The sequence below is a fragment of the Tropicibacter sp. S64 genome (genome assembly GCF_049803835.1).
Taxonomy (GTDB): Bacteria; Pseudomonadota; Alphaproteobacteria; order Rhodobacterales; family Rhodobacteraceae; genus Pacificoceanicola.
In genome coordinates this window covers 112,776-163,583 of the sequence record NZ_JBNAGK010000007.1, presented here as the reverse complement: position 1 = coordinate 163,583, position 50,808 = coordinate 112,776, and the positions used below count along the sequence as shown (strand labels likewise).

Annotated in this window: 36 protein-coding genes and 1 tRNA gene (1 of these 37 cut by a window edge); 26 read left to right on the top strand and 11 right to left on the bottom strand. The window is 65.9% G+C overall.

The features are described 5' to 3' along the window. Positions 1 to 147: 147 nt before the first annotated feature. The 4 genes from ACP159_RS13025 to ACP159_RS13010 all read left to right on the top strand — a co-directional run bounded on the left by ACP159_RS13025 (position 148) and on the right by ACP159_RS13010 (position 3,902). On the top strand, positions 148 to 1,212 hold the full coding sequence (locus ACP159_RS13025; protein ID WP_425100158.1) for a Gfo/Idh/MocA family protein: 1,065 nt from the start codon (positions 148 to 150) through the stop codon (positions 1,210 to 1,212). Position 1,213: 1 nt separating this feature from the next. Then, a complete protein-coding gene (locus ACP159_RS13020) occupies positions 1,214 to 2,104 on the top strand; it encodes an NAD(P)-dependent oxidoreductase (RefSeq protein WP_425100157.1) in 891 nt (296 codons plus the stop codon). Further along, positions 2,101 to 2,823, top strand: coding sequence for an SDR family oxidoreductase (locus ACP159_RS13015; RefSeq protein WP_425100156.1), 723 nt, complete (start codon positions 2,101 to 2,103; stop codon positions 2,821 to 2,823). The genes ACP159_RS13020 and ACP159_RS13015 overlap by 4 nt, the downstream gene beginning before the upstream one ends. 167 nt (positions 2,824 to 2,990) lie before the next feature. Then, positions 2,991 to 3,902, top strand: a complete 912-nt coding sequence (locus tag ACP159_RS13010; protein WP_425100155.1) for a DMT family transporter — start codon at positions 2,991 to 2,993, stop codon at positions 3,900 to 3,902. A gap of 56 nt (positions 3,903 to 3,958) precedes the next feature. On the opposite strand, the gene ACP159_RS13005 is transcribed toward ACP159_RS13010, so the two are convergent. Next, complete coding sequence (locus tag ACP159_RS13005; protein ID WP_425100154.1) at positions 3,959 to 4,693, bottom strand: SDR family oxidoreductase; 735 nt, start codon at positions 4,691 to 4,693, stop codon at positions 3,959 to 3,961. A 98-nt stretch (positions 4,694 to 4,791) separates the two neighbouring features. After that, entirely contained in the window at positions 4,792 to 6,573 is a 1,782-nt protein-coding gene (locus ACP159_RS13000; RefSeq protein WP_425100153.1) for an IlvD/Edd family dehydratase, read from the bottom strand. Between the two features lie 153 nt (positions 6,574 to 6,726). Here ACP159_RS13000 and ACP159_RS12995 point away from each other — a divergent pair, with 153 nt between their 5' ends. Together ACP159_RS12995 and ACP159_RS12990 are read left to right on the top strand one after the other, a co-directional pair. Continuing rightward, a complete protein-coding gene (locus tag ACP159_RS12995; protein WP_425100152.1) occupies positions 6,727 to 7,218 on the top strand; it encodes a hypothetical protein in 492 nt (163 codons plus the stop codon). Position 7,219: 1 nt separating this feature from the next. Next, entirely contained in the window at positions 7,220 to 7,918 is a 699-nt protein-coding gene (locus tag ACP159_RS12990; RefSeq protein ID WP_425100151.1) for an RraA family protein, read from the top strand. 159 nt (positions 7,919 to 8,077) lie between these two features. Here ACP159_RS12990 and ACP159_RS12985 read toward each other — a convergent pair whose 3' ends face one another. Beyond that, complete coding sequence (locus ACP159_RS12985; RefSeq protein ID WP_425100150.1) at positions 8,078 to 8,974, bottom strand: phytanoyl-CoA dioxygenase family protein; 897 nt, start codon at positions 8,972 to 8,974, stop codon at positions 8,078 to 8,080. Between the two features lie 104 nt (positions 8,975 to 9,078). Between ACP159_RS12985 and ACP159_RS12980 the strand changes: the two genes are divergently transcribed. Continuing rightward, on the top strand, positions 9,079 to 10,080 hold the full coding sequence (locus ACP159_RS12980) for a LacI family DNA-binding transcriptional regulator (protein WP_425100149.1): 1,002 nt from the start codon (positions 9,079 to 9,081) through the stop codon (positions 10,078 to 10,080). A gap of 19 nt (positions 10,081 to 10,099) precedes the next feature. Here ACP159_RS12980 and ACP159_RS12975 read toward each other — a convergent pair whose 3' ends face one another. The 3 genes from ACP159_RS12975 to ACP159_RS12965 are packed head-to-tail and all read right to left on the bottom strand — an operon-like array spanning position 10,100 to position 13,042. After that, positions 10,100 to 11,032: an NAD(P)-dependent oxidoreductase gene (locus ACP159_RS12975; protein WP_425100148.1), complete on the bottom strand. Its 933-nt coding sequence runs from the start codon at positions 11,030 to 11,032 to the stop codon at positions 10,100 to 10,102. A gap of 19 nt (positions 11,033 to 11,051) precedes the next feature. Then, entirely contained in the window at positions 11,052 to 12,446 is a 1,395-nt protein-coding gene (locus tag ACP159_RS12970; RefSeq protein ID WP_425100147.1) for an FAD-binding oxidoreductase, read from the bottom strand. Next, a complete protein-coding gene (locus tag ACP159_RS12965; RefSeq protein ID WP_425100146.1) occupies positions 12,443 to 13,042 on the bottom strand; it encodes a LysE family translocator in 600 nt (199 codons plus the stop codon). Before ACP159_RS12965 ends, ACP159_RS12970 begins: the two co-directional genes overlap by 4 nt. Positions 13,043 to 13,262: 220 nt before the next feature. Here ACP159_RS12965 and ACP159_RS12960 point away from each other — a divergent pair, with 220 nt between their 5' ends. The 5 genes from ACP159_RS12960 (at position 13,263) to ACP159_RS12940 (ending at position 18,551) form a co-directional block, all read left to right on the top strand. Next, positions 13,263 to 14,024: an SDR family oxidoreductase gene (locus ACP159_RS12960; RefSeq protein WP_425100145.1), complete on the top strand. Its 762-nt coding sequence runs from the start codon at positions 13,263 to 13,265 to the stop codon at positions 14,022 to 14,024. 9 nt (positions 14,025 to 14,033) lie between these two features. Beyond that, the gene (locus tag ACP159_RS12955; RefSeq protein WP_425100144.1) at positions 14,034 to 15,185 is read left to right on the top strand and encodes a fumarylacetoacetate hydrolase family protein; all 1,152 of its coding nucleotides are present in this window, start codon (positions 14,034 to 14,036) and stop codon (positions 15,183 to 15,185) included. Continuing rightward, positions 15,182 to 16,099 carry a sugar kinase gene (locus ACP159_RS12950; RefSeq protein ID WP_425100143.1) on the top strand — a complete coding sequence of 306 codons (918 nt, stop codon included), beginning with the start codon at positions 15,182 to 15,184 and terminating at the stop codon, positions 16,097 to 16,099. Before ACP159_RS12955 ends, ACP159_RS12950 begins: the two co-directional genes overlap by 4 nt. After that, positions 16,096 to 17,061 (top strand): D-erythronate dehydrogenase, encoded by a 966-nt coding sequence (denD, locus tag ACP159_RS12945; RefSeq protein WP_425100142.1) that lies wholly within the window; start codon positions 16,096 to 16,098, stop codon positions 17,059 to 17,061. The genes ACP159_RS12950 and denD overlap by 4 nt, the downstream gene beginning before the upstream one ends. Before the next feature lie 221 nt (positions 17,062 to 17,282). Beyond that, positions 17,283 to 18,551: a sensor domain-containing phosphodiesterase gene (locus tag ACP159_RS12940; RefSeq protein WP_425100141.1), complete on the top strand. Its 1,269-nt coding sequence runs from the start codon at positions 17,283 to 17,285 to the stop codon at positions 18,549 to 18,551. 12 nt (positions 18,552 to 18,563) lie between these two features. Here the strand turns inward: ACP159_RS12940 and ACP159_RS12935 are convergent, their stop codons facing one another. Continuing rightward, positions 18,564 to 19,148 carry an HNH endonuclease gene (locus ACP159_RS12935; RefSeq protein ID WP_425100140.1) on the bottom strand — a complete coding sequence of 195 codons (585 nt, stop codon included), beginning with the start codon at positions 19,146 to 19,148 and terminating at the stop codon, positions 18,564 to 18,566. Positions 19,149 to 19,653: 505 nt separating this feature from the next. Between ACP159_RS12935 and ACP159_RS12930 the strand changes: the two genes are divergently transcribed. The 4 genes from ACP159_RS12930 (at position 19,654) to ACP159_RS12915 (ending at position 27,023) form a co-directional block, all read left to right on the top strand. Beyond that, complete coding sequence (locus ACP159_RS12930) at positions 19,654 to 23,601, top strand: autotransporter domain-containing protein (protein WP_425100139.1); 3,948 nt, start codon at positions 19,654 to 19,656, stop codon at positions 23,599 to 23,601. 263 nt (positions 23,602 to 23,864) lie between these two features. Continuing rightward, complete coding sequence (locus ACP159_RS12925; RefSeq protein ID WP_425100138.1) at positions 23,865 to 24,416, top strand: hypothetical protein; 552 nt, start codon at positions 23,865 to 23,867, stop codon at positions 24,414 to 24,416. A 213-nt stretch (positions 24,417 to 24,629) separates the two neighbouring features. Beyond that, the gene (locus ACP159_RS12920; protein WP_425100137.1) at positions 24,630 to 25,721 is read left to right on the top strand and encodes a carboxynorspermidine decarboxylase; all 1,092 of its coding nucleotides are present in this window, start codon (positions 24,630 to 24,632) and stop codon (positions 25,719 to 25,721) included. A 54-nt stretch (positions 25,722 to 25,775) separates the two neighbouring features. Further along, entirely contained in the window at positions 25,776 to 27,023 is a 1,248-nt protein-coding gene (locus ACP159_RS12915) for a saccharopine dehydrogenase family protein (protein WP_425100136.1), read from the top strand. A gap of 480 nt (positions 27,024 to 27,503) precedes the next feature. On the opposite strand, the gene ACP159_RS12910 is transcribed toward ACP159_RS12915, so the two are convergent. The 3 genes from ACP159_RS12910 to ACP159_RS12900 form a co-directional block, all read right to left on the bottom strand. Beyond that, positions 27,504 to 37,451 carry a hypothetical protein gene (locus ACP159_RS12910; RefSeq protein ID WP_425100135.1) on the bottom strand — a complete coding sequence of 3,316 codons (9,948 nt, stop codon included), beginning with the start codon at positions 37,449 to 37,451 and terminating at the stop codon, positions 27,504 to 27,506. A 48-nt stretch (positions 37,452 to 37,499) separates the two neighbouring features. Then, the gene (locus ACP159_RS12905) at positions 37,500 to 38,327 is read right to left on the bottom strand and encodes a hypothetical protein (protein WP_425100134.1); all 828 of its coding nucleotides are present in this window, start codon (positions 38,325 to 38,327) and stop codon (positions 37,500 to 37,502) included. Positions 38,328 to 38,401: 74 nt separating this feature from the next. Then, on the bottom strand, positions 38,402 to 39,079 hold the full coding sequence (locus tag ACP159_RS12900) for a hypothetical protein (RefSeq protein ID WP_425100133.1): 678 nt from the start codon (positions 39,077 to 39,079) through the stop codon (positions 38,402 to 38,404). A gap of 617 nt (positions 39,080 to 39,696) precedes the next feature. On the opposite strand from ACP159_RS12900, the gene ACP159_RS12895 reads away from it, so the two are divergent. Next, the gene (locus ACP159_RS12895) at positions 39,697 to 42,039 is read left to right on the top strand and encodes a DEAD/DEAH box helicase (RefSeq protein WP_425100132.1); all 2,343 of its coding nucleotides are present in this window, start codon (positions 39,697 to 39,699) and stop codon (positions 42,037 to 42,039) included. Positions 42,040 to 42,112: 73 nt separating this feature from the next. Then, positions 42,113 to 42,188: transfer RNA gene (locus ACP159_RS12890), tRNA-Thr, on the top strand. Positions 42,189 to 42,268: 80 nt separating this feature from the next. On the opposite strand, the gene ACP159_RS12885 is transcribed toward ACP159_RS12890, so the two are convergent. Continuing rightward, complete coding sequence (locus tag ACP159_RS12885; RefSeq protein WP_425100252.1) at positions 42,269 to 42,859, bottom strand: helix-turn-helix transcriptional regulator; 591 nt, start codon at positions 42,857 to 42,859, stop codon at positions 42,269 to 42,271. Between the two features lie 112 nt (positions 42,860 to 42,971). On the opposite strand from ACP159_RS12885, the gene ACP159_RS12880 reads away from it, so the two are divergent. The 8 genes from ACP159_RS12880 to ACP159_RS12845 form a co-directional block, all read left to right on the top strand. Continuing rightward, complete coding sequence (locus tag ACP159_RS12880) at positions 42,972 to 44,174, top strand: substrate-binding domain-containing protein (protein WP_425100131.1); 1,203 nt, start codon at positions 42,972 to 42,974, stop codon at positions 44,172 to 44,174. Between the two features lie 173 nt (positions 44,175 to 44,347). Beyond that, positions 44,348 to 45,115, top strand: coding sequence for an ABC transporter ATP-binding protein (locus ACP159_RS12875; protein WP_425100130.1), 768 nt, complete (start codon positions 44,348 to 44,350; stop codon positions 45,113 to 45,115). Further along, the gene (locus tag ACP159_RS12870; protein WP_425100129.1) at positions 45,112 to 45,816 is read left to right on the top strand and encodes an ABC transporter ATP-binding protein; all 705 of its coding nucleotides are present in this window, start codon (positions 45,112 to 45,114) and stop codon (positions 45,814 to 45,816) included. Before ACP159_RS12875 ends, ACP159_RS12870 begins: the two co-directional genes overlap by 4 nt. Positions 45,817 to 45,826: 10 nt before the next feature. After that, entirely contained in the window at positions 45,827 to 46,819 is a 993-nt protein-coding gene (locus tag ACP159_RS12865; RefSeq protein WP_425100128.1) for a branched-chain amino acid ABC transporter permease, read from the top strand. Positions 46,820 to 46,823: 4 nt separating this feature from the next. Next, positions 46,824 to 47,891 carry a branched-chain amino acid ABC transporter permease gene (locus tag ACP159_RS12860; protein WP_425100127.1) on the top strand — a complete coding sequence of 356 codons (1,068 nt, stop codon included), beginning with the start codon at positions 46,824 to 46,826 and terminating at the stop codon, positions 47,889 to 47,891. Then, on the top strand, positions 47,888 to 48,730 hold the full coding sequence (locus tag ACP159_RS12855) for an alpha/beta fold hydrolase (protein WP_425100126.1): 843 nt from the start codon (positions 47,888 to 47,890) through the stop codon (positions 48,728 to 48,730). Before ACP159_RS12860 ends, ACP159_RS12855 begins: the two co-directional genes overlap by 4 nt. A 345-nt stretch (positions 48,731 to 49,075) precedes the next feature. Beyond that, positions 49,076 to 50,419, top strand: a complete 1,344-nt coding sequence (locus ACP159_RS12850; RefSeq protein ID WP_425100125.1) for a serine/threonine-protein kinase — start codon at positions 49,076 to 49,078, stop codon at positions 50,417 to 50,419. Between the two features lie 2 nt (positions 50,420 to 50,421). Then, a protein-coding gene (locus ACP159_RS12845; protein ID WP_425100124.1) for an FHA domain-containing protein crosses the window boundary here: on the top strand, positions 50,422 to 50,808 show its 5' portion. The gene runs 603 nt beyond the window's last position; only the first 387 of its 990 coding nucleotides appear in the window; it begins with the start codon at positions 50,422 to 50,424; its stop codon lies beyond the right edge, outside the window.

The following is a 50,808-nucleotide window of genomic DNA, read 5'->3' as shown; positions in this document are numbered from 1 at the left end:
TTCTCCTGGTGCGGGCGTTGTCTGTGGGGGGGGTTGGGGTGGGGGGGGGGGGGGGGGGGGGCGCCCCCCCCCCCCCCCCCGGCCGGGGGCTCCGCCCCCGGACCCCCGGGGATATTTGAAGCAATTGGAAGCAGGGAAGACGCGCCCATGACAGAGGCTTTGCCAGTTTGCGTGATCGGGGCGGGGTCGATCGGCCAGCGCCATATCGAGGTCGCAACGCTTTCGGATCGGGTGGACCTCATCGCTGTGGTGGAGCCGCATGCGCCCTTGCGGGAGGCTTTGGCGGCCAAGGGGTTGCCGATGGTGGCCACGCTGGACGAGGTTCCGGCGCAGGTGCGCGCGGCGGTGATCGCGACGCCGACGCAGGATCACCACGGCTCGGCACTGGCCTGTCTGGAGCGGGGATGGGGCGTGATCGTCGAGAAGCCGACTTGTGCGACGCTGGACGAGGCGCGGGAAGTCGTTGCGCAGGCGGAGACCAAGGGCCTGCCACTCTTCACCGGCCATCACCGGCGCTGCCATCCGTTTTCCATCGCGGCGCGGGAAGCCTTGGCGCAGATCGGCGATCTGGTGGGAGTGCAGGGGCTGTGGTCCCTGCGCAAGCATGACACCTATTATGACGCCGACTGGCGCAGGATGCCGGGCGCCGGACCGCTGCTCACCAACCTGACGCACGAAATCGACCTCCTGCGTTTCTTCGTCGGCGAGATGACCGAGGCGAGCGCCCTCCTGTCCTCGGCGCGACGCGGCTTTGTCATCGAGGACACGGCGAGCGTTGCCTTCCGGTTCGCGAACGGGGCGCTCGGCTCCTTTCTGATCTCGGACGCCGGAGCCTCGCCCTGGTCCTTCGAGGCGGCGAGTTACGAGAACCCGGCAATTGCCGGGTCGGGCGAGGATTACCTGCGCTTCGTCGGGACGGAGGGGGCGTTGGCCTTCCCGTCCTTGACCCGCTGGGGACGGAGCGACGAGGGCGAGATCGAATGGTCGAAGCCGTTGCGGCGTCATGACGGCCAGACCTTCCCCCGCATCGACCCGCTGCTGGCGCAGATCGAGCGGTTTGCAGTCGTGATGGCGGGCGGCACGGATGATGTGCTCTGCACCGGGCAGGACGGCATCGCCGCCATGGACATGACCCTCGCCGCCGCCCTTTCGGGGCACACAGGTCGTCCGGTGAAGGCGGGCGAGGTTCCCGGAGATTACACAGGAGTATGACATGAGCAAGGAAACCATCGGCTTCATCGGGCTGGGCCTCATGGGCCGCGCCATGGTCGGCTGTCTTCAAGGCAATGGCTATCCGGTGATCGGTCTGGGCAACCGGGATCGCAGCGGCATCGAAGAGATGATCACCCGGGGCGGCAGCGAGGCCACCAATGCACGGGAGCTGGCCAAGCAGGCGGACATCGTCATGCTCTGCGTCGGCACCTCGGAGCAGGTGGAGAGCCGGATCTTTGGTGAGGACGGCGTTCTGGCCGGAGCGAAGCCGGGGCAGATTATCATCGACTTCGGCACCTCCCTGCCCGCCTCGACGCTGAAGATCGGCGCGGCGCTGGCGGAAAAGGGCGCGGTCTACCTCGATGCGCCGCTGGGCCGCACGCCCGCCCATGCGAAGGACGGCCTCCTGAACATCATGTGCGCCGGGGACGCGGCAGCTTATGAAAAGGTCAAGCCGGTGCTGGACGTGCTTGGAGAAAACGTCTTCCACCTCGGCAAACTCGGCAACGGCCACACGATCAAGCTCATCAACAACTTCTTCGCCATGACCACCGCGAACGCCATGGCTGAAGCCTTTGCCATGGCCGACGCGGCGGGGATCGAGCGGGACGCGCTGTTCAATGTCATGGCGGCAGGACCGAACAAGTCCGGCATGATGGAATTCATCCGCAACTACGCGGTGGACGGCAGGATCGACCTCGCCTTCTCCGTTGCCAACGGCGCGAAGGACGTGGGCTACTACCGCCAGATGGCGCGCAGCCTCGGTCAGGAGAGTTTGATGTCGGTCAGCGCCGACACGACCCTGCGCAAGGCACGGGACGGCGGCTCGGGTGACTTGATGATCCCGGAAATGGTCGACTGGATGGTAAGGAACCTGGGGAAAGAGACATGAGACTGCAAGGAAAACGCGCCTTCATCACCGCCGCCGGGCAAGGCATCGGTCGTGCCATCGCGGAGGCCTACATCCGCGAGGGGGCCATCGTCACGGCGAGCGACCTCAAGGCGGAGCTGCTGGAGGGCCTCGATTGCCGGACGCAGGCGCTCGACGTCACCGACAAGGCGGCGCTGACCAAGGCGGTGCAGGACGCCGCGCCGGACATCCTCGTCAACTGCGCGGGCTACGTCCATGGCGGCACGATCCTTGAGGCCACCGACGACGACTTCGAGTTTGCCATGCTCCTGAACGTGCGCTCGCAGTTCCACTCGATGCAGGCGGCCATCCCCGGCATGCTGGAACGCGGCGGCGGTGCCATCGTCAATATCGCGTCCGTCGCGGGCAGCATTCTCGCCGCCCCCGGGCGCTGCATCTACGGCACGTCGAAGGCGGCGGTGATCGGCCTGACCAAATCCGTGGCCAAGGACTTCGTGACGAAGGGCATCCGCGTCAACTGCATTTGCCCCGGCACGGTCGACAGCCCCTCGCTGCACGACCGCCTGAAGGCAACCGGCGACTATGAAGCGGCCAAGTCGGCCTTCATCGCCCGCCAGCCGATGGGCCGGATCGGACAGCCGGAGGAAATCGCCAACCTCGCGGTCTACCTCGGCTCGGACGAGAGCAGCTTTACCACCGGGCAGAGCCACATCATCGACGGCGGCTGGGCCAACGGCTGATCCATCGCGATCCCCGCTGCCCGGCGCACAGGCATCGGGCGGCGGAATGCTGGGTATTTTTGCCAAGAAGAAACATGCGGGCTGCCCCCCGTCTTCTTCTTGGTCCAAATACCCGAACGGCGCAACGGCATGGCCGGACGCGCCTTCCAGACGATAGTGGAATCCGAATGTCCGAAGCGAAACCGATCGAAGACCGCACCGGCGCGGGTCTGTCGCTCATGGCGCTGGCCGTGGTCTTCTTCACCTGCATCGACAGCTCGGCCAAGTGGCTGATCCTCGGCGGGTTGCCCGCGCTGCAGGTGGTCTTCGTGCGGTATTTCGGGCATTTCCTCGTCGCCGTGGCGCTCTACGGCACGCGGGAGGGACGGGAGGCCTTCGTTTCCAACGCACCGGGCAAGCAGCTGCTGCGCAGCCTGTTCCTGCTCGGCAGCACCGTGTTCAACTTCTCCGCGCTGCAATACCTGCCGATCACCGTGACCACGACGATCATGTTTGCAGGGCCCATCGTGGTGACGCTGCTGGCCATCCCGATCCTTGGCGAAAAGGTCGGCCTGCGCCGGATCATCGCGGTCTGTACCGGCTTTGTCGGCGTGCTGGTGGTGATGCAACCCTGGGGCGTGGAGTTCCACCCGGCGATGTTCCTGAACCTCGCGGCGCTCTGCATGGCCTCGCTCTACTTCGTGATGACGCGGCTGCTGGCCGGGGTCGAGGGCAACGCGGCGCAGCAGATCTGGGCCTCCGGGATTGCCGCCGTGGCGCTGGTGCCCTTCGTGCTCACCGGCTGGGTCTGGCCGGAGGGCGTGGACTGGATCGCCTTCGGCCTGATCGGCATCTTCGGCGCGTCGGGGCACATCGCGGCGACCACGGCGCACCGTCTGGCGGATGCCTCGATCCTCGCGCCGGTGATCTATATCCAGCTTTTCCTTGCCGCCCTCGCCGGGATTGCGCTCTTCGACACCTGGCCGACGCTCTGGACCCTGGCGGGTGGTACCATCATCATCGCCTCCGGCCTCTACATCTGGCAGCGCGAACGCGCTGTCCGGGGCCGGGTCCGTCGTCCGATCCCGCACACGCGCTGAACAACGAAAAAGGCCGGGCGCCCCGCCCGGCCTGATCCTGCGTCAAGACAGTGTCGTCACCCCCGCCCGATATAGGGCATCGCGCTTGCCATCACCGTCATGAACTGCACGTTCGCCTCCAGCGGCAGCGAGGCCATGTGCAACACCGATTTCGCCACGTTCGACACATCCATAACGGGCTCCACGGCAATCGAGCCATCCGCCTGCGGCACGCCCTTGGTCATCTTCGCCGCCATGTCGGTCAGCGCGTTGCCGATATCGATCTGCCCGCAGGCGATGTTGTACGGGCGGCCATCCAGCGAAATGGACCGCGTCAACCCGGTGACCGCGTGCTTGGAGGCGGTGTAGGGCGCGGAACCCCAGCGCGGCACATAGGCAGAGACGGACCCATTGTTGATGATCCGCCCGCCCTGCGGGTCCTGCGCCCGCATCCGGGCAAAGGCCGCCCGCGCGCAGATGAACGAACCGGTCAGGTTGATGTCGATGGCGCGGCGGAAATCGGCGACCGAGGTCTCGTCGATGGTGCCGCCCATGACGGAGACACCGGCGTTGTTGAACAGGCAGTCGAGATGCCCCCACTCCGCCACCGCCTTGTCGAAGGCCGCGTCCACGCTGGCCTCGTCCGAGACGTCGCAGGGCAGCGCCAGAACGCTGTCATGCTCGGCGGCCAAAGCCTCCAGAGGCTCCGCCCGTCGCCCGACGACGCCGACGCGCCAGCCGGCCTCGACGAAGGCCAGCGCACAGGCCTTGCCAATGCCCTGCCCGCCGCCGGTGATGATGATGCTTTTCATGTCTGTCCCTCCGGTTGCCGCCGGGCGCGATCAAAAGTCTTTGAAAGACTTTTGCAAATTTCTTTGAAAGAAATTTGTTCGCGTGCCCGGTCGGTCGTTCAGTGATTGTCGCGCGGCAGCGCCTTGGCGACCTTCTGATAAGCCGTCGCCAGTTCGAGGCAGCCGCCATCGGCCAACTGGCCCACGTGGCGGCGATAGATTTCCTGCCAGGGCGTCTGGCTGACGATCTCCGGCGCCTCCCAGGCGTCGATCCGTGCCTGCCACTCGGCCTCGTCCACCAGCGCATCCATGCGCGAGGCATTGAGGTCCAGCCGAACCCGGTCGCCAGTCTTCAAATGGGCAAGCCCCCCGCCGACAACCGCCTCGGGCGAGGCGTTCAGGATCGAAGGCGACTCCGACGTCCCCGACTGGCGCCCGTCGCCCACGGTCGGCAGGTGGTTGATGCCCTGCTTGATCAGCGCGTCTGGTGGCTGCATGTTCACCACCTCCGCCGAGCCGGGATAGCCGACGCAGCCGACACCGCGAATGAACAGGATGGAATTCTCGTCGATGCCGAGCGAGGCATCGTTGATCCGGTCGTGGTAATCCTCCGGCCCTTCGAAGACCACGGCAGTGGCCTCGTAGACGCCCTCGTTGCCCGGCTCCGAGAGGAAGCGCTTCTGGAAGTCGGCGGAGATCACCGAGGTCTTCATCAGCGCCGAGTCAAACAGGTTGCCCGAGAGCACCTTGAACCCGGCGTTCTTGCGCATGGGCGCGTCCACGGTCTTGATAACGTCATGGTCCATGCTCTCGACGCCTGCGAGGTTCACGCCCATGGTATTGCCAGTGGCCGTCATCGCGCCGGTATGGATGCGCCCGGCCTTCATCAATTCGCCCATGACCGCAGGCACGCCGCCGGCACGGAAGAAGCTCTCGCCAAGGTATTCCCCGGCGGGCTGCATGTTCACCAGCAGCGGCACGTCGAAACCGACCGTCTCCCAGTCCTTCACGTTCAGGTCGACCCCGGCATGACGCGCCACCGCCTGCAGGTGCGGCGGGGCGTTGGTGCTGCCGCCGATGGCGGAGTTGACCACGATGGCATTCTCGAAGGCTTCGCGGGTCAGGATGTCCGAGGGCTTCAGGTCGTCGAGCACCATCTGGACGATGCGCTTGCCGGTCTCGAAAGCCATGCCCATGCGCTCGCGGAACGGCGCGGGGATGGCGGAGTTGCCGGTCAGCGACATGCCAAGCGCCTCGGCCATGGCGTTCATCGTCGAGGCGGTGCCCATGGTGTTGCAATGGCCCAAGGACGGCGCGGAGGCGCAGACGCGGGACATGAACTCCTCGTAGTCGATCTTGCCCTCCGCCAGCAAACGGCGCGATTCCCAGACGATGGAGCCGGACCCGGCCCGCTTGCCCTTCCACCAGCCGTCGAGCATCGGCCCGCCGTTCAGCGCAATCGCCGGGATGTCGACCGTGGCCGCGCCCATCAGCATGGCGGGCGTGGTCTTGTCACAGCCGGTGGTCAGCACCACGCCGTCGATGGGATAGCCGTGCAGCACCTCCACGAGGCCGAGATAGGTCAGGTTCCGGTCGAGCGCCGCCGTAGGTCGCTTGCCGGTCTCCTGAATGGGATGCACCGGGAATTCCATCGGTACGCCGCCCGCCTCGCGGATGCCCGCCTTGATCCGATCCATCAGGAAGACGTGGATCTTGTTGCAGGGGGCCAGATCGCTGCCGGAGTTGGCGATGCCGATGATCGGCCGCTCGCCCTGCAACTCGTCGCGGGTGAAGGCGCTGTTCTGGTAGCGCTCGACGTACAGGGCGGTCATGCCCGGGTTGTTGGGGTTGTCGAACCACTCCTGCGAGCGGAACCGCTTGTTGGCGCGCGTGTCTGACATGGTTGTCCTCCCGAATGACAGGGGCGCACGATTCCCGCGTCTGCCCTCTCGCTTGCAGCAGCATTTCAATTTGGTATACCAAATGCAAGAGCTACTCGCACCGACTGCCGCAGAGACCTGCAGCGCCGGGCGTGGACCCTCGGGGAGGACGACATGAGACAGATACTGGCCGCGATGGCCCTTGTGGCAACAAGCGCGGTGCCCGCCGCCGCGGAGATGGACATCGCCGCGGCGAAAAGCTGCCTGATCGACGCCCAGACGAAGCGCGGCGATCCCTCGGTCTGCATCGACGCGGCCCACGCCGATTGCCTGGCCGCGCCGGGAGACACCCCGAGCGTCGCCGCGCTGTGTTTCGCGACGGCACGGGACGACTGGGGCACGGGCATCCGCGCCGAGATGGACCGCATCAAGGCCGAGGCGCCCGAGGACATCGCCACGGTCACCGCCATCGACTTGAAATACGACCTGATCCTGGCCCTGACCCAATGCGACCGCATGGAGGAACTGGCGGGGATCGGCGGCACACCCGCCGCCGTGATCGAACGGGAAAAGGCACGCTGCATGGCCAGCGCATCCGGCTTTGCCTATGCCCGGCTGCTCTGGCGGTCTGCCACGATGCCTGAACAGGCGCCCAAGGAGAACTGAGATGATCGAAGAACCGCCTTTCCTGACGATCCACAAGGGCGCCCCGCGCCCGACACAGGCGCAGATCGACGCCTTCCGGGGCGTGCCCACCGGCTTTGTCTGCGATGCGATGAACGGCAAGGGGGCGCTCGACACCGCCATCGGGCCGATCGGCTTTGGCCGGGACTACGACTGCACCTGCGTCGGCCCGGCACTGGTGGCGGACAATGGCCCGGCAGAGATCCTCGCGACGCTGGCGGCGGTGTCGATGATCCAGCCGGGGGATGTGGTCGTGGCGGCGGTCGAAGGCCATCAGGGCTGCTCCGCCTCGGGCGATCAACTCATGGGCATGATGAAGAACGCCGGGGCGGCGGGGTTCGTCACCGACGGGCCGATGCGCGATTACGAGGGCATCGTCGAGGTCGGCCTGCCTGCCTTCTGCACCGGGCTGAACCCGAATTCGCCCTATGGCAGCGGCCCGGGCGCGGTCGGCGGCGCGGCGGTGGTCGGCGGCATGCGCATCGCCACGGGCGACATGCTCATCGCAGACCGCAGCGGGGTTGTCGTGGTGCCCTTTGCCGAGATCGACTCGGTGCTGGCGAAGCTCGAAGAGGTGAAGGCGCTGGAAGCCGATCTGGAAGCCAAGGTGGCGGCGGGCTTCTGTGCGCCCCTCGATCTCGACGCGCTGGTGGCCGAGGGCAAGGCGGTTGTGAAGGGCTGAGCCTTCTGGCGAGGTGTTTCGCCGCGCTGCGCGCGGCGACCGGGGGCGGCTCCTTGCGGAGCCGCCCCCTTTTCGACTGGCCTGTGGCCAGTGGGGCTTCGCCCCGAGGTATTTCTGGACCAAAGAAGCGGGCGGTTGCGCACCGGGCCTCCCCGTGGGTCACATCATGGCAAACGCGCTTTTCGCGCCGCCGGACATCTGCGTCTTGAAGATGGAGGTGTTGTCCTTCGCGGGCGGCAAGGGCAGCAGCACCGGGACGTTTTCCAGCCGGGGGGTCAGGCTCGGCTGGCCGGTGACGATGCGGGTCTGGAGGTCGTCCCAGAAACCGCGCTGCCCGAGCGAGTGGATGTAGCTGGACCCGCCGAGCAGCGGCCAGGCGTCTCCCGCGGCCAGTTCATAGAACAGGATCAGCCGGGCGCGGTCGGAGACGTTCGGCGCGGAGCCGTGCAGCAGGCGGACATGGTGCACCGTCATGCTGCCCGCCTTGCCGGTCAGGGTCACGGCCTTGTCCTTCTCGAACAGCGGATCGTCCGGGTCGATGGCCCCGCAGAAGACGCCGTCGTTGTGGTGGCTCAGGATCGGGCCCTTGTGGGTGCCGGGGATGACCATCAGCGGGCCGGTGTCCGCCTCCACATCCGCGAGGTTGAGGCCGAAGGCCAGCAGGCTGTCGTTCGTATGCGGGTAGAAGGCCCAGTCCTGATGCCACTCCACCGCAGCGCCGCCGCCCGGGGCCTTCGTGTTGAGCTTGGCTGTGTTGATGTAGGTGTCCGGGCCGAGCAGGTCTGTCAGGACTTCGGTGACTTTCGATTGCGTCAGGATTTCCCAGTAATACGGGTCGATCTTGTGCGGCAGCTTGATCCGGGTCAGGCGGGGATTTTCAGGCCCGTGGCCCTTGTCGAGGTCGTAGCGGTCGTTGCTTTGCGTAACGGTGCGCGAGGCGTCGATCAGCCGGTGCGTGATGTCCTGCAACTTTGCCAGTTGCTCAGGCGTCACCACGTCCTCGACCATCAGGTAGCCGTTCTCCGCGTAAAAATCCTTCTGGTCCTGTGTCAGCATCGCGCGTTTCCTCCCGGGGTGCCTGGCGATGGTATCGATACCATCGTTGCATGGTATCGATACCATCGGTATTCCTGACCCGTCAAGACAGAGGGCAAGGCGGCATGGCGGGAGAGCGGAAATGGGTGACCATGGGCGACGTGGCGGCGCGGGCCGGCGTGGGCAAGATCACCGTGAGCCGGGCCTTGCGCGATCCGTCGAAGGTGACGCCAGCGACGCTGGAAAAGATACAGGTCGCGGTGGCGGAGCTTGGCTATGTGCGCGACGAGACGGCCGGGGCGCTGTCCTCGCAACGCTCGCGGATCGTCGGCGCGCTGGTCTCGACGCTGGAACAGCCGGTCTTTGCCTCCACCATCCGGGGACTGACGGAGGGGCTGGCGGAGGGTGGCGTGCAGCTGCTGCTCGGCGCCACGCAATACGATCCGCAGACCGAGGCCGCGCTGATTTCCGCGATGCTGGGGCGCCGGCCGGATGCGCTGGTGCTGACCAGTTCGGAGCACAGTCCCGAGGCGCGGCGGCTGCTGGAGCGGTCCGGGGTGCCGGTGATCGAGCTTTGGGAATTGCCGGATCGCCCCGTGCATCATGCGGTGGGCTTTTCCAACCGCGAGGCGGGGGCGGCGGTGACGCGGCACCTGATTGCCTCCGGTCGCCGCAGGATCGCCTTTCTCGCCACGGACCGGCCTGCGGACACGCGGGCGCGGCTGCGCGAAGACGGCTATCAGGCGGCGCTGGCGGGACGCGCCCTGCCCCGGCTGCTGCGGATTCCGGTGGACGCCGCGATGAGCGGCACGGATTACGGCGCGGCGGGGCTGCGGGCGGTGCTGGAGCGCTGGCCGGATACGGATGCGGTGGTCTGCGTGAGTGACGCGCTGGCGCTTGGCGCGGTCTCGGAGGTCCGGCGGCGCGGGATCGCCGTGCCCGGGGCGCTGGCGATCACCGGCTTTGGCGATGTGGATTTCGCCGGGGAAAGCGGGCTGAACCTGACCACGGTGCGCATCGACGGTGAGGCCATCGGACGGCGGGCGGCGGCGCTGGTTCTGGAGGGGGCCGATGCGCCGCAGCGCATCGACATGGGGTTCGAGGTGGTCCGGCGCGGGACCGGGTGAGCATGATTTTAGTCTAAAATCATCCTCGCCCTGCGGCGCCTTTTTTCACTTCCTCTTCGAGGTCGACACCGTTCATCCGTGCCACATGGTCGGCGAGGAACGGCACATAGTCGTCCGCGTGGCCGATGGCCTCCACATGGGCGTAATACTGCCGCGTGGCGGAGGCGATCAGGGTCAGCGCCCCGGCATCCGCCGCCATGGCGTTGGCATAGCGCACGTCCTTCGAGGCATTGGCGATGGTGAACTTGTGCGCATCCCGGTTGCGATCCACGGCGTAGCTCATGAAGGTGTCGAAGAAGCCGTTGCCCAGACGGGACGAGCCGATGACCTTCTGCACCGTCTGTGGCGAGATGCCGACCTTGGTGCCCAGCACCGTCGCCTCCGCGTAAAGCGCGGCGTAGGACATGGCGATGAGGTTCATCAGCAGCTTCATCTTGTGGCCCGCGCCGGTGCCGCCGACGTGGTTGATGTTGCCCGCCCAGCACTGGATGATCGGCAGGACGCACTCAAAGACGCTGTCATCCGCGCCAACCATGGCGTCGAGCGTGCCCGCTTCGGCCTCCTTGGGCGTGCGGCCCAACGGCGCGTCCACTAGCTTGCCACCCTTCTCGGCCAGTTCAGCCGCCAGTTTCATCGTCGAGGTCGGATCGGCGGTGGAGCAGTCGATCACGATCAGGCCCTCGCGCGCCCCGGCGAGAATGCCGTCCGGGCCGTGGTACATGGCCTCGATCTGCGGCGAGTTGCCGAGGCAGAGGTGGATGACATCGCATTGCTGCGCCATCTCGCGGGCGGTCTGCACTTCGGTTGCGCCCATGCCCAGCAGGCTCTCCACAGGCACGCGGTTGCGGTTGCCCTTGATGACCAGCGGGTAGCCGCCCTGAAGGATGTTCTTCGCCATGCCGTGGCCCATCAGGCCCACGCCGATGAAGCCGATCGTCGGTTTGTCCGTCATTGGTCTTTCCTCCCTTGTGTTATTCCGCAGCCCGCGCCAGCCCTTCCGGCGGCAGCATCTTGCCCGGGTTCAGGATGCCTTTCGGGTCCAGAGCCTGCTTGATGCTGCGCATGTATGCGACGGCGGGGCCGTGTTCCTCATGCATGAATTTCTGTTTGCCAAGGCCGATGCCATGCTCGCCCGAGACCGTTCCGCCAAGGCGCAGCGCGGTTTTGGCCAGAGCCACGGTGAAGTCCTCGGCCCTTGCCATCTCATCGGCATCGTCCGGGTTGACGCTGATCCCGGCGTGGAAATTGCCGTCCCCCACATGACCGACGATGGTGCTGGTCAGGCCGAGGCGCACCGCGTCCTCCTGCGCCTGCACCACCGCTTCGGCCAGCTGGCTGATCGGCACGCAGACATCCGTGGGCCAGAGGCGCTTGCCCGTGCCCAGCGCGGCGGAGGCATAGTGAGCGGAGTGGCGCATCTTCCAGAGCGCGGTGCGGTCCTCGGCCTTCGTCGCCGTCTTCCAGCCTTCCGCGCCGAACTCCGCCGCGATCTCGCCGAACTGCGCCATCTGCTCGGCCACGCCCGCCTCAGAGCCGTGGAATTCAAGGAAAAGATGCGGCATCTCCGGCAAGCCCGCGTCCGCATAGGCGTTGAAGCCGCGCACCATCATGTGGTCGAGCAGCTCGATCCGCGCCATGGGAAGGCCGGACTGGATGGTCAGGATCACGCAGTTCACCGCGTCCTCGACGGAGGTGAACCGGCAGGTGGCGGCGGCGGTGGCCTCGGGAATGCCCTGAAGCCGCAGGGTCAGTTCGGTGATGATGCCGAGCGTGCCCTCGCTGCCGACCATCAGGTGCGTGAGGTCATAACCGGTGGAGCTTTTGCGCGCCCTGGTGCCGGTGCGGATCACCGTGCCGTCGGCCATGACCACCTCCAGAGCGAGGATGTTCTCGCGCATGGTGCCATATCTGACCGCCGTGGTGCCGGAGGCGCGGGTGGCGGTCATGCCGCCGATGGAGGCGTCCGCGCCGGGATCGACCGGGAAGAACAGGCCGGTGGTGCGCAACTCTTCGTTCAGCGCCATGCGGGTGATGCCCGGCTGCACCACGGCGTTCAGGTCCTCCGCGTTGACCTGCAGGACGCGGTTCATGCGGGTCATGTCGAGGGAAATCCCGCCGTGGATGGCGAGGTGCTGGCCCTCCAGCGAGGAGGCCGCACCGACCGGGGTGACCGGGCAGTCCTCCGCGTGGCAGATCCTCAGGATCGCGCTCACCTCCTCGGTGCTTTCGGGATAGGCCACCGCGTCGGGGGGCGTGTTGGGGTAATATGTCTCGTTCTGGCCATGCAGGGTCCGCTCGGCGGCGCTCGTGGCGAGACGATCCCCGAGCAGGTCCGCGAGGCGAGTTATCGCGTTGGCAATGGTCATGGGCGTTTCAGTCCGGAATAGAGGGCGAGCGCAACGACGAGCAGCATGGAGGCCGCCATCAGGTAGTTGATGCGGCGCTGGTGGGTCTCGCTCAGGTTCAGCCTGTGTAGGGAAGCCCCGGCCCAGAGCCAGCCAAGGTGGATCGGGATCCAGATCGCGTTGACGATCAGCAGCTTGGCCACGGTCTCGAAAACGAGGTTGTCCGGGGCGAAGGGGAACCCTGCAAAAAGGGTGGTGTTGACGGCGTAAGCCTTGGGGTTGATCGCCTGCAAGGCAATGCCGGCGAGGATCGCGGGCGGGGCCTTGGCCTCGATGAAGGCCAGCCTGGACCCGGCAAAGGCGATGCGCGACGCGAGGTAGAGCAGGTAGGCCACGGAGGCGACCATGAGGATCGTGCGGATCACCGGGACCGAGAGCACCACGGCAGCGACGCCGCTGATCACCGCGAGGGAGACGAGGTTGGTGCCGATGAACAGCCCGGTGACATAGCGCAGCCCGGCGCGGAAGCCGTAGGCGGCGCCGAGACCGGCGGTCGAGAGCACCCCGGGACCGGGCGTGACGATCAGGAAAAACGCCGCGGCGGCAAAGGTCAGCATGGGCCGGGCTTTCGGCGGAGGGGCATGTCGGAAGTCCTCCCACGGGGCGGGTTGCATCGGCCCCCATTTGGTATACCATTTGCGATAAGACGGGCTCGGACCCGGAATGTCAACGCTTCGCCTCACGTCTGGCGCGGGCAAATTCCTTGCCAAGGAATTTGCAAGAGTTTTCGAAAAACTCTTGCACCGCGGGACGACGGGGCGGCGCGAGGGAGGATACATGCATCTGTTCGATCTCAGCGGGCGCCGGGCGCTCGTCACCGGCTCTTCCATGGGAATCGGTCTGGCGCTGGCGCGCGGGCTGTCGCAGGCGGGGGCGCATCTGGTGCTGAACGCGCGCAATGCGGAGCGGCTGGAGGAGACCGCCGACACCCTGCGGCGCGAGGGCGCGACGGTGGACACCCTGCCCTTTGACGTCACGGACGGGGAGGCCACCCGCGCCGCCATCGACGGTTACGAGGCGGGTCATGGCCCCATCGACATCCTCGTGAACAACGCCGGGATGCAGCACCGCACGCCGCTGGAGGACTTCCCGGCGGACGCCTTCGACCGGCTCATGCGCACCAATGTCTATTCCGTCTTCTTCGTCGGACAGGCCGTCGCGCGGCACATGATCACCCGCAATCGCGGCAAGATCATCAACATCGCCTCCGTGCAGACCGCCCTCGCCCGCCCCGGCATCGCCCCCTACACCACGACCAAGGGCGCGGTGGCGAACCTGACCAAGGGCATGGCGACCGATTGGGCCAAATACGGCCTGAACTGCAACGCCATCGCGCCCGGGTATTTCGACACGCCCCTGAACGCCGCGTTGGTGGCCGACCCCGAGTTTTCCGCCTGGCTGGAGAAGCGGACGCCCGCCGGGCGCTGGGGCAAGGTCGAGGAGCTTGTCGGCGCCTGCATCTATCTGTCTTCCGACGCTGCCAGCTTCGTCAACGGGCACACGCTGTTCGTCGACGGCGGCATCACCGCCAGCTTGTAAGAGGTCATCATGCTGCCGCATCAGAACACCGATCCGAAGGCCACCCTTGTCGGGCGCATCTGGCGTCCCGGGATTGGGCCTTGCCTCGTCACCCTGCGCGGGCAGGAGGTGGTCGACATCACGTCGAAGGACGCGCCGACCATGTCGGACCTGCTGGACCTCGTCGATCCCGTGGCCTTCGTGAAGGCCGCCCCGGGCGAGACCGTCTGCACCCTCGCGGACCTTGCCGCCGCGTCGAACGAGACCGCCGGCCCCGACGCCCTGCGCCTCCTCTCCCCTGCCGACCTTTCCGCCATCAAGGCCTCCGGTGTGACCTTCGCCGAGTCGATGGTCGAGCGGGTGATCGAGGAGCAGGCGGCGGGCGACGCCGACCGCGCCGATGCGATCCGCAAGAAGGTCAAATCCGCCATCGGCGACAGCCTCTCCGGGATCGAACCGGGCAGCGAGAAGGCGAAGGAGGTCAAGCGCGTGCTTCAGGCCGAGGGCCTCTGGTCCGCCTATCTCGAGGTCGGCATCGGCCCCGATGCGGAGGTCTTCACCAAGTCACAGCCGATGGCGTCGGTCGGGTTCGGCGCGGCGGTGGGCCTGCACCCGATCAGCACCTGGAACAACCCGGAGCCGGAGATCGTCCTTGCGGTCAACGCCCGGGGAAAGATCAGGGGCGCGACCCTCGGCAATGACGTGAACCTGCGCGACATCGAAGGCCGCTCGGCCCTGCTGCTGGGCAAGGCGAAGGACAACAACGCCTCCGCCGCTTTGGGTCCCTTCGTGCGGCTCTTTGACGAGACCTACGGCATGGGTGACGTGGAGAGCGCGGAGCTGACGCTCAAGGTCACCGGGACCGACGGATTCGAGCTCAACGGCCATTCGTCGATGAAGAAGATCAGCCGCCGTCCCGCCGACATCGTGAAACAGACCATCGGTCGCCATCACCAGTATCCGGACGGCTTCTTCCTCTATCTCGGCACGCTCTTTGCGCCGATCCAGGACCGCGACGCGCCGGGTCAGGGCTTCACCCACAAGCTCGGCGACGTGGTGACCATCAGTGAGCCGACGCTCGGCGCGCTGACGAACACGGTCAGGCTCTCCACCGAGGCCCCGGAATGGACCTTCGGCACGCGGGAACTCATGCGCAATCTGGCGCAGCGGGGTCTGCTGTGAGCCACTTCCTCAGCCTTGGCGAGATCATGGTGGAGATGGCCCCGGCGGAGGGCGGGCTGTTCCGCAAGGGTTATGCCGGGGATACATTCAACACCGCGTGGTACGCGCGGCGGCTGCTGCCCGAGGCATGGGAGGTGTCCTATGGCACCGCGGTCGGCACCGATGCGGTCTCAACCGACATGCTGGACTTCATCGCGGCGCAGGGCATCGGGACGGAGACGATCCGGCAGGATGCGAAGCGCACCTTGGGTCTCTACATGATCACGCTCGACCGGGGCGAGCGCAGTTTCAGCTACTGGCGCGGGCAATCGGCGGCGAAGACGCTGGGCGACGATCCGGCCTGGCTGGATCATATCCTCGAAGACAAGACCCTCGTGCAGTTCTCCGGCATCACCCTCGCCATTCTTCCGCCCGAGGGGCGCAGTGCGCTCTGCGCGGCGCTGGCACGGGCACGGGCGCGGGGCACCCATGTCGCCTTCGACACCAACCTGCGGCCAAGGCTGTGGGAAGATGCGCCGACCATGGCGGCGGGGCTGAAACTCGGGGCCTCGGTCTCGGACACCGTGCTGCCGAGTTTCGACGAGGAGCAGCTGTGCTTCGGCGACACCCTGCCGGACGAAACCATCGCCCGCTATCGCACCCTCGGGGCCACCTGCGTCGCGGTGAAGAACGGCGCGGAGATGTGCCATGTCTGGTCGGAGGCGGAGGGCGATTATCGCTTTGACCCGCCCGCCGTTCCGGAGGTCGTGGACAGCACCGCCGCAGGCGACAGCTTCGGCGCCGGGTTTCTCGCGACCCGCGCCATGGGCGGCAGCGTCGCGGAGGCAACGCAGGCGGCGGCGGGCCTCGCCGCACAGGTCATCCAACACCGCGGGGCGCTCGCCTCGCAGATTTTCGAGGGAGGAAACCCATGAACATACTCATCATCGGCGGCGGCGGCATGGTCGGCCAGAAGCTGGCCAAAAAGCTGGCGGCACGCGGCGAACTCGATGGCAAGCCCATCGCGAAACTGACCCTTGCCGACATCAACGATCCGGCCCGCATCGAGGCCCCCTTCTCCACCCGCTACACCACCTGTGACATCTCGGACCGGGCCTCTGTCGATGCCACGATTCCGGCGGATGTGGACGTGATCTACCTGCTGGCGGCGGTGGTCAGCGCCCATGCCGAGGAAGACTTCGATTTCGGCTACAAGATCAACATGTACGGCACCATCAACGTGCTGGAACGGGCGCGGGCCTTGGGGACGAAACCCAAGCTGGTCTTCACCTCCTCCATCGCAGTCTTCGGCGGCGAGGTGCCCCAGCCCTACGATGACAACTCCGCGCTGAACCCGCAGATTTCCTACGGGGCACAGAAGCTCATCGGCGAACTCCTGGTCGAGGACTACAGCCGCAAGGGCTTCATCGACGGGCGCGGCTTCCGCCTGCCGACGATCTCCGTGCGTCCCGGTGCACCGAACCGCGCCGCCTCGGGTTTCATGTCCTCGATCTTCCGCGAGCCGCTGCAGGGCCTGCCCGCCAATTGCCCGGTGGACAAGGATTTCCCGCATTTCTACCTCTCGCCGCGGCAATGCGTCGAGAACCTCGTGACGGCGGCGGAAATCGACGGCGCGGCCTTCGGCAAGCGCCGCTGCATGACCATGCCGGGGCGGGTCTGGACCATCGGCCAGATGATCGACGCCATGACGGCGGTGGCCGGGCCGGAGCCGGCGAAGCTCATCACCTGGAACCCGCAGCCGGAGATCCAGACGATCCTCGACGGCTGGCGGCTCGACCTGCGCCCGCAAAAGGCCGCCGCTCTGGGCCTGAAGGCTGACGAGAGCTTCGAGGACAATATCCGGTATTTCCTCGAAGACGACCTGCCCGGCCAGTAAGATCCCCGTATCAGCGCAAAGGAAAGGGGGCCGGCGGCTCCCTTTCCGCGTTTACGGGCCATGGGATAGGGATGAAGCGTCTCAGCGTCAGGCAATTGGTTAACGCACCGGGATTGCTTGACAATTTCCCGCAACCTGCGCTTGAATGAGTCGCAGTTATATGGTTTCCTGCGTGAAAGTGCCTTTCCTGCCCGGACTGGCCCGCCGCAGCTTTGGTTCCGATGCCAACGAAACCAGACGACCCGGAGCCTCAGACCTTGATCTCCCACGACTTCCGAGAAGCCCTGTCCACTGATGTCGGGAACAAGCCCGAGAACCTGCGCTGGAAGAAACGTCGCATCCTGAAGGCGCTGCGCGAAATGTTCGACATGGACGCGGCGTTCATCTCGCGGTTCATCGATACAGACCGGGTGTTCGAGGAGGTCGACATGGCGCCCGGCGACCTGCCCTTCCGGCTGCAACCCGGCACCGGCTCCGATCTCACAACAAGTTATTGCTACCGCATCGCGCTCGGTATCACGCCCGAACTCATCGCGGAGGCCGGGATCGAACCGACCGTCGCCGACATTGCCGAGACCTTCGCCCTGCCCGTCGGCGGCCATATCAGCGTGCCGATCCGGCTGTCGACCGGGGCGATCTACGGAATGCTTTGCGCATTCAGCCGCCAACCCAAACCCGATCTCACCGAGCGCGACCTCGCGGTCTTCACGCTCTGCGCGGAACTCCTCGCCCGGGACATCGAGGCCATGGCGGTGGAGCAGGTGCTGAACCCGGAAGATGCCAACCAGTTGCAGCGGGCGCTGGAGAAGAAGGACTTCCGGTTCTTCGTGCAGCCCATCGTGTCGATGTCGGAGAACCGGGCGCTGGGCTACGAGCTGCTGACGCGCTTCCCGGAACGGCTGGGCCTGACGGAGGACATCTTCCGCCGGGCGAAGTATCTCGACATGATGTCCTCCGTCGAAGAGGTCATCGCGCGCGGAGCCAACGAGGTGCTCGAATGCCTGCCGGACGGCGTGTTCCTGTCGATCAACTTCTCGGTGTCCTCCATCGAAGACCTCGATTTCGCGTCGATCTTTCGGCCGCAATACCGCAATCGCGTGGTGATCGAGATCACCGAACACGAGAAGGTCCCGAATTACGAGAGCTTCGGAGCGTCCGTCGACGCCCTGCGGGCGCTCGGGTTCCGCATCGCCATCGACGATGTCGGCGCGGGGTATTCCAGCCTGCGGCACGTGCTTGTCCTGCATCCCGATTACATCAAGCTCGACCGGTCGCTGGTGCGCGGCATCGACAAGGACAGCGAACGCAGCACGCTGGTGTCCGCCCTGCGGGCCTTTGCCCGGCTGCAGCGCGCGAAGGTCATTGCCGAAGGGATCGAGACCGATGGCGAACTGGCCGAGATCAAGCGGCTGGGGATAGACAAGGGTCAGGGATACCGGCTTGGCCAGCCGGTGCCCTATCGCGACGCCCTGGCGCCGCCGCCGTCCTGAGCCGGGGCCGGCTCAGGCTTCCAGTTCGGCGTCCCAGTAGAGGAAGTCCATCCAGCTTTCGTGCAGGTGATTGGGCGGGAACTTCCGCCCGAGGTTGAGCAGCTCCTGCGCCCCCGGCTGGCGCGGCGGCTTGCGCAGGGAGAACCCCACCTGCCGCACGCTCCGCGACCCCTTGCGCAGATTGCAGGGCGCACAGGCGGCGACGACGTTCTCCCAGGAGGTGATCCCCCCGGCAGCCCGCGGCACCACGTGATCGAAGGTCAGCTCGGACTTGCTGCCGCAGTACTGGCAGCGGAATTCGTCCCTCAGAAAAAGATTAAAGCGCGTGAAGGCCACGCGCTTTCTCGGTTTTACGTAGTCTTTCAGGACAACGACGCTGGGTATTCGCAGGGTCATGCTCTGAGAATGCACGACCTCGTCATACTCGGCGACGATGTCCACCCTGTCGAGATAGGCCGCCTTGATCGCCTCCTGCCACGGCCAGAGGCTCAGCGGATAATAGGACAAGGGCCTGTAATCCGCGTTCAGCACCAGCGCAGGGTGCTGCTTGAGCGCGCCGGGTTCGCGCACGAAGCTGGTTCTGAATTCGCCGTCCATTGGGGGACTCGTCCTCCGCCCTGTCTGCCTCTCGTCCAAGCACAAGAGCGGGACAGCCCGCCCCAGTGAGCACCACTATATCTCGCGTTTCGAGTCGCACAACCCCCGCAAGATGAAGTGGCCGCACCAAGCGTTAGCCCCTGTGGGTAACGCCCATATGACAGGCAGACCGATCTGCCGCGCCGCGTCCCGAGGCGCCACGTCGCCCGTATCCGCAGATTTAGGCTCCAGGACAGCCACGTCCACGGGAAAATGCGGGAGTCCAAAGGGTTGTCTTTGACAAACGACAGAAGAGCGTCGTAGCGTCACGACACGTGTGGGGCGTGTGGATCGACGACGGTTGCGGGGAATTGGGCCCGCTCCGGCCTGTCACGGGACACTCCGGTCAACACCATACCCTCGTGCCGCATCGCCTGTCCGGGCGCCCGACGACGCGACCCGGCGGCTCAAGGATTTGATGCGCCGCTCCGGCGTGTCTGGACAGATTATCGGGACCGACATTGTCATGGCAAAACCTTCCTTCGACACACGCAACCTCCTCGCTTCGACATCCACGCTGACCCTGTGCCTGCTGGCCTCCATGGCCGGGGCCGACACCAGATGGACCGGCGCGGTCAGCACCGACTGGTTCGATCCGGGCAACTGGACCAACGGCGTGCCCGTCGACACCATCGTCGACGATCAGGCGATCATCGACACGGTGACGCCCAATCCGACCACGATCACCGGCGCACCGGCGGTCGGCTTCGACGTCTTCGTCGGGGATGACGTCGATGGCGACCTGACCGTCAGTGGCGGCGCCACGCTCACCGTGAACGGCGTGACGGTGGCCTCCGACACGGGCACCGGGCAGCTGATCGTCACCGGCCCCGGCAGCGACATTACCGCCGCCCAGTTCATCAACGTCGGACAGGGCGGGACCGGGACCATGGACGTGCTGAACGGCGCGACCGTGAACACAGGGCAAGTCGCCCTGGGCGGCGATCCCTCGGGCAGAGGCTTCCTCGTCGTGTCCGGACCGGGCTCGCAGGTCAACGTGACAAATACCGGCAACAGCGCCTCATACATCGGACTCATCGGCCATGGCGAGCTGACAGTCAGCAATGGCGGCATGTATATCTCCGACGTGCCGCTCGGCGTGGCGCAGAACCCGGGCAGCACCGGGACCGTGATCCTCGATGGCGATGGCTCGCTGCTGCGGACCCAGAACCTCGCGGCGGGCAATACCGGCGTCGGCACGGTGACCGTGCGGAACGGCGCGGCGCTGCAAACCGGACAAGCCTTCATCGGGTCCTATGCCGGGGCGAACGGCCGTGTAACCGTCACCGGGCCGGGAACCACATGGGTCAACAGCATGACCAACGGAAACACCGGGCTGGCGATCGGTCCGGAAGGCACGGGGGTTCTGGAAATCCTGAACGGCGGCGACGTGCGCAACTTCGGACAGGTCCTCATCGGCAACACGGTTGGCTCCGACGGAACGCTGATCGTCGATGGCACCGGCAGCTTCTTCGGCAGCACGACGGATTTCCGCGTCGGCATCGAAGGCGACGGCGCCATGACCGTCTCCAACGGCGGTCTGGCCATCACCGGGACGGCAGGGTTTGCCGAGTCCATCGGAATCGGCTCCAGCGCCACCTCCACCGGCGTGGTCACCGTGCGCGATGCGGGCAGCCTTTGGGAGGTTCGCGACATCCTGCGGCTGGGCTTTGGCGGCAACGGCACGCTGAACGTGCTGGATGGCGGTCAGGTCCTTGTCGAAAATCTGGAGATGGGCACGCAGGCGGGCTCGCAATCCATGCTGACCGTCTCCGGCGCGGGAGCGCAGTTCGGCTCGACCGGCAGCAACATCAACAACATCGGCGGCGCGGGATCGGCGACGGTGATGGTCGCGGACGGCGGCCTCGCAGCCTTCGGCGGCTCGCTCTACTTCGGCGACGATCCGGGCGCGATGGTGGACGTGACGGTGACCGGCACGGGCAGCGGGTTGTCGACTGTGAACATCTACAACCAGCAACACGGCACCGGCACCGTGCGCATCCTGAACGGCGGCGAGCTTCGGGTCGGTGATTTCGGCATTGTCGGGGACGAGGCCGGATCGGACCAGACACTGATCATCGACGGCGCCGGCAGCCTCGCCACCGTGGTTGACAACCTCTACATCGGCTTCAGCGACGGTGGGAAAGGCGCGTTGCAGGTAAGCGACGGCGGCACCCTGACCGTGGACGGGCTGACCCTTGGCACCTTCGCCGGGTCCGAGGGCGAAGCGGAGATTTCCGGCGTCGGCACCTCGGTCAACAGCGCGGGCGGCGGGATCTCGGTCGGGGCCGATGGCACCGGCATGATGACGGTGCGCGGGCAGGCGCAGGTCAACACCAACCGCACCCGGATCGGGCGCGGTGTCGGCTCCAGCGGCAGCCTGACGCTGATTGGCCAGGGCACGCTCTGGACCGACACCGGCAACGTCTTCAACAACGGCACCGACGGCGTGCAGATCGGCGAGAACGGCACCGGCGTGCTGACCCTGCAATACGGCGCCACCTTCCGCCACACCGGCACCGGCGGCATGACGCTGGGCCAGGTGGGCACCGCCTCCGGCACGCTGAACATCGGCGCGGCGGCGGGGGATGCGGCGGTGGGCGCGGGCAACCTCGACGTCTCCAACCTGCATTTCGGCAACGGCACCAGCGTGCTGAACTTCAACCACACCGGCACCAACTACGTCTTCGACACCAACATGACCGGGCGGGGCACGATCAACCTGCTGGCGGGCACCACCGAATACACCGGCAACGCCGACGCCATGACCGGCTTCACCACCCTGAACGGTGGCAACCTGATCATGAACGGCTCCATCGGGACGGCGGTGATCGTCAACGACGGCACGCTGTCGGGCATGGGCAATGTCGGCAGCACCACCGTCAACGGCGGCACGCTGGCACCGGGCAACTCCATCGGCACGCTGACCGTCAACGGCGATCTGGTGCTTGGCGCGGGCGGCCTGCTCGATGTCGAGATCGACGCGAACGGCGCGTCCGACCTGCTGCTGGTCTCCGGCTCGGCGACGCTCGGCGGGACGCTGGCGGTGACGGCGCTGAACTATCCGACCGGCTACCCGACCAGCCAGAGCTACACGATCATCGACGCGGCAGGCGGCGTGAGCGGCACGTTTGCGCAGGTCACGGACACCCTGCCGGACGTGAACATCGTGGTTGCGGTGAACCCGAACGACGTGGCGATTTCCTATACGCGGGCGACGACGCCACCCACCACGCCGCCGACGACACCGCCCACCACGCCTCCCACCACGCCGCCGACGACGCCTCCTACGACGCCGCCGACGACACCGCCGACGACACCACCCACCACGCCGCCGACGACGCCACCCACAACGCCGCCGACGACGCCACCCACAACGCCGCCCACAACCCCCGGTGGCGGCTTCTCGGACAAGTCGATCCATCCGAACACCCTGCAGGCCGCAAGCCAGCAGATGGGCGCGTTCAACAGCGCCCTGCTCGCCCGGGGCAGCCTGAGCGCCGGGTTCGGCTTCCCGGACGATGCGGTGATGTCGACCAAGGGCGCGACGAAGCCGTATTTCGGCTGGGTCAGCGGCCTCGGTGCGCGGCACAACGTCGACGCTTCCAACGGCGCGAGCAGCTACGAGGCCAACACCTGGGGTATCGCGGCGGGCTACGAGGCGCGGCTTGACACCGATGGCGGGCCGGTGACGCTCGGCTTCGGCGTGGGCATGTCTCAGACCGACGTGACCTCCGGCCTCTCCTCCGCCTCCATCGACGCGGTGCAGATCGGCTTCTACGCCAGCCACAAGACCGGGCCGCTGACGCTCTCCGGGGCGCTCAGCTTCGGCAAGTTCGACTATGAGTTCGAGCGGGTCATCCCCATCGCCGGCAGCCCCAGCGCCAAGGCGAAGGGCAAGACCGACGGGCGCGGTTTCGCCGCCGCGATCCGGGCGTCCTACAACCTCGCCGAGCGCTACAAGATGTCGGAAAACCCGACCTTCTACCTCGCGCCCTATGTCGAGTTGAAGCATGTGAAGGCCGACATCGACGGCTTCACCGAAAGCGGCGCCGGGGTGCTCAACCTTGCCGTTCAGGATGACACTTACGAGCAGACCACCGTGGGCGTCGGCTTCGACATCGGCGCGACGCGGCGGATGCAGGGCGGCGGCTCGCTCCGGACCTTCGCCTCGCTCGGCTACGAGCATGTGCTGGGCGATCTGAGCACCACGACGACCTCCGTTCTGGCCACGGTCGGCGGCGCACCGTTCCAGACCGCCGGTGCGGGCCTCGGACGCGACCGCCTGCTGGTCGGCTTCGGGCTGGACGCCGACCTGGGCCGGGGCATGAGCGCCGACCTGACCTACCGCGGCAGCTTCTCGAAATCGGGGAGCGACCACGCGGTCTTTGCCGGGTTTACGTTCGAGTTCTGATTGGAACGGACAACGATGGAAGGGGCGGCCTCACGGGGCCGCCCTTTTTCGTCGGGTTGTGCGGTGCGGTGGGAGGGGCCGTGCAGGGCGGCCGGTCGGCAAACAAGGCGGTTCCGAAGAGACGACCGGGAGCCGGCTTTAATGGACGCCTGCCATGCGGGACATAGGGTGAATTCGCTGCGAATGCTCAAACGGCTGCTTTCTTGCGAACGCTGGGAGACTTAAAGTTGGCAAGACGCTCTCAAGCTTCATAGTGTAGCGACATGCAAAGCAACGAATTCAATAGTCTTTTCACTTCCGAGTTTGCCGAACCTCTAATAGAGCACGGCTTTCAAATGATTGGGCGTGGTAGCTCGATGCACCACATCGATGATACCCGCGAACTCCTCATCTTAAGGCAAGGCGGACGATTGGCGCGACAAGGAATGGCTCGGTCAGTGATCTGCTTCCGTCACACATTCTTGCGGCCCGTCAAAAGTGATGACCCCGCACAGCAGGTAGAATATGTCGAAGATTGTCCTCGGAAATTCACGTTTGACGATTTTGATGGATGGTCCCGCCGTTCTCCAAACTACCAGCCCGAAAATTCTGGGCGGTGGCGAATTCACGAAATCAATTATGCTGACTTAGGTCCAAGACAACTCAGCAGGCGCCTCAAGAAGCTTCGCACAATTGTCAGCGAACGCGTCCTGCCGTGGACAAAGACACTGTCGGAAGAAGGTGAGCTTTCGCAGATCAAGAAATTTGGAGAGAACGCTTGGTGTGAGCGGCGTTGGATTGAAGACTACGAGAATTTCCTTTCGCTCCGAACCTAATAGCTGCCTTTCGTTCGAAGCCCAGCACCCGTCACTCTGGGCTCCAAGCCGCCATTGCGCCCTGAACCCGCTCCGGTCTCACAGGCGCACCATCCACCGAGCACAGCCAACCTCCTCTTTTTGCCTCACCAAAGCCAAGAAAACATTGCCCTGACGCGTCATGGGCACTAGGTGCAGGGCCTGTCCCGGTTCCGTCCGCCCTGAGGCCCCGCCATGCACACGCCCTATTATCTGATCGACAAGTCCCGGCTGCTGCCGAACATGGAAAAGATCGCCAGACTGCGCGAGCAGTCCGGTGCGAAGGCGCTGCTGGCGCTCAAGTGTTTCGCGACCTGGGGGGTGTTCGATTTCATGTCGGAGTACATGGACGGCACCACCTCCTCCTCGCTCTTCGAGGTCAAGCTCGGGCGTGAAAAATTCCCCGGCGAGACCCATGCCTATTCCGTCGCCTGGGCGCCCGACGAGATCGAGGAGGTGCTGGCCTCGTCGGACAAGATCATCTTCAACACCGCGCAGCAGCTTGCCCGGTTCGAGGACGTCAGCCGGGGCCATACACGCGGCCTCCGGGTCAACCCCGGCGTCTCCACGTCGAGTTTCGATCTGGCGGACCCGGCCCGGCCGTTCTCGCGCCTTGGCGAGCATTCCCCGGAGGTGATCGAGCCGGTGGCGGAGCTGATCAGCGGCTTCATGTTCCACAACAACTGCGAGAACGCCGATTTCGAGCGGTTCGATGCGATGCTCGGCATGATCGAACAGCGCTTCGGCCATCTGATCCGCAAGATGGAGTGGATCAGCCTCGGCGGCGGCATCCATTTCACCGGCGAGGGCTATCCGCTGGACCGGCTGGCCGAACGGCTCAAACGCTTCGCGGGGCAGAACGAGGTGCAGGTTTACCTGGAGCCGGGCGAGGCGGCGATCACCAAGTCGACGACGCTGGAGGTGACCGTGCTGGACACGCTCTACAACGGCAAGAACCTTGCGATCGTGGACAGCAGCATCGAAGCCCACATGCTCGATCTGCTGATCTACCGCGAGAGCGCAAAGATGGACGAGCGCGGCGACCACGAATGGATGGTCTGCGGCAAATCCTGCCTTGCGGGGGACATCTTCGGCGAGTTCCGCTTTGAAAACCCGTTGAAACCGGGGGATCGGCTGTCCATTCAGGATGCCGCGGGCTATACCATGGTCAAGAAGAACTGGTTCAACGGGGTGAAGATGCCCGCCATCGCCATTCGCGAGCTGGACGGGACGGAGCGCCTGGTGCGCGACTTCACCTATGAGGATTTCGCGGCGGCGCTGTCGTGAAACTGTCGCCTTAGAGGCGCAAGGACTACCCGGAACGAACGGAGGCTCGATACGTTGAAGAAGAACGTGCTCATCATCGGCGCTGGCGGCGTCGCACAGGTCGTGGCGCATAAATGCGCGCAGAACAATGACGTGCTGGGAGAGATCCATATCGCCTCGCGCACGCCGTCGAAATGTGACGACATCATTGCTTCGGTGCATGAGAAGGGCGCGATGAAGACGGAGGGCGTGCTCGCCTCGCACGCGGTGGATGCGACGGACAGCGCGGCGGTGGCGGCGCTGATCCGGGAGACCGGCTGCCAGATCGTCATAAACGTCGGCACGGCTTTCGTGAACATGCACGTTCTGCAGGGATGCATCGACACCGGCGCGGCCTATATCGATACGGCCATTCACGAGGAGCCGGACCGCATCTGCGAGACGCCGCCCTGGTATGCCAACTACGAATGGACGAAGCGTGATCTCTGCGCGGAAAAGGGCGTGACCGCGATCCTTGGCGCGGGCTTCGATCCCGGGGTGGTGAACGCTTATGCGCGGTTTGCGATCGACCAGATGGACGAGGTCCGGAGCATCGACATCGTCGACATCAACGCAGGATCACATGGCAAGTATTTCGCCACGAACTTCGATCCGGAGATCAACTTCCGCGAATTCACCGGGGTGGTCTACTACTGGGAGGACCAGCAGTGGAAAGAGACGTCCATGTTCGCCTCCGGGCACGAGTGGGACCTGCCTGTGGTCGGCCCGTCGAAGGCCTATCAGTCCGGCCATGACGAGGTGCATTCGCTGGCGACCAACTACCCGCAGGCGGATGTGCGGTTCTGGATGGGATTTGGCGACCATTACATCAACGTCTTCACCGTTCTGAAGAACATCGGCCTGCTGTCGGAGCAACCGGTGACCACGGCGGAGGGGCTGGAGGTGGTGCCGCTGAAGGTGGTCAAGGCCTGCCTGCCCGATCCGGCCTCGCTCGCGCCCGATTACACCGGCAAGACCTGCATCGGCGATCTGGTGAAAGGGGTGAAGGACGGGGCGCCGGTGGAGTATTTCGTCTACAACGTCGCGGACCACAAGGAGGCGTTCGAGGAGGTCGGCAGCCAGGGGATTTCCTACACCGCGGGCGTGCCCCCGGTGGCGGCGGCGCTGCTGGTGGCCTCGGGGGAGTGGGACGCGAAGACGATGAAGAACGTGGAGGAACTGGACCCCGAGCCGTTCTTTGCCCTGCTCGACACGATGGGCCTGCCGACGCGGGTGCTGGTCGGCGGCCTCAAGGGCGACGACAAGAGCTGGACGGAGGTCTGACCGCCGGGACTCCCTCCCCTTTGGGGAGGGTTGGGGGTCCGGAGTGCCCGGAAAACCGTCCGGTGGACGGTTTTCAGCGAAGGACGGGCGAAGCCCCGGGGGGTGGAGAAGGACCGAAAAAGACACGCCAAACGCCCGCCGCGGCCATCTGCCGGACGGGGCGTTGCCCTCACATCTGCTGTCTTCAACACGAAGATCGGCGGCCGCCAGTCACGGAAAGCCTGTGCCGGGGTGTCACTCCCGGCCCTGTTCGCCTGATTAGATCGAACAGCCCCGAAGGGCTGGCCCTGCCCCGGCCTTGCCAAAGGGCCGCGCAGGGAGATCCGTATGTCTTCATCGGTACCGGGGGCGATCCTGCCCCCGGAGCGGTTAACAAGACCCTGCGGCACCGGACGGTGGGGTCCGGCGCCGGACTCCTGCAAAGAGTCCGGTCGGATTTCTTTCAAGACATCGCGGCGATTCCGAAACCGCCCCGCCCCATCACGCCCCCGGTGCCTTCACCGCCGTCAGCGTCAGCCGCAGGTCCGAGAGCCGCAGCAGCGGCAGCTGCGTCTTGCCGCTCTCCAGTTGAGAGAAGAGCGTAATGTCGAAGGACAGGAACGCCCCCTCCGGCGGCGCGTTCGGCGCGGTGCTCTGGCCCAGCGCGATGCCCTGCGCCGCGAACCAGTCGGCGATCACCGCCGCGAAGGGTTTCACCCCGTCCACCGCCGCCCCGTCCGACAGGCCGACCCAGCCGTCGATGGCCTCCTTCAGCCCGTCCACCGGCAGATCGAACGACCGCACCAGAACCACCGGCGTCAGCGGCACCAGGTCCACCGCCTGCTCCGACGTCCCGGACGGCCCGCCGATCGGGAAGCCGTAGCGCACGTCGAGCTTCAGCCGCCGCTTGTCCGGCACCGCTTGCGCGTCTGTCACGCGGGCGCTGGCAAAGGCCGCCTTGACCGCCTCCAGCCCCATCATCTCCTCCAGAAGCCGCTGGATGTAGATGCCGAGGTCCTGATCCGCGTCCGGCACCACGTTCGGCCAGATCTGGTAGATCGTGCCATTCTGGACGAAGGGCGTGACCGGGTTGGTCAGCAGCACCACCGGCGTCTGGTAGATGAAGTCGGGGTTCGAGAGCACCGTCCCCCCGGGATAGAGCTGCGCATTGCGGCGGGTGCCGATGCCGGAATTGGCGTTCTCGAAGGCCAGCGTGGTCAGCCCGTCCACCTGCACCTGATGCGTGACGAAATTGCCGTTGATCGGCGGCACCGGCGTGTAGGTGGTCGTTACCTCGCTCCCGCTGCCGCCCGAGACCTCGCCCTCATACGGCGCCATGGTCTCGGGGTTGAGCGCGGTGACGGTCTTCTCCCCGACCCATGGATTGGGCGGCGCGACCAGCGGATCGGGCACCAGCGTGATCTTGCGCTGATCCCCCTGCCCCGTCGCGATGTCGGTCACCACATCGCTTTCCAGCGTGTAGACCGGCCCGGAGGCGGTCGCATCGCTGAGGGTCAGGGCCGGCACCCAGTCCGAGTTGTTGGCCAGTTGCGTGACCAGCGTGGCGAAACTGCCCAGCGCATCCTCCGCGCCGCTTTCCGGCACCGGGTTCAGCTGGCCCTGCAACACCTCGTAGCCCGCGGTGAACCGCGCCAGCGCCTCGAAGAGGGTGTAGACCTCCGGCCCCTCTACCAGCGCCGCCTGCGTCTTGATCCCGGAGGAGAGGCTGGTGTTGTAGATCAGCTTGAGCGTGATCTCGTCCCGGCTAAGCAGCCGCGCCTGGTAGGTGGTGGTGTATTTCCACTGGGTCAGCTGCGCCAGCGAGGTCGGTTTCTTGACGATCACCCCGGCGGCCTGCTGGCCGATCATGGTCGGCGGCGTCGGGTATTCGCGGTAGGCCAGCGGGATGATGGTCTCGCCCATCGACGGCGCGACGGTGAAGGCGTTGATGAACTGCAGCCAGATCGACGGCGGCGCCTTTTCATCGTGTGTGCAGTAGTCCAGCGTGCGGCCCTCAAGGAAGACCTGCAGATGCGTGACCGCCCATTCGAGCGGGAATTGCGCGTAGGTTTCCTCCTCGATCTTCTGGTCGGTGACACCGTAGAGGAAGCTGGTGGTCGCCTTCTGCCCGCCGCTGCCCGCCGGGATGTCCACCCGCGCCGTGCCGAGGCCGAAGCCGCCGCCCTGCGCTTCGGGATTGCTCTGTCCGGAGGGGCGCTGCATCTGGCCGAAGAGTTGCAGGCGGTTGTTCATGGTCTCGGGCAGGGCCCCGGGGAAGCTGACATCGGTCTGCACGATGGTGTTGATCGCATAGGCACTGCCCAGCGCGGCCCGCATCTGCTGGGCCATGAGGTCCTGGCCCTGGCACAGGTCCGAGCCCTGCCCCTGATAGGTGGCGTCGTCCAGCAGCCAGCTTACCTCGTTGTCGGCATAGCGGTCGGCAATCGCCTCCCGCGCCTCGGCGATCTGGCGGTAGGCCGTCGGGGCCTGCGCGAAGCTGTTCGAGGCATTCTCCGCGCCGAGGATGGTGTCGATCGCGGCAAAGGCCCCGCGTGCCATCTGGTCGAGGTCGACATCGGAGAAGATCCGCGTTGCCGGGAGCGTGCCGAGACCCGGCAGGGTGTTCGGCATCGGCACCGTGCCGGAGCGCAGTTTCGTGCTCAACGGTTTCGGCGCGAGGTAGGCGCGGCGGGTCTGGCTGATCTGGAGAGTGGTGACATTGGTGGACACCGCCCAGAGACCTTTCGGCGTGGCCGCGCTGCTCTGCTCCGCCTCTGCCTTCACCTGCGGGGCCGGGACGATCACGCCCGAGGCATCGGCGGGGCCGGTGGCGAGGGTGAAGGCCGGGAAGGCGATGGAGAAGTCGGCGGCGAGTTGTTGCAGCGCCTCCGGATCGGACTGCGCCGGGACGGTGGTGAGCACGCGGATGGCGTTCTGGTAGTTTGCCGCCGTGACTTCGGGGGCGAGATAATCCGTGCGCTTGATGCCGAAATCGACAGAGATTTCAAAGACAAGCGGCAAGTCCGTCGTGGCCCCCGGCACGGTGATGCTGAGCGTCGCGCCGGGCAGGTCACCCACCGTTCCGCCGGTCAGGTAGGTCTCCACATCGGAGATCATCGAGAGCACGGCGAGCGTCTGCGGGCCGTCCAGTGCGATGTCGGAGCCGCTGCTGTCGAGGTTGGTGCGCACGAACATCTGCGCCGCCGCGTCGCCGTTCGGCCCCTTGGCCGTCAGCTGGTCGAAGACGGTGCGGTACAGCTCCGCCGTGGCCAGTGCGCTCTGCGAGCCGGGCTGAGGCAGCGCCTCCTTCGATGGACAGAGGTAGACGCTGAGCACACCCGGTTTGGCGACGGCATTATCGGCCAGTCCGCCCGCGTCCAGTGCCGCGCAGGTGGTGTTGTCCGTCGGGCTGGACCAGGCGTTGAAGTCGAAGACCGAGCGGATGCCGGACCAGTTGCCCAAGGGCACGAGGTCGTCGAACATCAGGTTCGCCTGATCGGTGACCACCGGCTTGGCCGGGCCGAAGCTGTTGCCGAAGGCGTCGACGATCATCGCGTTGACGCTCGCCGTCTCACCGATGGAGGCATAACGGTTGACCTCGGCCGCGCCCTGCGGGTTGTCCGTCGCCAGCTTGTAGAGCGGCACGAAGAGCCGCCATGTCTGGGTCGGGTCGGCCTCGTCCGGTTTCTGCGGGCCGGAGGGGACCGACAGGCCGGAGGCACGGAAGCCGGTGCTGCCCGGAACCTGATAGGCGATGAGGCTGTAGAGGCTGGCAAGCTGGTCCATGACCGTCTCGCCGGTCGGCTCCGTCCGGGTCAGCTCGAACCCGAGGGTGCCGGCGGCGGTGGAGACGTAAGGCGTCTCGTCCGCGGCCTCAAGGGTTTCGGCGTAGTAGAGCCGGTCGTTGGTGGTGTTCTGCAGCACCGCCGCATTGGCGTAGACCGGGAGGCTGTAGGCCGCGCCGTTGGGCGTCAGGTTCAACTCGAACAGGAAGGTGACCGGCGCGAAGGTCTGCGAGCCGAAGAGGGCATCGGGCAGGCCCTTGCCCGTGCTGTCCTCGAAGGTGAGGAAATAGCCGGTCTGGTTGGTGACGCTGGCCTGTTCGAGGATCTGCAGGAAGCCGGTCGGATCATCGGCGTTGGCCCCCACGGCGACGGTCTGCTCGGCGGTCAGGGCCAGGGCTTCGATCGTCGCGGGCGGAACGCTTTGCGTGGTGGTGTTGGTGCGCAGCACGAAGAGCTGCTTCGCCGCCGGGTCGGAGACGAGACCGCCCTCATTCTGCGCCGTCTGGTAGAGCAGTTTGACGTTTTGCGTCGAAACCGTGCCCGCCGTCAGCGCAGCGAGCAACTCGCGCATCGCCGTCTGCTGCGTCAGGTCCGCCGCGCCGAGGGCGTAGGTGGTGCCGAGGAACTGCCCCTCGCCCGCCGGAACCTTGCGGATCGTCATTTCGATCTGCAGCGCGAAGGTGGTGTCGGCGGTCGGGAACGGCACGGTTGTCTGATCGTAGGCCTTGGCCGTCTCGCGGCTGTTCAGGCTGACCGACAGTGGCGCGGAGGCCTTGAGCGCAGTCAGCATGGAGGCGGAGAAGGGCCGCAGCGATTGCGCCGTGCCGCCCGCCGGGGTCCAGGTGATCGGGTTGGCGAGGGCAAAGGCCTGCGGGCCGGTTTGCAGCACGGGGATCAGGCTGAGGTTGCCCGGAACGGACAGGCTGCTGCCAGAGACGGCGTAGGGCGTGACATCGGCTGTGGTCACTTGCCATGTCGCATCCACGGTCAGCCAGGGCTGGTTCGCATCCGCCGCGAGCGTGACGCTGTAGTCCGTGGTCGCCCCGACGGGGAACTCCTGCCAGATCAGCGCGTAAAGCGGGTTGGTCGGCTCAAGTGCGCCGTTCGGCACCTCCATGCCGGTGGTCTGCGGCAGGCGCAGGCCGGAGCGGAAGAACTGCGCCATCTGGCCCGCCACGGTGCGCAACTCGCCCGCCTTGACGGCGGCGAGGTAGAGATCGGAGAGCTTGCCGCTGGCGAGATCGGCGTTCTGCATCTGCGTCAGCACGCCATTCAAGGTGGAGCGCACCACCGCCTGGAACCAGTCGAGGAACATGGACTGGATCAGCGGCACGGTGCTGTCCGCAGTCGCGGCCAGTGTCTCGGTGTCCGCGTCGCGTGTGATGTTGGTGTAGAGCTCGTTGAAGTAGTCCTGCAGCGTGGTGTCGATCCAGTCCTGCGAGACGTTGCTCTTGGACGAGAACAGATAGCTGAGGTCCGTATCGCGCCCCGAGGTGGTCAGGGTCAGGAACGGCGGCATCGGGAAGATGGTGGCGTATTTCTCCTCCTTGTCGGCCTCGGCCATGGTGCTGTCCGCCGGGGGCGGGGTGGTGACGGCGAGGGTGAACATCTTGCTAAGGCCGGTCAGCAGCCCGTCATAGGTCAGCCCGCCGACCAGAAGATCGGGGTTCTGGTTCAGGCTGTTGACCTGATCCTGCGTCACCTCCGCGTCCCAATTGGCGAGCCCCAGCGCGCCGTTCAGGGACCAGGCCAGCATCTGCGCCGCGAGGGTCTCGAAGGGCTTCAACGTCTCCAGCGTCGCTTGCGCCGGCTCGGCGAGGTATTCCATCGTCAGGGAGACCGCGAACCACGGCGTTCCGGTGGCGGCGGGATCGGTCCAGACGGTGGTGTATTCCGGGGTCATCCAGCTGGCGAGCGCCTTGTTCAGCCCGGTCTGCAGCGGGAAATCCGGGTTCCACGGATCGGCGGCGAGCGCCATGAGAGTGCTGCGGGCGGCCAGCGCCTCGACATGGGCGGCGCTGTTCTGGGAGATGAGTTTCCACTCGAAGCGGAAGCTGGCCTTGAAGGAGAAGCTGATCGAGATGGAGAAGAAGAACAGCTTGATCTTGACGCTGACGGAGACACTGACGCTGGCCTCCACGTAGAGCAGCAGATCGCCGCCGAGGCCGGCTTCAAGCAGCAGTTGCATCCCGACGGAGGCCTGAATCCGGACGTTCACGCTGGCCTTGATGATGACGAAGTCGAGCGAGCCATAAAGCTCGCCGATCACCCCGAACTGGCCTTTCAGGGCCAGCGCCTTGGGATCGGTGAGCCATTTCACCACGTCCTCGTTGTCCTTGAGGGCGTAATAGCCGACCGCCCCCTCGATGATGCCGAAGAAGGTCAGGCTGACCCCGGCCTTGAGCGGACCGGCGGTGAAATTCTTGCCCACGCCGAGCCGGGCCGCGAAGCCGGCGGCGAGGATGGTGGTGTAATCCTTCGCGGTGAAGGTGTCGTCTGTGGCGGAGCTGAGCTTGGCGATGTAGAAACCGCCCGAGCCGGTGACCGGGATCGGCCCGGCGAAGGCCTCCACCCGGAAGCTGACGGACCAGTCGTCATTGGCCGGGAAACCGAGGTCGATCTTGAAATCGCTGTTGGTGTAGATCGAGAGTTTCAGCGCCGGGAGCGTCAGGCTCGCCGCGCCCGCCTGGAAGGTGCGCAGCACGTCCGGCAGGGTGAAGTTGATGAAGAACAGGCCGACGTCGTCGCTGATCTTGGTATAGGTGATCTCGAACGAGAGCCCCTTGATGCTGCCCTTGGTGATGTAGATCTTCAGCGAGTAGAACGGCGTGTCGTCGTAGAAGACGAAGCCGAGGCCGATCACGTCGAGCAGCACCACGTTGGACACCACGATCCAGCCGCCATCGGGCTTGTAGACCTCGGCATAGTTGCCCTTCTTCACCGCGTCCCAGAAATCCGTACGCATGAAGGTCAGGAATTCGTCGAAGTTTTTCAGTTTCTTGTCCGGGCCGACGCGTTGGCCGACGCCGAAGTAGTCGAGCTTGATGAGGCTGGAGCCTTCGTCGTCATCGGCGAGGAACTGCGTGGGTGCCTCTGCCAGCTCGTAGCGGCGCACCTCCTCCGTGACCTGCTTGCGCGAGGCATCTTCCAGCGCCTTCATCGGCCCGTCCATGGAGACCGCTTCGGCCTTCTTCTCCGGGTCCTGCGCGTTCAGGGCGGCGATCCAGCCGATCTTGTCCTCGCCCTTGGTCGGCGCAAAGAGCGCGAGGTCGAAGAAGACATTGCCCGGCGGAATGCGGGTGCCGAGAATCTCCATGTAGGACTTGTGCATCGCCAGAACGAGCAGCTTGGTGCCCGGCTCTGCGGCGTTGTCCACGTATTTCAGCTGGAACAGCTCGATGGCGATCTTCAGCACGCCCTCGATGGTGATTTCCAGCTTGCCGTCCGCCTCCGGCATCTGCACACCGAAGACCAGCGCGTTGGGGTTTTTCCCCGTCGCGGGCTGCCAGCCGAGGATGATGGAGAACTTGAACGCCGAAAGGTCCCCGACCAGACCGCCGAGGCTGCCGAGATCCAGATCGAAGATCAGGGCGAAGTTGAACTCCGGGCTGGTGTCCACGTCGCCGAAACCGTCGAGGCTGATCCCGAAGTAGTCGAGCGAGGAGATGCTCTGGCCCTTCTCCGAGTAGAGGAAACTCTTGAGCTTGAACGGCAAGAGCGCCAGCAGGCTGTCGTCATTGTCGCGCTGTTTCGTCTCGCCGAAGTCGAAGCGCAGGTTGCCGGGGGCGAAGCTGAGCGTGAGGTTCTGCGTTTCCGGGGGCTGCGGCGCGGGTTGCACGATCAGGTCATAGCCCATCTCGATGCCCAGATCGGCGAAGGACAGCTTTTCGAAGCTGAACATGTCGAGGAAGTCGAGCTGGTTGAACTCCATGCTGCCCCAGATGCCGAAACGCGAGGAAATGCGGCTGGTGTTCGAGCCGCCCTCCTCCTCGGTGGTGGCGGAGAACTGGACTTTGTCGAAGGTGATCTTCTTGAGGTAGGTGTTGTCCTCGAAGGTGAATTCGTAGGTCTTCTTCGCCACGAAGGAATAGGTCTGCGCGCCCTCGTGCTCGGAATAGCTGCCGTTGATCTTGATGATGTTGTCGTCGCCCTCGTCGGCCTCAGCCCCGCCGATCTGGCCAAGGTTCACGCCGACGGCAAAGAGGTTGTTGACCGTCAGGTCCACCTCCGCGTCGAAGCTGGCGAGCGCGTTGTTTTCGAACAGGGCACGCAGGTAGATGACCTTGAAGCCATAGCAGGTCAGGCCATTGGCGCCGCAGGGGTAGATGCTGTCCAGCACGTCGAGATCGAGCGCCAGATGCTCTTGCGAGCGGGTTTGCAGCGAGGTGTTGCTGCCGCTGCCCGGGTCCTCGTAGTCGACAAGGCCGAAGATCGAGCTGGAATCGAGCGAAACCTCCGCGCCGTTTCCGGTGTCGGAAATCGACACGCCGACGTGGTGGGCGCGGAAGGCGGCGATGTTGCTCTTGCCTTCCGCATCCACCATGCCGCCCATCAACGCCTTGATGACGGCGGGCAGATCCTGCAGGTCGAGCGCGGTGTTCAGCGCGAGAATGCCGGTGAAGTTCGGATCGTTCACCACCTTCACGAAATTGGCGTAGATCGAGGTCTGACCCTCGTCCTTCACCTTCGTCTCGGCAGCCTCGATGAAGTCGAGGATCTGTTGTTGCCGCCCATCCGGGTCGGAACAGAAGGTCAGCGGGTCCTCCCAGATCGCCTGCTCCTGCGCCAACTCCTTGATCGACTTGTCGCGGAAGAACTTGACGATCAGGATGGGGGATTCCGCCTGCGATGCCCCTTGCAGGCGCAGGTCAAAGAACCAGTCGGACAGCTCCACCGTGGCGTCGGTCTTGCCGAAGGTGAACAGCGGCGCCCCGTCCACCGTGTCCCGGTCGATCACGAGGAAAACCTGGTTCTGGTAGAAGGCGGCGCGGATCGCGTCGCCCATGTCCTCGAACCGCAGGACCTGGTCCTTGCTGGCCCCGCTCAGGGCAAAATTCGTCTGCTCCCAGACGTTGTCCTGACTGAAGCCGCCGACGAGGCCGAGAGGGGTCATGTTGTTGGTCAGGATGTCGGAAATCGCGGTTTTGGACCGGATCATCGGCGCGAAACTGCGCGCCGGGTTGGCATTGCTCAGCACCTGCCGGCGGGCGGGATTGATGCTCTTGCTCTCCGCCTGCTGGAAGGGCGCGGCGGTTTTGTCGTCCAGCCCCGTGAGGCCGCCATAGGGCACCATCGGCACCAGCGGGCTTGGCGTCAGGGCCATCTCGCTGCCCTGCGCGGGCCAGGCCGGGATCGGCATGAACCTGAGCTTGTAAGCGGTGGTCGGCGGGGTTTCGGCGGTTGCCGCGCCCGATCCGGAGCCGGAGCCGGTTGGCGGAACATAGGCGCCGCCGGTCTGCCCGTCATCCTCGAAGATCGGGCTGCCCTGCGGCTGGCTGAAATAGATCGGCTGCGCCCCGGCGGAGGTCACGCTGATCCAGGAGGTGGTCGCCTTGTCCGAGAGGTACTGCGCGGGCACCGCCGGGGTGTCCTGCGTGGCGGGCTTTGCCGGGATGGTTTCGAGGAAGGCCTTCTGCAAAGGCGCGAAATCCAGCACGTCGCCATTGGCGAAGGAGAACACCTCCGTCGAGGAATAGCCGCAGATCAGGTTCCCGGTCGTCGCCCCGCCGCTCTGCGACAGGGACATCGCCCCCATCGGCGTGAGGTAGTAGGCCTGCCCCTGCCCCGTCGCCGTCACCGGCCTGTCGGCCAGCACGAAGCGCGTGGTCACGCCTTGCGGGCCACTGGTGGGCGCAAGGCTGACCTGGCGGCCGAGCGTGGTGGTGAAGGCGCTGGCGAGGGTGGTGTCCGCCATCTCGAAGAAGCAGCGCTTCGGATCGAGCGGCAGCGCCGGGTCGACGTAGGCGGTCAGCCGGACGCGCCCGCCCGCCGCTCCGCCGGAGAGCAGCATCGGGTAGCGCAGCGCGGTCAGATCGCCGCCGCCGGTCGCCGGACCGAAGTACATCGGGCCGGTCTCGAAGGCCGCCTGTTCGGACAGGGTCAGCTCCAGCCCGGTGCGCAGCGTGCCCGGGGCCTGCCCGGTCAGCGGGATATAGAGATCCGTGACCGGCGAGATGACCGTTTCGGCCCCGCCCGGCGGCGTCGGACGCCAGGTGACGGTGATCCCGCCCCCGACCTTGAGATTGACGATGCGGAACTCGGATGTCGCGTTGTCATAGCTCACCGCCACCCGCTGGCTCGACGGCTGCATGACCCGGAAGGTGATGTTGCGCAGCACGAAGTCGGTGCCGCCGTTGAGCGTTTGCTGCCCGCCGGTGCCCGTCACCTCCAGGAAATTCAGCGCCTTGCCGTCCGAGCCGAAAAAGCCGAACCGGCGGTTGGTGCCGCGGAACTGGTCCTTCATCGCGCTCGCGAACCCGGCCCAGTCGCTGCGGGTCTGCGCCGGGAAAAAGACATAGAAGCTGTCGGCGATCAGGAAACTGCTGGCCAGGTCGATGGAGGACTGTGGCACGTTTCCGTACAGCATGACACCAAAGGTCGCGTCCTGCGGATTGTCCGGATCGACAAGGTAAAGGCCCGTGCTGCCCAGCGGCTTGAGTTCCATGACGTGTTCCTCTCCCTGTCTGGCCGGACGCGCTGCGGCGCCAAGGCCCTAAATCGAGTTGCCGGGCCCCTTGAAGAGCCGCGAAAGGCCAAGCGGCCGGGCCATGGCGCGAAGCCCCCGTGCCCCCGTGACGAAAAGCGCCTGCAGGACCGAGAGGCCTTGCAGGGCGATCTGCGCATCCGCCGCGTTCGGCGCACTGTCCGCCGCCATCCACACCACCGTCTGGCCGTTGCCCTGCACGGTGTTGGTGGACCAGCTCTGCTTGGCGATCTTCTGGACCGTGACCACGCCCTTGGTCTGGGCCGTGGGGCCGACCTTGTTAAGCTGTCCGTCATAGAGGCCGACGCTGTTCACGTTCAGCACCCGCACCGCCGCCGCGGCCATCTTCATCTGGATGCTGACAAATTGCGTTTTCGGACTGGTCAGGCTGAGCTGCGACCAGCCCGCTGCCGGGATCGCGTCATACCGCGTATACTTCTGAAACGGGTGCAGCTGCCCGTCGGCGGGAAGCGGACCGGCGGAGATCCCGTTGGTGTTGGCGGGCATCGAGACGCTGACCATGAGCGCCGCCACCGTCGCCGTGCTCGTCGCGCCGAGCGAAATCGTGAGGAACTCCGTGTCGTCGCCAGAGACGAAGACCATCGCCGGAACGCCTGCGTCGCCGGTGGTGCCGGGCAACGTGATGGTGCGGGGCGGATAGGAGTTGCTCCAGACCACGATCACATCCGCATTCTGATCGTGCTGGGCGGTGTTGTAGAGCAAGGCGACATACAATTCTCCCTTGGTCAGCGCGGCACAGCGCGCGGATGTGCCGGCCTGAAGCGTCAGCAAACGGCCATCGTTCCAGTCAATCGTCGAAGCGTCGGTCTCCTGCATCGGGCACGGGCCGGGGCGCGCTCCCGCGCCCCAACCCCGCCAGCCTTGTCCGGATCGGCGGAGGTCCCGCCGGATCAGATGGATTGCATGGCGATCGTCGCGTCGTCCGAATTGTCGGCGCTGTCGGCGTTCATCCAGACGTACTGCTGTCCGTTGCCCTGGAACTGGGTCATGATGCTCTGGATGGCCGAGGTCACCGGCTCGACCACGCCCTTGGACTGGGCGGTCGGCCCCATGGAGACCACCTGCCCTTCGAGCAGACCGTTCGAAGACTCGTTCACCACGAAGACCTTGGCCTTGGCGTTCTGGAACTGCACGGAAATGAACTGGGTCACCGAGCTCTTGATGGTGAGCTGGTGCCAGGCAGCGGTCGGCACCGCGTAATAGCGGCGGTACTTGTCGAACGGATGCGGCGCCCCGTCCGAGGGCAGCTGTTCATTGTCGAGACCGGCGGTATTGACCGGCATGCTGACGCTGCCGAGCCAGATCTCCACCTGTCCCATCGGCGAATTCGTCGGCATCGAGACGGAGACCGTCTGGGTGTCCGAACCCGAAACGAAGCCGAGCGAGGCCAGACCGGCGTTCGCCGTGGTGCCCGGCACGGTGATCTTCTGCGGCGGCTGGCTGTTCGACCAGTTGACGAAGATGTCGGCATTGGTGGCATTCTGAGCCGAGTTGTAGATAAAGACCGCGTAAAGCTGACCATCGTTCAGCGTCGTGCAGGTGGCGGTGTCGCCAGCCCTGAGGGTCATCCGTTGCCCGCCATTCCAATTGATGGCTCCCTGCGGAAGAGTAAGCAAAACCATGTGTTTGAGTCCCTGTTGTTATCATGTCGAGAAGACGTAAAAGCGTTCATTCAGATACGCCGATACCCGCTTAGCGTGATAAACCTTAGGTAGATATTTTCACGCTGAGCAAGAAAACAATTCTCAAAAAAAGGCTTGCCACGGCTGACGTGGCCCGCGCCAACGTCAAGCCTGCGCCCTCGCTCAGCGCCGCACGTCCGATTAACCGTCTGGAAAGGTTGGCGAAGGATTGCCGCAGCGTCAGCCAAAACGCCGACAGACCGATTCGAACTGCGGACCAAAAAGTTTCCGTGATCGTCGGGCAGCGAAAGGGAATTGCAAAACCGCGGCTGGCAAACCCTATCCGAAAGAGACAATATTCAATGATTCAAGTGTGATACAGATCACAATTCGAAATCCGTCCGTGTGAGTCCCAATGACGAATCGCGTGCGATTCGCGGGTGCGCCGCCGCCGTGTGACCGGCCTTGACGCGCCGGGCGCAATGAATGGATGGACAGCGGCACGGGATTGCTCTATCGGCTGTCTCTTTCCGACTCCTCCCCCTGCCGCGGACACCCTCACCATGATCTCCACCCTCACCGATGCGCTTGCCGAGCGCGGTTTCGACCAGTTGACCGACGTGCAGATCGCCGTCACGGAGGACAATCTGAAAGGGTCGGACCTTCTCGTTTCGGCGCAGACCGGATCGGGCAAGACCGTGGGTTTCGGCCTCGCCATCGCGTCGACGCTGCTCGGCGAGGACGCCCGGTTCGGCCCGCCCGCCCTGCCGCTGGCGCTGGTCGTGGCGCCGACGCGCGAACTGGCCATGCAGGTGCAGCGCGAGTTGGAGTGGCTCTATGGCAAGGCCGGCGGGCGCATCGCCGCCTGTATCGGCGGCATGGACGCCCGCACCGAGCGCCGGGCGCTGGAGCGTGGCGCGCATATCGTCGTCGGCACTCCCGGGCGTCTGCGCGACCACATCACGCGCGGCGCACTGGACCTGTCGGACATCCGCGCCATCGTCCTCGACGAGGCGGACGAGATGCTCGACCTCGGTTTCCGCGAGGACCTCGAGTTCATGCTCGGCGAGGCGCCCGAAGAGCGCCGCACGCTGATGTTCTCCGCCACCGTCTCCCCCGCCATCGCGAAGCTGGCGGAGCAGTACCAGAAGGACGCGGTGCGCGTCTCGACGATCTCGGGCAAGGAACAGCACGCCGACATCTCGTACCAGGCGGTGCAGGTTGCGCAGCATGACACCGAGCACGCGATCATCAACCTGCTGCGCTTCCATGACGCGCAGACCGCCATCGTCTTTGCCAACACCCGCGCCGCCGTCGCCCGCCTGACCGCGCGGTTCGCCAACCGGGGGTTCTCCGTGGTGAGCCTGTCCGGCGAGCTGTCGCAGGACGAACGCAGCCACGCGCTGCAGGCCCTGCGTGACGGCCGCGCCCGCGTCTGCGTCGCCACCGATGTGGCCGCCCGCGGCATCGACCTGCCGAACCTCGGCCTCGTGATCCACGCCGACCTGCCCACCAACACCGAAGCCCTGCTGCACCGCTCCGGCCGCACCGGCCGCGCCGGTCGCAAGGGGCTCTCCGTGCTGATCGTGCCGGACAAGGCGGTGAAGAAGACCGAGCGTCTGCTGAAATGGGCGAAGATCGACGCCGAGTGGACCTTCGCGCCCTCCGCAGAGGAAATCCTCGCCGCCGACGAGCAGCGCCTGCTGTCCGATGCGGTCTGGAACGAGGAAATCCCGGAACAGGACGCCGCCTTTGCCGCGACGCTTCTGGAGTTGCACGGGGCGGAGAAGGTCGCCGCCGCCTGCCTGCGGCTGTTCCGCGCCAACCTTTCCGCCCCCGAGGAGCTGAACAAGCCGGGCGAGAAATCCTCGGGCCCTCGTGAGGAATTCGGCCCGGCCGTCTGGTATGCGCTCAGCGTCGGAAGGGACAGCGGCGCCGAGGCCCGTTGGCTGCTGCCGTTGCTCTGCCGCATCGGCAACCTCGACAAGTCGCACATTGGCCGCATCCGTGTGCTGGGCAGCGAAACCTTCGTCGAGATCCGCGAAAGCGCCGCGCAGGGTTTCCAGAACCAGCTTGGCCCGAATGGCCTCCTCGAGAACGAAGTCCATGCCACCCGGCAGGACGGCGAACCGGCGGTAATCGCCGCCTCCGCCCGTCGCGGGCCGAAGCCCGCCGGTCCCGGCAAGCCGCACCGCAAGGGTCCGCGCGAGGACGGCGACCGCCCGCGTGCGCGGCGGGAACAGGCTCAGGACGGACCGGCGAGCGTCGAAGCCTCCGAGGCACCGGCGCCCCGTGACGACCGAGAAGACCGCCCGCGCAAGCCGCGGGACGAGGCCCCACGCGAGCGCAAGACGTTCGGAGACAAGGAAAAACCCTTCCACAAGCGGGACGACGGCGAGCGCCCCCGAAAGCCGCGCGGCGATGAAGACGGCGACAACCGCCGCCCCTTCAAGCGCCCGGCCCGCGACGACGACGCCCCGCGCAAGAGCTTCGGCAGGAAGCCCGAGGGCAAGTTTGGAAAGGGCGAGGGCAGACCCTGGGACAAGGGCGAGAAGAAGCCTTATCGGGACGGTGACAAACCGCGCCGCGACGGCGACAAGCCCATCCCCAAAGACGGCGACAAGCCGTTCCGCAGGGCGGGTGACAAGCCATTCGACAAGGACGGCAAGAAGCCGTTCCGCAAAGACGGCGACAAGCCGTTCCGCAAGGACGGGGCGAAACCTGCCCGGGATGGTGACAAGCCGTTCCGCAAGGAGGCTAGCAAACCCGGCGGCAAACCCAAACCCGCCTTCGCCGCCGACCCGTCGAAGCGCGTCGAGCGCCCCGGCGCAGCCAAGCCGAAAGGCAAGGGAAAGCCGCTGAACCGCGGCGGCGACTCGCCCCTGCGCCGCAAGCCGAAGGCCTGAACCATCAGGCCTCTTGCCCTTGGCGTGCGCCTCGGTTAAACGACCTCACACGGCGGCCCTGAAGGCCCCCGTCGCCCCTATAGCTCAGCTGGTAGAGCAACTGATTTGTAATCAGTAGGTCCGCGGTTCGAGTCCGTGTGGGGGCACCATTTTTCAGGCTTCAGCTCTTCGAACATCACGCGGATCGACCGCGACGTTTGTACTGCCTGAGCGGGCTGCGCCCGGACAGTCAACCTTTGGTCCGTGACACCACGTGATCGCTGCCGATGCCGCCCAGGGACTGGAACAGCCCGCTCGAATTGCTCACGCCGAACTTCTTCAGCAGTTTTGCCCGGTAGACCTCCACCGTCCGGTGGGACAACTCCAGCCGGCCGGCGATTTCCTTGCTGGTGAGCCCGTCCGACAGGTACGAGATGATCTCGCGTTCGCGGCGCGTCAGGGGCACATATGGGCGAGTCTCCGACAGGTCCGCGAAACTCCAGACCGCGCGCATCAGCGGCTCGTCCGGTGTGAAGGAATGGCCCCGGACGCGGCACCAGAACAGCGTGCCGCTCTTGCGCGCCATGATCCGCTCGTCCCAGTAGGTGTTGGTCTCGCGCAGCTGCCGGACGCCTCGGTCGCGAATGTTGGCGAATTCCTCGTCCGAAGGGTAGAGCATGGAAAACACCTGGTTTCGCAACTCGTCCGCGGTGTATTCGAACATCTCCGCAAAGGCCGCGTTGCAATCGCGGATCACGCGGTTCTCGGTGATGACGAGCCCAACGGGGGCGAACGCGTAGGCAAGCGCCGCGAAATCGCCGGTCTCGAACGCTTCGTCCATACGTATTTCCACGATATTGCCTCCACGGGGCCGCCCGGCGATCATGGGCGCAGAGTAGGGCGACCCCGGATGCGGATGCAACGCGGCGCGCCTGCCACGATGGGAGGATAGCATGAAATACGTCAAGCGACTGGTCGCAACCGCGCTCACGGGCCTGGCCCTGGCAACGGCGGCGCAGGCGGAAGACCCGATCAGGATCGCCCTCATCCACGGGCTGAGCGGCTCCAGCTTCGAGGCTTTTTCCAAGCAGGCTCAGACCGGCTTCGAGATGGGCATCGAGTATGGCACCGAGGGCACGAACGCGATCGACGGGCGGCCCATCGAACTGATCGTCAAGGACACGCAGTTCAAGCCGGACGTGGCCCGCGCGGTGCTCGCCGAGGCCTACGGCGATGACGACGTGCTGCTGGCGGTGGGAGCGACCTCCTCCGGCGTGACCGTGGGCATGTTGCCGATTGCCGAGGAATACGAGAAGATCCTGATCGTCGAGCCGGCTGTCGCGGACAGCCTCACCGGGCCGGACAGCAACCGGTATGTCTTCAAGACTTCACGCAATTCGTCGATGGACATGCAGGCGCAGGCTCTGGCCCTGCAACCGGACGAAACCCTGCACGTGGCGACCCTCGCCGAGGATTATGCCTTTGGCCGCGACGGCATCGCCGCGTTCAAGACGGCGCTGGACGGCTCCGGCGCCGAGGTGGTGACGGAGGAATACGTCCCGCAGGGCACCACCGACTTCACCGCCTATGCCGAGCGCATGTTCAACGCGTTGAAGGACAAGGACGGCCGCAAGGTCATCCTGATCTACATCGCCGGCGGCGGCGATGCGCCGGGCAAGATCCAGGCGATGGACCCGTCGCGCTACGGCATCGAGATTTCCATGGGCGGGCATATCCTGCCGGTGCTGCCGACCTACAAGCGGTTCCCGGGCATGGAGGGCGCGGTCTATTACTACTATGAGGCCTTCGACAACCCGATCAACGCCTGGCTGGTCGAGGAGCACATGAAGCGCTTCGACAGCCCGCCCGACTTCTTCACCGCCGGGGGCATGTCGGCGGCGCTCGCCGTGGTGAAGGCGCTTAAGGAGGCACCGGACTACGAGACGGAGACGCTGATCGCGACCATGGAAGGGATGTCCTGGGAGACGCCGAAAGGCCAGATGACCTTCCGCCCGGAGGATCACCAGGCGCTGCAGGACATGCTGCACTTCAAGATCCGGGTGGACGAGGGTGTCGACTGGGCAATCCCGGAAAAGGTGCGGATCATCCCGGCGGAGGAGATGAACATCCCCTTCGGTCGCGACAACCAGGGTTGAGCGCCCGTCCCGGAGAACGCGCCTCCGCCACACCCCAGCCCTCTCCCCCACACCCCAGCCCTCTCCCCCGCCGGGGGAGAGGGAGCCGCGCACCGCCAGCGAGGCAAAAAGGGCCCGGCCCGCGCGCCTGGCCGCGGCCAAGCCCCGAGCCCCAACTCACCGGACCAGACCCGATGCCCGCCCCTTCCCTCGAGACCCGTGACCTGACGATCCGCTTCGGCGGCCATGTGGCGGTGAACGCCGTCTCCTGCGCCTTCCATCCTGGGGAACTGACGGTGATCGTGGGACCGAACGGCGCGGGCAAGACCACCTATTTCAACCTGATCTCCGGCCAGCTGACCGCCACCTCCGGCGCCGTTCTCAAGGACGGCGCCGACATCACGCGCCTGTCGCCTTCGGCGCGGGCGCACCACGGGCTGGGGCGGGCCTTCCAGCTGACCAACCTGTTTCCGCAGTTGAGCGTGCTGGAGAACATCCGCCTCGCCGTGCAGGCCCGCTCGGGCGACGGCTGGCGGATGCTGCGGCCGGTCACGGGGTTCCGGGAGCTGACACGCAAGGCCGAACATTACCTCGAGTCGGCCCGCCTGGCGAAGGTCGCGCATCAGCCGGCCGCCACCCTGCCGCATGGCGACCAGCGCAAGCTGGAGGTCGCGCTGCTGATGGCGATGGAGCCGGATGTCTACATGTTCGACGAGCCGACGGCGGGCATGAGCCTCGACCACGCGCCTGACGTGCTGGAGCTGATCGCCGGGATCAAGGCGGACCGGACCAAGACCGTGCTGCTGGTCGAACACAAGATGGACGTGGTCCGTGCCCTCGCCGACCGGATCATCGTTCTGCACAACGGCGAATTGCTGGCCGATGGCGTGCCGTCCGAGGTCATGGCGAGCCGCATCGTGCGCGACGTCTACCTCGGCACGGCCACGGAGGGCGCAGCATGAGCCTGCTCTCGATCCGGTCGATGAAGACCGACATCGGCCAGTACGCGGTGCTGCACGACGTCAGTTTCGACGTGCCGGAAGGCGGCGTCTTCGTCCTGCTGGGCCGCAATGGCGCGGGCAAGACGACCACGCTGCGCTCGATCATGGGCCTGTGGTCGCCCTCGCCCGGCTCCGTGTGGTTCCGGGGCGAGGACATCACCGGGCTGCACACCGCCGACATCGCCCGCAAGGGCATCGCCTACGTGCCGGAAAACATGGGCATCTTCGGAACGCTGACCGTGGACGAGAACCTGATCCTCGCCACCGCGAAAGGCACTTTCGACAAGGCGCGCCTCGCCCGCATCCATGCCCTGTTCCCGGCGCTGGAACGATTCCGCGACAAGCAGGCATGGAGCCTTTCGGGCGGGCAGAAACAGATGCTCTCGGTCGCCCGCGCCATCATCGAGCCGCGCGCGCTGATCCTGATCGACGAGCCGACCAAGGGCCTCGCGCCCGCCATCGTCGATGCCATGGCGGAGGCGTTCCGCGAGATCGCGCAAAGCACGACAATCCTGCTGGTGGAACAGAACTTCGCCTTTGCCCGCAGCCTCGGACGCGACATGGCGGTGATCGACGACGGGCGGGTGGCCCATGCCGGCAGCATGGCGGACTTCGTCGCGGACACGGCCCTTCAGGACCGGCTGCTGAGCCTTTCGGTGTGAGGAGATCGAGATGAGTACCTTCATGACGACACTGGACCGGGCCGGCGGGGTCAACCTGCTTCCCCTGGCGGTGGCGGTGGTCGCCTTCGTCCTGATCGGTGCGCCCTCCTCCTGGGTGACGCTGACGGTCGCGGGGCTGGCCATGGGCATGATGCTGTTCCTCATGGCCTCCGGCCTCAGCCTCGTCTTCGGGCTGATGGACGTGCTGAACTTTGGCCATTCCGCCTTCGTCAGCTTCGGCGCCTTCGTCTCCGCCACCGTCCTCGCCGGGCTGGGCGGCTGGCTGGCGGCGGACAGCTGGGCGCTGAACGCGATGGCGCTGGCCACCGCCTACCTCGCCGCCATCGCCTTTGGCCTCGTCGCGGGCTGGTTCTTCGAGACCGTGATCATCAAGCCGGTCTACCGCGACCACCTGCGCCAGATCCTGATCACCATCGGCGCGATGATCGTTGCGGAACAGACCATCCTCGCCTTCTGGGGCGGCACGCCCTTCTCCGTCGCCCGGCCGCACTTCCTCGAAGGGGCGTGGATCATCGGCGATGTCTCGATCGAGATCTACCGGGCCTTCGCCTTCGTGCTCGGCGCGGTGGTCTTCGGGTTGCTGTACGCCGTGCTCAACCGAACCCGGATCGGCCTGCTGATCCGCGCCGGGGTGGAAAACCGCGAAATGGTCGAATCGCTCGGCTACCGGGTCGACCGGCTGTTCGTCGGGGTGTTCATGCTCGGCTCCGCCCTTGCGGCGCTCGGCGGCGCAATGTGGGCCGGGTACGAGACGCTGATCACCCCCCACATGGGCGCCGACCTGATGATCGTGGTCTTCATCGTGGTCATCATCGGCGGCCTCGGTTCCATCGAGGGCACGCTGCTGGGTGCGATCCTGGTCGGGCTGATGTCGAACTACGTCGGCTTCCTCGCGCCGAAACTGGCGCTGGCGTCGAACATGATCCTGATGGTGGCGATCCTTTTGTGGCGGCCCAACGGGCTGCGCCCCGCGGTGAAGTGAGCGCATGATGCAGAACCCGGGAGAACGCCTCGTCAAGTCCGCGGTCGCGCTGATCGGCCTGCTGCTGCTGTTCGCGCCCTTCCTGTTCCAGGACGTGCGCTCGCTGGAGGTGGCGGCGCGGATCTGCATCTTCATCGTGCTGGTCGCCAGCTTCGACCTGCTGATCGGCTACACCGGCATCGTCAGCTTTGCGCATACCATGTTCTTCGGCTTCGGCGCCTACGGAGCGGCGATCCTGCTCAAGGGCATGGGACCGGGCTGGACGCCCGTCGTGCTCGGCGCGCTGGCGGGCGTGGCCGTCTCGCTGGTCTTCGCCGTGGCCATCGGATTGCTGTCGCTCAGGGTCAAGGCGATCTTCTTCGCCATGATCACCCTGGCGGCGGCCTCCGTCGTGCTGGTTCTCGCCTCGCAGCTCTCGCAGATCACAGGCGGCGAGGACGGCATCACCTACAGGGCGCCGGACCTGTTCAAACCGGCGACCAAGCTGCTGACCGACGCCTCCGGCAAGGTCGTCGAGGTCTTCGGCGTCAAGCTGAACGGCAAGCTCGCCGCCTACTACTTCGTCTTCACCGCCGCGCTGGTGCTCTTCGCGGTGCTGCTGCGCTTCGTCGGCTCGCCCTTCGGCACCGTGCTCAAGGCGATCCGCGAGAACGAGGCGCGGGCAGAGGCCATCGGCTACCGCGTCGTGGCCTATCGCACGGCGGTGTTCTGCCTCTCGGCGGCCATCGCCTCGCTGGCGGGCACGGTTTACGCGGTCTGGCTCAAGTACACCGGCCCGGAGACCGCCCTGTCCTTCTCGATCATGATCGACATCCTGCTGATGGTGGTGATCGGCGGCATGGGCACGCTGTGGGGCGCGGTGATCGGCGCGGTTCTGATGATCCTGGCGCAATACTACCTGCGCGACCTGATGGGCGCGGCGTCGGAGGCGCTGGCAGGGGTGCCGGTGTTGCCGCACCTGCTCGCGCCGGATCGCTGGCTGTTCTGGCTCGGCATCCTGTTCATCCTGCTGGTCTATTTCTTCCCGAAAGGCATCGCCGGCTCTGTCATGGCCTGGAAGAGACCGCGATGACCGCGCCGCGCTTCGCCCTCGTCCCGGTCATGGATCACGAAATCCACGTCACCGAATGGGGCGCGCCGGAGGGCCGTCCGCTGATCATGTGGCACGGGCTGGCGCGCACGGGCCGCGACTTCGACGAAGTGGCGGCGGCGCTCTCGGACGCGTATTTCGTGATCTGCCCGGACACCATCGGACGCGGGCTCTCCAGCTGGTCGCGCAATCCCGAGGCGGAATACGCCATCGAGTATTACGCCGGGATCGCTGCGGACCTGATGGACCATTACGGCTTCGACCGGGCGGATTGGTTCGGCACCTCGCTCGGCGGTCTGATCGGGATGCGGCTGGCCTCCGGACCACAGGCCGACCGTCTCAGCGCATTGGTGATCAACGACATCGGCCCGGAAATCCCGGCCTCCGCCATCGACCGCATCGTGACCTACGTCGGCGACCCGCCGGTCTTTGCCACGGTCTCGGCGGCGGAAGCCTGGCTGCGCGCGGTCTACCGGCCCTTCGGCCCCGCCCCGGAAGGCTACTGGCGGCGGATGGCCCGCACCTCGGTCCGGCGGCTGGAGACCGGCGGGCTGGCGCTGCACTACGACCCGAGGATCACCATCCAGTTCACCGCCTCGCGGCACGAGCTGACCTCCTGGGACCGCTTCGCCCGCATCGCGACGCCCTGTCACGTCATCCGGGGCCGCACGTCGGACGTCCTGCCCCGGGACACGCTCGACCTGATGCGCCAGCGTGGCCCCCGGCCCGGCGTCACGGAACTCGACTGCGGCCATGCCCCCAGCCTTGCCCGCCCCGACGACGCGCGGCTGGTGCGGCACATTCTGCAGTCTCTCCGGTAAACTCCACCCGGGACCGGCGGCGCTCCACTCGCAGTTGCATCGTCGTCGCACATCCGCGGCAGGCCCGCGCTTCTCACGCGCTACCCTGCGCAGGAGTCCGGGCGATCATTCCCTGGCCCGCCCCCCGGGACGCAGGCCAACCTCCAGGCCTGCAAGGCGCAAAGTGTTTTCTTCCGGAAAATTCATAAAATTTCTTTTGAAATTAAAATACTAGCATTCAGTCCTTTTGTCGGATCACTGCCCGGCGGCTGACACTTTTCCGCCCGATTGCGTGACGAATTTGGACACCGACCCGAACGCCGCAGCCCTGCCCTGTTCCGCCCTGACAAAGGAGGCTCGACACAGATGAAAGACTTGATGACCGCCGAGCCGAACGGCGTCCCGCCTGTCGGCGACGAGTTGCCACCGGGGACCGTGCTTTGCCAGGGGCAGTACACGGTGGTGCGCTATCTCAATTCCGGCGGCTTCGGCGTGACCTATCTCGCGCATGACAGCCTCGGCCGGAAGGTGGTTATCAAGGAGTGTTATCCCGGCGCCATCTGCTGCCGGACGAAGAAGACCGTCCGCCTGCGCTCCGTCTCGCACGAGATGGATTTCGACCGGGTCGTGTCGCTTTTCGAACGCGAGGCCCGGGCGCTGGCGCAGCTGAGCCACCCGAACATCGTCGGCGTCCACCAGATCTTCAAGGACAACGGCACCGCCTACATGGCGATGGATTTCATCGAGGGCCCGGACCTCTTCGACCTGCTGGAAACCGAACCGGAGCGCTTCACGCCGCCGGAGGTGACCCGCATCGTCGAACACCTGCTCAACGCGCTCAGCTACGTGCATCAAAACGACATGCTGCACCGGGACATCTCGCCGGACAACATCCTGCTGGCCCCCGGCGGGATGCCGGTGCTGATTGATTTCGGGGCCGCGCGCGAGGATGCGGCGCGGGCAACGCGGGTGCTCTCGCGCATCCACACCGTGAAGGACGGCTACTCGCCGCAGGAATTCTATCTCGCCGGAAGCGCACAGGAAAAATCCAGCGATCTCTATGCGCTGGCCGCAACGGTGCATCACCTGATCGTCGGACGTGCACCGCCAAACAGCAACATCCGGCTGGCCGCCGTGGCGCAGAACATGACCGACCCCTATATCCCGATCGCCGGGAAGATCCCCGGCTATGACATGGCCTTCCTTCAGGCGGTCGACGCCTGTCTGAGCCTCTTCGCCAAGGACCGGCTGCGCACCGCCGACGACTGGATCGACATGATCGCCGGACGCAGCGCCCCGGTGCAGGGCGCCGGACCGCTGATCAGCGATGACATGCAGAAACGCATCTCAGAGATCGTCACCGAGACCACGAGCTACATCGAGGAGACCGCGCCCGACGGTCCGCGCGGTCGCGCCGCCGTGCAGGCGGTGCCGGACCCACTGGAGGCCCAGCGTGCGGCGGAGCGGGCCTATTGGGCCGGGATCAACGAGGAACTGGAACAGATCCGCGCGGAGATCGAACGGGAAACCGCGCAGAAGCGGCGCGAGGCCGAAGAGGCCGCTCGTCTGGAGGCGGCAGCGGCTGCCGCGGCGGCCGAGGCGGACCGTTCGGCGCAGAAACCGGGCGGCTTCGGATACTGGATCCGGGACCTCTTCGGATCGCGTCACAGAAACAACAATCCAGCTGTCTTGCAGCCAATGGAGGACTGAGCATGTCGAGCTTTCGAAACATCATCGCGCGCCGCCGACCCTCGGGCGGCCTTGCCGCCCCGGAGAGCGATGGCGCCCGCACGCCGCCATCGGACAGCGCCCTGGTGGAATCCCTGTTGCAGGACATCAGCCCCGGTGGCCGGTCGAGCCTCGTCGATCAGTCCAAGGTCGAGCCGGAGGTGCCGAAGTGGGAACTGGAAGCGCCGCGCCCGACGATGGGTTCAGAGCTTCTGAAGCTGCGCCCGGCGGAGCCGGCCCAGGCCCCGGAGACCGCCGATGCCGCAGCGGCCCCAGCGCCCGCGCAGACGCCCGAGGCCATCGTCCCGGCTCCGGCCGCGCCAGAGCGGGCCGCACCGACACTCTCGCGCCCAAGGATCTGGGATATCGAC

What these genes read in the sequence shown, in the direction of transcription:
- ACP159_RS12970 (WP_425100147.1), bottom strand. Translation starts at nt 12,446, where the DNA reads ATGACCATTGCCAACGCGATAACTCGCCTCGCGGACCTGCTCGGGGAT.
- ACP159_RS12855 (WP_425100126.1), top strand. Translation starts at nt 47,888, where the DNA reads ATGACCGCGCCGCGCTTCGCCCTCGTCCCGGTCATGGATCACGAAATC.
- ACP159_RS12920 (WP_425100137.1), top strand. Translation starts at nt 24,630, where the DNA reads ATGCACACGCCCTATTATCTGATCGACAAGTCCCGGCTGCTGCCGAAC.
- ACP159_RS12910 (WP_425100135.1), bottom strand. Translation starts at nt 37,451, where the DNA reads ATGGAACTCAAGCCGCTGGGCAGCACGGGCCTTTACCTTGTCGATCCG.
- ACP159_RS12990 (WP_425100151.1), top strand. Translation starts at nt 7,220, where the DNA reads ATGATCGAAGAACCGCCTTTCCTGACGATCCACAAGGGCGCCCCGCGC.
- ACP159_RS13000 (WP_425100153.1), bottom strand. Translation starts at nt 6,573, where the DNA reads ATGTCAGACACGCGCGCCAACAAGCGGTTCCGCTCGCAGGAGTGGTTC.
- ACP159_RS13010 (WP_425100155.1), top strand. Translation starts at nt 2,991, where the DNA reads ATGTCCGAAGCGAAACCGATCGAAGACCGCACCGGCGCGGGTCTGTCG.
- ACP159_RS12930 (WP_425100139.1), top strand. Translation starts at nt 19,654, where the DNA reads ATGGCAAAACCTTCCTTCGACACACGCAACCTCCTCGCTTCGACATCC.
- ACP159_RS12870 (WP_425100129.1), top strand. Translation starts at nt 45,112, where the DNA reads ATGAGCCTGCTCTCGATCCGGTCGATGAAGACCGACATCGGCCAGTAC.
- ACP159_RS12885 (WP_425100252.1), bottom strand. Translation starts at nt 42,859, where the DNA reads ATGGACGAAGCGTTCGAGACCGGCGATTTCGCGGCGCTTGCCTACGCG.
- ACP159_RS12850 (WP_425100125.1), top strand. Translation starts at nt 49,076, where the DNA reads ATGAAAGACTTGATGACCGCCGAGCCGAACGGCGTCCCGCCTGTCGGC.
- ACP159_RS12935 (WP_425100140.1), bottom strand. Translation starts at nt 19,148, where the DNA reads ATGGACGGCGAATTCAGAACCAGCTTCGTGCGCGAACCCGGCGCGCTC.
- ACP159_RS12865 (WP_425100128.1), top strand. Translation starts at nt 45,827, where the DNA reads ATGAGTACCTTCATGACGACACTGGACCGGGCCGGCGGGGTCAACCTG.
- ACP159_RS13005 (WP_425100154.1), bottom strand. Translation starts at nt 4,693, where the DNA reads ATGAAAAGCATCATCATCACCGGCGGCGGGCAGGGCATTGGCAAGGCC.
- ACP159_RS12985 (WP_425100150.1), bottom strand. Translation starts at nt 8,974, where the DNA reads ATGCTGACACAGGACCAGAAGGATTTTTACGCGGAGAACGGCTACCTG.
- ACP159_RS12960 (WP_425100145.1), top strand. Translation starts at nt 13,263, where the DNA reads ATGCATCTGTTCGATCTCAGCGGGCGCCGGGCGCTCGTCACCGGCTCT.
- ACP159_RS12875 (WP_425100130.1), top strand. Translation starts at nt 44,348, where the DNA reads ATGCCCGCCCCTTCCCTCGAGACCCGTGACCTGACGATCCGCTTCGGC.
- ACP159_RS12895 (WP_425100132.1), top strand. Translation starts at nt 39,697, where the DNA reads ATGATCTCCACCCTCACCGATGCGCTTGCCGAGCGCGGTTTCGACCAG.
- ACP159_RS12975 (WP_425100148.1), bottom strand. Translation starts at nt 11,032, where the DNA reads ATGACGGACAAACCGACGATCGGCTTCATCGGCGTGGGCCTGATGGGC.
- ACP159_RS13015 (WP_425100156.1), top strand. Translation starts at nt 2,101, where the DNA reads ATGAGACTGCAAGGAAAACGCGCCTTCATCACCGCCGCCGGGCAAGGC.
- ACP159_RS12905 (WP_425100134.1), bottom strand. Translation starts at nt 38,327, where the DNA reads ATGCAGGAGACCGACGCTTCGACGATTGACTGGAACGATGGCCGTTTG.
- ACP159_RS12995 (WP_425100152.1), top strand. Translation starts at nt 6,727, where the DNA reads ATGAGACAGATACTGGCCGCGATGGCCCTTGTGGCAACAAGCGCGGTG.
- ACP159_RS12955 (WP_425100144.1), top strand. Translation starts at nt 14,034, where the DNA reads ATGCTGCCGCATCAGAACACCGATCCGAAGGCCACCCTTGTCGGGCGC.
- ACP159_RS12965 (WP_425100146.1), bottom strand. Translation starts at nt 13,042, where the DNA reads ATGCTGACCTTTGCCGCCGCGGCGTTTTTCCTGATCGTCACGCCCGGT.
- ACP159_RS13025 (WP_425100158.1), top strand. Translation starts at nt 148, where the DNA reads ATGACAGAGGCTTTGCCAGTTTGCGTGATCGGGGCGGGGTCGATCGGC.
- ACP159_RS12900 (WP_425100133.1), bottom strand. Translation starts at nt 39,079, where the DNA reads ATGACCCTCAGGGCTGGCGACACCGCCACCTGCACGACGCTGAACGAT.
- ACP159_RS12980 (WP_425100149.1), top strand. Translation starts at nt 9,079, where the DNA reads ATGGCGGGAGAGCGGAAATGGGTGACCATGGGCGACGTGGCGGCGCGG.
- ACP159_RS13020 (WP_425100157.1), top strand. Translation starts at nt 1,214, where the DNA reads ATGAGCAAGGAAACCATCGGCTTCATCGGGCTGGGCCTCATGGGCCGC.
- ACP159_RS12925 (WP_425100138.1), top strand. Translation starts at nt 23,865, where the DNA reads ATGCAAAGCAACGAATTCAATAGTCTTTTCACTTCCGAGTTTGCCGAA.
- ACP159_RS12880 (WP_425100131.1), top strand. Translation starts at nt 42,972, where the DNA reads ATGAAATACGTCAAGCGACTGGTCGCAACCGCGCTCACGGGCCTGGCC.
- ACP159_RS12940 (WP_425100141.1), top strand. Translation starts at nt 17,283, where the DNA reads ATGCCAACGAAACCAGACGACCCGGAGCCTCAGACCTTGATCTCCCAC.
- denD (WP_425100142.1), top strand. Translation starts at nt 16,096, where the DNA reads ATGAACATACTCATCATCGGCGGCGGCGGCATGGTCGGCCAGAAGCTG.
- ACP159_RS12860 (WP_425100127.1), top strand. Translation starts at nt 46,824, where the DNA reads ATGATGCAGAACCCGGGAGAACGCCTCGTCAAGTCCGCGGTCGCGCTG.